We start from the raw sequence: 50,207 nt of genomic DNA, 5'->3' as shown, positions 1-50,207 counted from the left end.
TTTTTTTATTGAGTTTTTTTAAATTATTAGAATGAATAGTTCAAACCTATTTGCGCACCAAGTTGACGGTAGTTGTTGCTACCAAATCGGCTGTCTAATTGAGCATAGCTACTGAGGGATTTGGTTAAATTACCATTCACACCCACTTTTAATTCAATATAATTTTTACTCATGTCTGATTCAACATGTTTACCATTAATTTTTGCTTCCGGTGAAGAAGAATCATACAACCAGTTGGCTTCTATAAATGGTAATACTCCATAGCCTTCTTTAGTGCTTTGACCATAGAATCTTGCACCTAAACGCATTTGTACTCCATCACCATTAACATTACTTACTTCGCCTTGTGTGCCTAACTTAAAGTTGTGGCTGTCTGACCAGGTATAGCCTAACTGAGCATGTGGCTCAAGTAACCAATTCTTAACTAAACCTTCATGAAGAACCAAACCATAACCAGCTTCCGCTAATACTATAGTTGCCTTGCATTATTAAATACATAATTTTCCCAATATAAATTCAAAATTTATGTATTTAAATCAAAGAAATTTTATAATTAAAATAGTTTAACAAAACTATTTATTCAATATTTTGCACTTGCTCACGTATCTGCTCAATAAGGACTTTTAACTCAATAGCACTAGCTGTGACGTCAGCATTAATTGATTTTGATGCAATCGTGTTTGATTCACGATTAAACTCTTGCATCATAAAATCTAACCTACGACCTACTGCTTCGTTTTTCTTTAATATCGAGTAGGTTTCTTTAACATGCGTCATTAAGCGATCTAACTCTTCTGCAACATCAATACGTTGAGCCATCAAAACAATTTCCTGTTCAAGACGAGAATTGTCCAATTCAATATTGGCTTCATCTAATTTGGCCTTTAACCGTTCCTTTTGCCATTCAAGTATTTGTGGCATCGCTTGACGAATTTTATCCACTTGCTGAGCAATGCCTTCTAGACGCAGGACAATATGGTCACAAAGAGCCTTACCTTCACGTTCACGGACGGTAATAAATTCATCTATTGCTGATTCTAATAGAACTAGAATTTCTTGTGATATTGTGTCTAAATTTTGTTCTTTGGCTGATAAAACTCCTGGCCAACGCAATACATCTATAGGATTTATTTCACCTGATTTATACTCTGTCTGTACCCAATTAGCTGCATTAAGAATTTGTTTTGCTAAATCTTTATTTAAAGATAGTTCTTGATGTTGCAATTCTGAACCTAATTCAAATCTTAAAGTACATTCGATTTTACCACGTGTTAAGCGCTTACGAAGGCGTTCACGGACAAGCGGCTCAAGTGAACGAAACTGTTCCGGCAAACGGATATAAGTTTCTAAATAGCGTTGGTTGACCGAACGCATCTCCCAAGAAGCATTACCCCAAGGTTGGTTTAGTTCTTTTCTGGCATAAGCGGTCATACTGGAAATCATATTTACTTCCTAAATTTTAAAAAACTTACTGGGCATTGTATCATATATTCTGTATAATGCGCTCTTAGCTTAGGCTAAACATCAACTATTTCTTGTTGATGTCCCCTTAAATAATTAGTTCAAAACGATATTTTTTAATTGTAACATCTGGAGAATTGCATGCGCCCGTCTGGTCGATCTGCGGAACAAATCCGCCCTATCAAAATAACCCGCCATTATACTAAGCATGCAGAAGGTTCTGTATTAGTTGAGTTTGGTGAAACAAAAGTACTTTGTAATGCAACAATTGAAGAATCTGTGCCTCGTTTTTTAAAAGGTCAAAACCAAGGTTGGGTTACCGCAGAATATGGTATGTTGCCTCGTGCAACCCATTCACGAACTCAACGCGAAGCGGCTAAAGGTAAACAAACCGGTCGCACTATGGAGATTCAACGCCTTATTGCTCGTTCTCTACGTGCAATGGTCGACCTTAAATTATTAGGTGAATATACCATCACGTTAGATTGCGATGTTATTCAAGCAGATGGGGGCACTCGAACTGCGTCAATTACTGGTGCTTGTGTGGCACTAAATGATGCAATCAATAAAATGGTTACAGATGGTAAAATTAAGCAAAATCCAATTAAATCATTAGTTGCAGCTGTTTCTGTCGGTATTGTCGATGGCCAAGCAGTATGTGACTTAGAATACATAGAAGATTCAAACGCTGAAACCGATATGAATGTTGTTATGACTGGCGATGGTCGTATTATTGAAGTGCAAGGAACTGCTGAAGGCGAACCTTTTAGTCATGACGAATTATTAAAACTATTAGAGCTAGCAAAAAATGGCATCAAAACTATTATTGATGCACAAAAACAGGCCTTAAAAGATTAATTGGAGAGGATCGATGAAATCATACAAAAGTGAATTTATTGAATTTGCTTTAAATCGGCAAGCATTAAAATTTGGTGAATTCACATTAAAATCAGGACGTAAAAGCCCTTATTTTTTCAACGCCGGATTGTTTAATACTGGTAAAGATCTGGCTTTATTAGGTCGTTTTTATGCAGCCGCACTAATGGATGCTAATTTAGAATATGATGTCATTTTTGGTCCAGCATATAAAGGTATCCCTATTGTTTCATCAACCGTTGTTGCACTATCTGAACATCATAATGTTGACATTCCTTACTGTTTTAACCGTAAAGAAGCAAAAGATCATGGCGAAGGTGGTAATTTAGTAGGTAGTTCTATCTATCAACAGCGTGTTATGTTGGTCGATGATGTTATTACTGCCGGAACGGCTATTCGTGAATCAATGAACATATTGGCAGATAACCAATCTAAACTCGCTGGCGTACTGATTTGTCTAGACCGTCAAGAAAAAGGTCGAGGTGAACTCTCAGCAATTCAAGAAATTAAACAAGCTTATCATTGCGATGTAATTTCAATTATTACGCTTGATGATTTAATCCAGTACCTCTACAAAGATCCTGCTCGAAAAGATCAAGTAACGCAAGTTGAGGCTTATCGGTCTGAATATGGGATAAAGTAATAGCAATTTACTTTTTTATCTTATAAACATTAAAGCATCGAAAGATGCTTTTTATTTTCATATTTTATCTATAAATTTTTTATTTTCAGTAAGATAAATTCCGCAATAAAGTAAAATAACTGCTTTTATTCTTTTAAGATTTAATCATCATATCAAGCCGTTTAAATTTTATTTATATTATTAATCATGATATTTAATTTATATGAAACAAGTAAATTGGTAGAATAACAACTAATAATTAAATCTTTTCAAATTAAATAAAATAGAAATATAAGTAGGTATAAATATGGAAGACTCTTTTAAACCTCGTAGTTTATCGATTAGTGAATTATTTGGTGATACAAAAAATCTTTATAAAATACCAAAGTATCAAAGACCTTATAAATGGGAAAGTGAACAAGTTGAACAGTTATGGGACGATATTTTAGAATCATATGAAAATGATGTACTGACTTTTTATGATGTTTATCATACCCTAAGTGCTAGGTCATTTCTGCATTTAGTGTGGCTTCAATGGTAAGTTTATTTTAAAAACCAGTTAATTTACCTAAATCCTCTTGCATTTTTATGTTTTTAGTTAGCTCAGTGGCTAATTCTCTTAGTTTTTTTCATCCCTTTTTACCTATTTTTTGTATATTAGCGTACGTTAAAAATAGGCAAAAACACAAACTTATTTACAAGGTCATAAAAGCTTTTGTTAAACTCTTGGTAAGTATTTACAATCTGATAATATATTGCAAAATTATGATGAATTTGTGGCATTAAAAGCATTCCAACAATTAGATACTACAGATGAGCAAGCCGTTACACAATTTAAAAAGCAATATAATGTACCAAAATTTAACAGAAAAATTTTGCCAATTGCGTGAAGTAACATGATATAACTGTTATTTCTATTTTACTTGAACTAAATAATAAGATTTATCCATAATCGGTTAATCGTTAATAATAGTATTGATATGGATTTGCATATTTTCTATCATTACAATCAAAATTTGTATCTTCGCATGACAATAATTCAAATTTGTTATTATTTTTCATATAAAGTTCACCTGCGAATAAAAAATCAAATTCATTTTCATTCAATAGTTGTTCTGATTTGATAAAACCTAGATAATAAATACTTCCATCAGCAAGCCTTACTCCAATAAAAGAATAAGGTTGACGATATTCAATAATGCCAAATGTTAATCCACCATTATCACATTTTGTGTCAGGAATAACTGGAATGTTGGCATACGATGAGTTTTCATCATCTTTAGTGGTAAAATCTATGGACCACCAATTGGTATCCGGATTGAGGTAAGCTGTTTTTAAGGCTTCTTTTAGCGAGCTTTTGGATTTATCAAAAACAATTCTTCCTTTAGACAAGGGTGTACCAGTACTTGATAAAATTACAATACAATAATTATTCCCTTCATTTGAAGTTATTTTTAACAAATCGACATCTTTACCATTATAAAATTCAATTAAATCTTCATTATTTTCCCCAATAAATTTTGTTGTATTATTTGGTGTGCTAAATGAATAAATACTAGAGGTAAAAATGCCTATAAAAAATAACAAACTAATAATAATTATTTTATTCATTAATAAGTTAACCTAGAATTTATGCGAAAAGAAATAAAATCAATCTATTCTAATAGAAATACTGATCTTTGCCAAAATATTAGACAGTGCTCGCCTCTATCATTTTTTCGTTTTAGTAATATTGTTGTTCATATTGTTCGGGAAATACCCAGCCATTGGCTGAATGGCGGCGTATCCGATTATAATAGTATACTTGCTGAGTATGGCTGATTTGTTTGCTCTTTTTAACCAAGCATAATAACTTGATAAACTGACACCAAGTAATGAGCATATCCTAGTAACAGAATAGCAGGTTAAATGATTTTTCATATAAGTGTACTTCACCGACTTGAGTTGTTGATGATATGCACATGCGCCTTTTTAATATTTTATTTGCCATTCTTAGTTCTTTGTTTTCTTTTTCTACTGCAATCATTTTTTGTTGCTCTGGAGGGTTAGTTCTCGTTTACTGGTTTTATTCGGATTGATTTGTCTTATCCATCTATCTAGGGTTGATTCGCCTATACCTAGTTTGTGAATTAGATAACGCATAATTTACTGATTGTTGTTTGAACTCTGTACTAAATTTTTTGACCATAATATTTGTCTCCTATGATTTTTGTCTATATCATATAGGTGACTTTTGTCCACTTTTTGAACGAGGATCAGCTTTATACTAAAAAGAGGAATTTGTCATAAGCATTTCCTCTTCTCAATAAAGATAAAGCTAATATTACTTTTCCACGACTGTTATCAATACAACAAAATTTAATAATAAAAAAGCACTATCAAAAAATGCAATATAATAAAACCTGTTATCTGTTTTTTTAATATAGGAAAGAAAGCATGCAATACACAAAACTTGGTAATAGTGATTTAACTGTCTCACGAATCTGTTTAGGCTGTATGGGATTTGGGGATCAAGCAGCAGGAATACACCATTGGACTGTTGATGAATCAACAAGTCGTGAGGTTATTGCTCATGCGTTAGATTTGGGTATTAATTTTTTCGATACCGCAATCGCTTATCAAAGCGGATCTAGCGAAAGGTATGTTGGTAAAGCGTTACGGGATATGAGCCAACGGGATAAAGTTGTTATTGCTACAAAATTTTTACCACGCACTGCTGATCAAATTACCAATGGTGTTACTGGACGACAGGCAATTAATCAATCACTCGACCAGAGCCTTAAAAACTTGGGCGTGGATTATGTCGATCTCTATATTTATCACTATTGGGATTACAACACGCCAATAGAAGAAGTCCTTGAAGCACTTCACAAAAATGTTCAAACAGGTAAGATTCGTGCAATTGGTATTTCAAACTGTTATGCATGGCAACTTGCTAAAGCAAATACTATCGCAAAATATGAAGGTTTTACGCCGTTTGTTTCAATTCAAAGTCATTATAATTTGATAATGCGTGAAGATGAGCGTGAATTGTTTGGGCTGTGCCAAGAAGATAATATTGCAATGACACCTTATAGTGCGCTTGCTAGTGGACGCCTTGCTCGTCCGTATAACACTCAAACCTTACGCGCAAATGAAGATAACTATGCAAAGAAGAAATACGATAAAACCGCCGAGCAAGACCATGCGATCATTGAGAGAGTTGCTGAAATTGCTGAGCGACATCACGTGTCAATGACGGAAGTTTCATTAGCATGGTTATTAACCAAAGTTACCTCTCCTGTTGTTGGTGCAACAAAAAAACAGCAAATTCAAGATGCGGTAAAAGCAATCCAATTGCAATTAACCAGTGATGAGCTTAACTATTTAGAAGCGTTATATAAACCCCACACATTAGTTGGTATCATGGCAGATAATAAACCTAACACGAAAAAAGATTAATTGATTTAATAACATATTTCAACTGATCAAAATAATAAAAATTAACGCATAGTGTCGTTAATTTTTATTATAAACAATATTGAATTCAATTGAGTCCATTTTAGACAATTTATTTAGAGTGATTTTGTATACAAAATTTTGCATTCTCGTAATGATAAGTAATCGTTGAGAAGTCAAATGGTTCGCCTGATGAAGTATAAAACGTTTCTTCAACGCTAAGTGCAGGATCGTCTATTTGTAACTCAAGACAATTTGCTGTTTCAGCATCAAGTTTAATAACTTGAAAATATTTATCAGAAAAGCCAATATTAATATTGTAATTTTCTTGAATGTAACTAAAAATTGAGTTTTCCACAATTTCTTTATTTAAATAACAAATTAACTTTTTACGGTAATATGACTGTTCTAAGCCATATAATTTATCTTCAACATAGCGCAATCTTTTAACAAAATAGACTTCTTCGTTATCATCGCATTGTAGATTTTCTTTAACTTTTGCACTAGGCTTGATGATATCAACATTAAATACTGTTGAAGAACCATAAACATCTTCTAGATCGACAGTAAAACCATGACTTTGCAAAAAATTGAGATAGCCTCTTTTTTTACGCTCACGAACAAAAATACCACTACCTTGCACTTGATAAATAACGCCCTGCCGCTCAAGACAATTAAGTGCTTTAACAATTGTACTACGACTGACCTGATATTGATTAATTAGACCGTCAATATTATCAAGCTGAGTGCCTTTGGACAGTTGTTTTTGATAAATCATCTGTTTAATTTTTTTTGCAACTTCTTGATATTTAACCATTTGTTATGTTATTAATTTAATCAATAATTAAAGTTGTATTTTATACAGCTTATTTTTAGTTTTAAATTAAATAATATAAAAACTCGATCTAGATCACAAACAATATAATTGTTAATTAACAATTTTGAAATTGTCTATAAGATGAACTTACTAAATTGCTTTTAAGGAGTTTATGGATGTCATCAAAAATTAGAGATTATAACAAGTTAGCTGTTGATATTTTAAATGAGTTAGGTGGTGAGAAAAATATTGTTACCGTCGCTCGTTGTGCAACACGTCTTCGTCTTGTGACCCAAATTACACCAGAGCATGCAAAAGAAAACATAGCTAAATTACCAGGTGTTATTACCGTTGTTGAGAAAGGTGGTCAAATCCAAGTTGTAATAGGTACAAACGTCGATAAAGTCTACAATGCTTTTATTCAGCTGGTTAATACCGATAACAAAATCAAAACAAGTAATGATAACAACATCTTAAATCAAATTATTGCAACAATGTCAGCTGTATTCGCTCCCTTTGTCTATATTTTAGCCGCATCAGGTATTTTGCAAGGCATCTTGATTTTAATTAAATTGGCATCCCCTGAATTAGAAAAAACTGGAACCTTTGGAGTATTCAATTTCATCTCTTGGGCACCTTTTTTCTTTTTACCTATCTTTATTGCTATTACTGCTTCTCAGCATTTTCGTTGTAACTTATATATCGCTGTTGCTTGTTGTGCAGCGCTGTTATCACCAACATGGACTGAGTTTGCAAAACTAATAAGCGAAGGGCAAAAAATTGATCTATTTGGTATTGCGCTATCGCAAACCACTTATGCTTCAACCGTTTTACCACCACTATTTTTAGTTTGGTTACTCTCTTATTTAGAACGATTTTTAGAGCCTAGACTGCACAGCATTATAAAACCCGTTTTATTGCCATTATTTAGTCTTGTCATTATGGTACCTTTAACATTACTTGTTGTTGGTCCATTAACCGCAAATGGTGCGCAATATATCGCTAACGGTTATAATTGGTTTGTCAGTCTAGCTCCTTCAATAGCTGGTGGGATTATTGGAGCCGTTTGGCAAGTCTTTGTTATTTTTGGTGTGCATTGGGGGATCACACCTGTTATCGTCGAAAACTTTAAGCAGTATGGTCAAGATTCTTTCCAAGCTTTCCAAACCATTGCCGTTATTGGTCAAGTTGGTGCAGCATTAGGTTTTTATTTAAAAACCAAAACGCAAGAGATGAAAGGTATTTCATTATCTGCTTTTATCACTGGCTTATTCGGTATAACCGAACCTGCTATTTATGGTGTTAACTTACGCTTTAAAAAACCATTTATTTATGGTTGTATTTCTGCATCTTGTGGTGGTATTGTGGCAGGATTTTTTGCTCCTCACTATGTTGCTTACGCTGGTTTACCAGGTCCATTAACTATCGTTAATGCAATTAGCCCAAATAATCCTGATTCATTTATTGGAGTGTTGATTGGTGCGCTTATTGCTCTTTTAGGACCTGTATTGTTAATCCAACTATTTGGTACTGGTGAAACAGTGCAAGATGCTGCTGTTGTTGAAAATGATAACCCTAAAATTCTTCTTGATGAGGTTAATATTACTAGCCCGATGACAGGCCATGCTTTACCACTGAGTGAAGTGCCCGATCCTGCTTTTTCACAAAAACTTATGGGTGAAGGGATTGCCATTGAGCCTACTGATAATCACGTTTATGCACCTTTCGATGCCGAGGTAACTGCGGTATTTGAAAATTCCAAACATGCTATTGGGTTAACATTAGATAATGGCGTTGAATTATTAATTCATGTGGGGATTGATACGGTTAATTTGACTAATAACGAGTTTGCATATCATGTTGAATTACACCAAAAAGTGAAAAAAGGTGATCTACTAATCAGCTTCAATCCTGAGGCAATAAAACAAGCAGGCTACCCACTAATCACCCCAATTATTATTGTTAATACCGATCAATACCAATTCATTTCATTAACGGATAAAACAGAAGTCACAGTTGATGATATCATATTTAACATTAAGCAATAACAAGGAATCAAAAAATGACTAAAAAACCATTTTTATGGGGCGGTGCTTTAGCCGCTCACCAATTTGAAGGTGGCTGGAACGAAGGCGGCAAAGGACCAAGCGTAGTTGATGTCATGACAGCAGGTGCGCATGGCGTAGCAAGACAAATCACTCAAGATATTGAACCCGATAAGTTTTACCCAAACCATACGGCCATTGATTTTTATCATCATTATAAAGATGATATCAAACTCTTTGCTGAATTAGGTCTTAAATGTTTACGCACGTCAATTGCTTGGACACGCATTTTTCCAAAAGGTGATGAGCTTGAACCAAATGAAGAAGGTCTGCGCTTTTATGATAATGTTTTTGATGAGCTCATTGCTCATGGCATAGAGCCTGTTATCACGCTATCACATTTTGAAATGCCATTACATATAGCTCGCCATTATGGTGGTTTTAGAAACCGTAAAACAGTAGAATTTTTTGAACGTTTTGCGACAGCATGTTTTGAACGTTATAAAAATAAAGTTAAATACTGGATGACATTTAACGAAATCAATAATCAAATGGATACTAGTAATCCTATCTTCTTTTGGACTAACTCTGGCGTACAAGTTAAACCTGGCGAAAATCCGCAAGAAGTTCTATACCAAGTCGCTCATTATGAACTTTTAGCAAGTGCCAAAGCAGTCATTGCCGGTAAAAAAATCAATCCTGATTTTCAAATTGGTTGTATGGTATCGCATGTGCCAATTTATCCATATTCTTGTAATCCTGAAGATATGATGGCTTCAGAAATTGCTATGCATCAACGCTTCTTCTTCCCTGATGTTCACGTTCGCGGTTACTATCCAGCTTATGCATTAAAAGAATTTGAGCGTGATGGCTATAAACTCGATATTACTGAAGAAGATTTAGGTTATTTGAAAAAAGGTACGGTTGATTACATTGGCTTTAGCTATTATATGTCAACCGTTGTGAAAGCGGATGCTAAAAATGATAATCGTGACAACATAGTTAACGGTGCACTACCTAATGCAGTTGAAAATCCTTATATAAAAAGCAGTGATTGGGGTTGGCCAATTGATCCTGAAGGTTTACGTTATACACTTAATCGTCTGTATGATCGATATCAATTACCGCTATTTATTGTCGAAAATGGCTTTGGTGCAATTGATGAACTCGAAAACGGTAATCAAATACACGATAAACCACGTATTGAATACTTAGGTGCCCATATCAAAGCTATGCAAACCGCTATAGATTATGATGGTGTTGATGTAATGGGTTACACTGCTTGGGGAATTATTGATGTTGTATCATTCACTACTGGCGAAATGAAAAAACGTTATGGCGTAATTTATGTTGATCGTGACAATGAAGGAAATGGTAGTATGAAACGTTATAGAAAAGACTCATTTGAATGGTATAAAAAAGTCATTAGCACCAATGGTGAAAGTTTAAAATAAGTAGATTATATAGCTGTAATAATGTTCATTAGAGGGTGCTATCGATTCAATAGCACCTTCCTTAAATTTAAATATAATAAAATAACTATTGATAAAAGGTAATTAATAAATATTTTTCATGTAGTTATATAAAACTAAAAGTTAAATATCAATTGCTTATCTAGCTGAGGATCGATTAAAGTAACATGAAAGCCAATTAACCGCACACCCCTTTCATTACGCCTTTCATGCCAAACTTTGTAAGCCTGATCGATTAAATCTTGCTTATCAAGCTTAGCCCAAATATGTTCTTGCGTAGTAAGCTGAAAATCATCAAACTTAAATTTGACACCTTGCCTAGCTATAGACAAATCCGCACGCACTTTACTTAACCGTTTTTCAAGCTCTTCAAATAATGGTTCGAACTGCAATAAACACTCTTCCCAACGATGAATGTCATTCGTTAAGGTCCGCTCTACCCCAACTGATTTACGTTGCCTATCATTACAGACTTCACGTTCATCAATACCTTGACATCTCTCGTACAATACACGACCAAACTTACCAAATTGATTGAGTAATTTAGTTAAATCATACTTAACAACATCTCTACATGTAAATAACCCTAATTCTGCTAATTTTTTTTCAGTAACTTTACCTACACCAGGAATTTTTTTTAGTGGCAATTGTTCAATAAATGTATCAACTTCTTCTGGTGGAATAACATATTGGCCATTAGGTTTATTCATATCGGACGCAATTTTTGCCAAAAATTTAAGTGGTGCTGCGCCTGCCGATGCGGTTAATTCCAATTCATTAAAAATAGTTTGACGAATATCTTGAGCAATAAGCGTTGCTGAACCATAGCAAAGTTTACATTCTGTCACATCCAGATAAGCTTCATCAAGAGACAACGCTTCAATTGCATTGGTATAACGTTTAAATATTTGGTGGATTTGATTCGAAACTTCTTTGTAAACAGCATGCCGCCCCGGTATTACTTTAAGATTAGGACATAGCTTTAGCGCTTGTGACATTGACATCGCACTATGAACTCCATATTGACGAGCTAAATAATTGGCGGTAGCAACCACACCACGCTTACGAGGATCCCCACCTACCGCAATAGGCATATTACGATACTGGGGATTATCTCTCATTTCAACAGCAGCATAGAAACAATCCATATCAACATGAATAATTTTTCGCATAACCTGTTTTCATTGCACTTTAAAAAAAAACTGTATATATATACAATATCATATTTCAAATATGTATGTAAACTGGGTATTAGCTACTTCTCTAATTTATCAAAATCGATTAAACCTTTTTTATCATATGGATCACCTATCCAGCGTATGGATTCATAGAAATTAGGATTAACTAAACTTTTTTGAGGTATGAATAAGTTATAACTTAATCCGGCTAAATCAGACCATGTATGAATCAAATCTTGAGTACTAAATTTCCGATTAACATAGTCTTGATAATTATTTGGGTGGGTTGCAATCCATTGTGGCGATTCCCAAAGCATAAAAGGAACTGTATACATCGTTCTAGTGGGTGATTTTTCATTACGACCTAAAACGTCATGTGGCGGTGTTTCATAAACATCTTCACCATGATCAGAAAAATACAATATAAAGCCATTTTCTTTACTATTCTTAAATAAATTAAATAATGTAGTTGTAACGTAATCATTGTAACTTACCGCATTATCATAACTATTGTAAACAGGTAGTTTACTTTCATCAATATTAAACGGTATGCTTGTTTTACCTTTAAAACGGTTATGCTCACCATTTTTAGGATAACGGAATTCATACTTCATATGAGTACCAAGAAGATGTATAACAATAAATTTCTTTTCAGCTGGATCAGCTAATACTTCTTTAAATGGCTCAAATACAGACTGATCATATTGTCTTGAACTTTGATTACGGTCGTTATTCATATAATACTGTTTGTCGGTTTGTTTAGAAAACATAGTCAACATTGTATTACGTTCAGTTATAGTTTGTTGATTAGTAATCCAAAAGGTTTTGTATCCTGCTTGTTTCATTAGATGAATCAATGAAGGAGTCTTAAGATATAAATCAGGGTGCTGCTCATCAGCAAAGGTTAGGGCTTGTTGTAAAATTTCAATCGTATAAGGTCTTGATGAAACTACATCATTAAATACAACTAAATTAGGATTTTCTTTTTTAAATTGTTCTATTTTTGGGGTAGTATTTCTCCCATAACCATAAAGCCCCATTCTATTGCGAGTTGTTGATTCACCTATGACCAAAACTAACGTCCTTGGAGTATTACCATTTTTATCTTTCAGATTTTTCAATGGCGGTAATGATTCTAAATGCTCTAAAATATGCTCCATATTATTCAACTGCGAGCGATAAGCCCAATAACTGCAAATCAGTTGCCATGGAACTGTTGTTTCCATACGTGTTAATAAATGAGCACCAGCTTTTTCAAAAGATGAATTTTTGACAACTACACTAATGACTAACGGCATTAACGCATAAATAGCAATAAATGAAGATATTAGCCATTTTGTCGTATTTTTAACATAAATCGGCTCTACTTTTTTCCATAGATATATACCGATGGATACATAAATAATTAATACTAAAATTAATTGGACATTTAAATATTGCTGAATAAATTCATGTGACTCACTGAAGTTTGATTCAGCCATAACAAATAAAACACTCTGTGAAAACTCTTGCCTATAAATAGTAAAATAACCAACGGGAATCAGTGATAATCCACCAACAACTAATCCATAAACAGTTGCAATTTTTTTCGTATATTTAGGAAAAATGAAAACAGGAATAAGCCAAATTAAACTATAGATAATTGAATCGCGCAGCCCTATCGCATTAGAATGCCCAGAAAAGAAAATATATAATTGTAATGCACAAGAAAAATAAGTAAAAAATAAAATAGCAAAAATAAGAGTCGACCAACTAAATATCAAGTTTTCCTTTTGATTTTTCATAAATTATGATTAGTAATAATTATTTGTAGGTCGCTCTAGTATACTATCTATAGATTAATAAAACCTTAAAAAGAACTGATTAAATGATAAAATATTTTTTCAAAATATCTCTAATCATTAAATGATCACTTTTTATATTAAAGAATAATCTCGATGAATGTTAAATTTTATGAGTTAGTCAACATTTAACCCTAATATTTTCGCTGTGAGGCTATTTTCTGGTTGATTTAACTGTTTAGGTGGACCATTAAAAATAGTATTCCCTTTATTTACTACTAAACAACGTGAAAAGTAATTCAAAGTGTCATCAAGATAATGTGACACCATCATTAATGTTAATCCAAACTCATCACAAATTTTATCGACCAATGCTAGCATTTCAAAACGTAAAGCTTGATCAAGAGCAGAAAAAGGTTCATCTAATAATAAAATAGGACGATGTTGAATTAGGCAACGGGCAAGCGCAACACGTTGATATTGTCCACCAGAAAGTTTATCAGGATAACGATCCCCTAAATTATCTAAACCAACATTCGCTAAAATATCATTAACTTGCTTTTTTTCAGATGTGCTTAATTTTAATGATGGCTTTATACCTAAACCAACATTTTGTTTAACCGTTAAGTGGCTAAATAAATTATTATGTTGAAATAGCATCGAAACAGGTCTTTTATTGGGTAAAATTTTGGTAAAATCTTGATGATTTAATATTACTTTACCTGAATTAGGTAATAAGAATCCTGCAATTAAATTTAATAAAGTCGTTTTGCCTGAGCCACTTGGTCCAACCACTACAACTCGCTCTTTTGTAGTAATTTTTACATCAAAATCTATTTTAAAATCATCATAATGATAATTAACTTGATTAAGTTCGATCATAATCCATCACAATTAATAAACTAAACGATAAAGTTAATAATACTGCAGCTGTAACCATACTTTCATGATAATGATAATGGGAGATTTGTTCATATAAATAGTAAGGTAGAGTAGTTACTGACTGCCCTCCAAATAATGCAATAATACCAAAATCACCTAATGACAAAATACCTGAAAAGGCGAAACTCATAATAATGATTTTTTTTAATGCCTTATATTCGACGATATAAAAATGCCTAAAACCATTAATATTAAGAGATTGGCTCAATTGCCAATAACGCAATGTGACCTCATACATAGGTATTGCAAGGTTTTTTAATACAAAAGGCAATGCCATTAAGGCATTACATAACATCATTAATATACAAATAAATACACGGTTATCTGCATATTTAAATAGCAATAAAAACAATCCTGAAGATAATACCATACTAGGAATAGCTAAAATTAATGATCCAACAAGCATTAACTGATTACTCCATTTAATCTGATGATTAATGATCAATCTGCTATTAGTCCATAAAATTAATAAAGCAAGCACTATAGCGATCATAGCAGCACCTAAGGCAATTAAAAGCGAAAATAAGGTAGCTTGTTTAAAAGCCGTATTTAATAGTGATAAGTCAAAAAAACGGCTTCCTTCAATAACTATATTTATTAATGGTAAAAAAATAAATAATCCACCAACTAAAATGATGACAGCACTAAAAAACTTTAAATAATTAGAAACCGATAAATAATAATTTTGCTTATTAAAATCAATAGTTACATTTTGATTATCTTTATTTTTATGAAGTGTTTTCTGGGTCAGCCATAAAAAACTGATACAGCATATTAGCTGTATACCGGCAAATAAAACAGCTTGTAGCAGTTCAAATTCTCGAATAGATTGATAAATTGCCACTTCAATAGTGGTATATTTAGGCCCTCCACCCAGCGCAAGCACTATAGCAAAACTAGAGAAACACAGCATAAAAATTAATGCAGCCATAGGAAATAATTGACATCGCAATAAAGGCCATTCAATCAATTTAAAATAGGTAATACTTGAAAAATTCAATTGCGCAGCCAATCGCTTATGTTCAACAGGAACAAGGCTTAATGTTTGATAAAACAAACGACAAGCATACGGAAAATTAAGAAATACATGAGCTAGCAAAATTCCTTTTAACCCATAAATTGACCACCCAGAAAATGATATACCAAAATATTTTAAAATAGAGGCTAATAACCCCTGTTGACCATAAATTGACAAAAGACCAGTTACAACTACTAACGAAGGCAATATAAAAGTGATAGGCATTAAACGCAATAATAGGTGCTTACAAAAGAAATCAACCATTGATAATGCTTTTGCCATTAATAGAGATAATAGGATTGACAATATAGTAGATAATACCGCTTGAAATACCGTTATCCCAATTACATGCAATAAATAACTATCGAAATAAATATTAAAATCATTCGACTCAATAGCCGCTTGACAAAGTGCAAATAATGCCGCACCTAATACAATTAAAATTATACTTGCCGAACTAATACCAGGCAGCAATGTTTTAAATTTCAACATTCTTTTTAATTGCTTACTAGTTGCTAATAGCTGATTGCCATTCACGTATCCACATTTTTTGATTTTGTTCAACTCGTTTTGAATCAAACTCAAGAACTTTATTCACTGATTGGATTTGTTGAAAAGCTTCAGGTAGCTGTGTATTTATTATCGGATACATAACATTTTTTTCGGCAAATTGGCGCTGAACTTCTGGTGTTAATAAATATTGTAAAAAACGACGTGCAAGTTCCGTTTTCTGAGTATATTTGACGATCCCGGCAACTTCAACTTGACGATAATGTCCTTCATCAAAAATAGCAGCTTCATAATGATCATCATTATCATTTATAATATGTGCAACTGGTGAAGTACTATAGCTTAGCACAAAATCTGCTTCCCCTTTTAAAAACAGGCCATAAGCCTCACTCCAACCTTTCGTTACCGTTACTGTATTTTTAGCAATTTTTTCCCAAACAGTAACTGCCTTATCACCATATATATATTTCACCCAAAATAGTAATCCTAATCCAGGCGTACTAGTCCTTGGATCTTGATAAATGATTTTCCAATTGGCTTTATTATATACTAGGTCATGAAAACTATGTGGAGGATTGTTAATTTTTTCTTTGTTATAAATGAAAGCAAAATAACCAAAATCATAAGGGATAAAATCAATATCCCACCAATCTGTATTAATATTATCAGGTCTTTTAATTTGATGAGGAATAACAATATTAGCAAGCTTTGCTTGTTCTAACAAATTATTATCTAAACCTAAAACTACATCAGCTTTGGTATTATTTCCTTCAAGACGAATACGATTTAAAATTGATACACCGTCACCCAATGTGACAATATTTAGTTGGCATTCGCACTGCGTTTCGAAACCTTTTTTTATAGCTTCACCTGGTCCCCATTCTGACATAAATGAACCGTAGCTATAAATGGTTAAAATCGGCTTTGCAAATACAGGATTAACAAGAAAAAATGCCCCAAATAGCATAAAAAACAAAAGATTCTTACAAAGCATTTTGCCTCCAGAAGCCAAATAAAAGACAAAAGGTTTGAGCAGACATAATAACTCAAATCCCTCCGCTGGTATAATCCAGTTCAGGTTCGGCGGGTTATGTCGATATAAAGGACATTCTCAGCCATTTAGGCACCCCGTTGAGAACATCGATTAGTTTAGTGTTTCCAAGAAGAATTGTAAATAGTTGATGCAAATATAAAAAAGTTAGTATAAAGGAAAACCTATCAACGAAGAATAAATAAAAATATTACTTACAAAAATCATATAACAGCAGAAAATATATAAATGATAATTAATCGCTATAAACCTGAGCCCTATCAAATTCAGAAGCACATATAATGATAATGTAGGTAAATAGCTTCTATCCATATGCTTATAACCCCCCAAGGATTTTATCTTAAATTTAAAGCAATTAATGATCAGTGCAGGTATCCTTATTACTTTACCAATACTAAACTCTAAACCAATACTAAACTCTAACAATAAAAATTATTTGTTCAATTCGTTGAACAAACCGAAAATCTATATGAATTTCCCCTTTTCTCAAAAGGTAACTATTAACATTCTAGATCCTAAAACTATACCAGGAAGTGAATTACTCGATCACATAATACAACGTCATTACCGACAATAATTATTAATACTTCCACTACATTTCAAGAAAACAAATTGAAAGAATTTGTAAATTCCACAAAATCACTTTTAGTGAAAAAACATGAAAAATATTGGCAAACCCTAGTTAAACGAAAGAAAAGCGCTTAATCCGATAAGTGACAATTCATTACTTTGTCGGTATTATATTTAGCATTTAATGATGATTAATTAGGTTTAGTGTGAATATTCAACAATTACTAACACAACGTGTTTTGCAAGCTATGATCATGGCAGGTGCAGACAAGAACAGCGACGCATTAATTAAACAATCTACTAAAGTTCAATTTGGCGATTATCAAGCTAATGGCATTATGTCTGTTGCTAAAAAAATGGGAATCCCTCCTCGAGAACTTGCTCAGACGGTTTTACAGCATCTTGATGTTGATGATATCGCTGAAAAAGTTGAAATTGCAGGTCCAGGTTTTATTAATATCTTTTTGAAAAATAGCTGGATTGCTGAGCAAAATGAAGTTGCTTTAAGTAGTGATAAGCTTAATATTACTTTACCCGCCAAACCGCAAACTATTGTGGTTGATTATTCGGCGCCTAATGTCGCCAAAGAGATGCATGTTGGACACTTGCGTTCAACTATTATTGGTGATGCTAGCGTTCGTGTTTTATCTTTTTTAGGTCATAATGTTATTCGTGCTAATCATGTTGGTGATTGGGGAACTCAATTTGGTATGTTAATTGCGTATCTTGAAAAGATGCAAAATGAACATGCCAATGATATGGAGCTTTCAGATTTAGAGTCATTCTATCGCGCCGCTAAAAAACATTATGACGAAGACGAAGTGTTTGCCGAAAAAGCTCGTAATTATGTAGTGAAATTACAAGGTGGCGATGAATATTGTCGTGATATGTGGCATAAGCTAGTTGATATTACCATGACGCAAAATATTGCCACTTATAAACGTTTAAATGTTACGTTATCGCTTGAAGACACCATGGGTGAAAGCATTTATAACAGCATGCTACCTAGTATTGTTGCCGATTTAAAACAGAAAGGGCTTGCGGTTGAAAGTGAAGGGGCGATTGTTGTTTTTCTTGATGAGTATAAAAACAAAGAAGGCGAACCGATGGGTGTTATCATCCAAAAACGTGATGGTGGCTACCTTTATGCAACAACCGATATTGCTTGTGCTAAATATCGTTACGAAACGTTACATGCCGATCGTATTCTTTATTATATTGATTCCCGCCAACATCAACATTTAGAGCAAGTTTGGACTATTGTTCACAAAGCTAAGTATGTACCTGAATCATTAAAGCTTGAACACCATATGTTTGGTATGATGTTAGGTAAAGATGGTAAGCCGTTTAAAACCCGTTCAGGCGATACTGTTAAATTAAATGATTTGCTAGATGAAGCGTGTGAGCGAGCAACGACTTTAATTCGTAGCAAAAATCCTGAACTTTCTGAAAGTGAGCTTGCAAAAATTGTCGATGCGGTAGCTATTGGTGCAGTTAAATATGCTGATCTTTCTAAAAATCGGACTACTGATTATGTTTTTGATTGGGATAATATGTTGTCATTTGAAGGCAATACTGCTCCTTATTTGCAATATGCTTATACTCGTGTGTTATCAATTTTTAAAAAGTCCAATATTTCCGAAGATAGCTTAACGGCTAATATTAGTTTAGAATCTGATAAAGAGCGTGCTTTAGCAACTCGTTTAATTCAATTTGATGAAACTATTTCAATCGTGGCAAATGAAGGTACACCGCATGTGCTTTGTGCTTATCTTTATGAAATTGCGACGCTATTTTCAAGTTTTTATGAAAACTGCCCTATTTTGGCGGCAGAAAATGAGAGCTTGAAACAAAGTCGCTTAAAATTAGCTTCGTTGACGGCTAAAACACTTAAAATTGGTCTTGATATGTTGGGCATCAAAACAGTTGACAAAATGTAGTTGAATAATTCACCAATGCTACTGCATTGGTGAATTGTAGTACGAACGACTTAATTTGTTCAAAGATTAACATGAATTTGTTGATAAATCGTCATTAAAACAAATTAATACCGTTAATACTTATATTCATAACAATTATAAGCATTTAGTTATAACCGCATTCCCCCGTTATTTGAATCACTCACTTTTTAACGTGCTATTTCCCAAACAATAATCAGTGTTAAAATAAATCGATAATTTCTTATTTAAATATCCTACGTTATTATTCATATCTATTATTTAATTAGGCATTCAAATATCAAGGAAATTTAAAATGTCTCGATTTTTTACAATTTATTATTCATATTAAACAGTAAGTTAACTATAAAAAACCTTTCTTATACCAATGATAATGATCATAAAATACTATTCCTATCATAATTAGTCTAAAAAATAATACTTTAACTATATCATTTATTTATATATTTTATAGATTATAGCTCTTGCTATTAAAAATATTTTGGTTAGAATTTCTTCAATTTTTGATCGCCTAGGTATAAGCACAATGAATGATTACAGCTTTACAAGTTTAATCAATAAAATTATTAATGTTACATTTAATCCTCCTTTTTGGAGGATTTTTTTTACCTATTGCGCTCGATTTTAGCAACTTCATTTAGAATGATTGAATTATAGAGGCAGATTATGATTGAACATAAAAACATGCTATTAACGACAAAAGACCAAAGTTTAAAAGCCTATTTAATGCATAAAATTAAGCAAAACGGCGGTTGGATTAATGCACATATGCATGCAGATCGTGCTTTTACTATTTCGGTTGATAGTTTTGATGTCTATCAAAAACAGACTTTAATTGAAAAATGGGATACGCTCGATAAAGTCAAAGCAACGATGAGCGAAAATGATTACTATCGTCATTTTAGTATGGCAGTTGAACGTATGATTGAGCAAGGCGTAAGTGCTATGGGATCGTTTGTTGATATTGATCCAATCACCGAAGAACGTGCAATCAGAGGAGCACTCCGTGCACGTGAAACCTATAAAAATGACATAACCATAAAACTAATTAATCAAACACTTAAAGGTGTTATCGATAAAGAAGCTCGTTATTGGTTCGATAAAGGCGCCGATTTAGTTGATATTATTGGCGGTTTACCACGTCGAGATGAACGTGATCATGGTGAAGGAATGGGGCTTAAGCACCTTGATGTATTAATGCAAACGGGTAAATCATTAGGCAAAATGGTTCATGTTCATGTTGATCAATTTAATTCTCAAGATGAAATCGAAACCGAGCAACTAACTGATAAAACTCTAGAACATGGTATGCAAGGACATGTAGTAGCTATTCATAGTATTTCAATCACAGCCCACAGTTTAGAATACCGTCAAAGGCTTTATAAAAAAATGAAAGAAGCTAAAATGATGGTTATTGCTTGTCCTTTTGCATGGATAGATAGCCCTCGCCGTGAAGAACAAGGCCCTACTCGTAACTCATTAACCCCTGTTGATGAACTGGCTGCTGCTGGTATTCCTGTTGCTATTGGCACGGATAATGTTAGTGATTATATGTTACCATTTTCAACGGGTAATATGTGGGAAGAACTTAAATTGCTAGTAACAGGATGCCGTTATACCGATCTTGATAATGTCGTTAAGGTTGCTACTAAAAATGGCCGTTTGGTACTTGGTATAGATTAATTGTAAATAAAAGAGTTACCCCTAAATGTTATAGACATTATAAGGTTAAACTAATACACATAACAAAAAAACCCAACTGAGCAGTATCGGCTGCATTTGTTGGGATTTTAAATAAGTATAATCAACTAATTTACTTTGGTTCTTATATCACTATAGTAGAGAACAACATACTATTAAGAACCAGCACGATAATTAGGTGGCTCTTTAGTAATAAGCACATCATGAACATGGCTTTCTTTCATTCCTGCGCCAGTAATGCGATAAAACTTAGATTTAGTACGTAATTCTTCAATCGTTGAACAACCGGTTAACCCCATACATGAACGTAAACCACCCATTTGTTGATGAATAATCTCTTTTAATAATCCTTTATAAGCAATACGCCCTTCAATTCCTTCTGGCACTAATTTATCTGCAGCATTATCAGATTGGAAATAACGATCAGAAGAGCCTTTTGCCATAGCACCTAATGAGCCCATACCACGATAAGACTTATAAGCACGACCTTGGAATAATTCAATTTCACCTGGTGCTTCTTCGGTTCCTGCAAACATTGAGCCAACCATTACACAGGAAGCCCCTGCAGCAATCGCTTTTGCAATATCACCTGAAAAACGAACTCCACCATCAGCAATAACTGGAATATTATATCTTTGAGCTATTTCAACGGCATCCATAATCGCACTAATTTGTGGCACCCCTACACCTGTCACAATACGCGTTGTACAGATAGAGCCAGGACCAATACCAACTTTAACCGCGTTAACTCCAGCATCAATAAGCGCTTTTGCACCTTCTGCAGTCGCTACATTGCCACCGATAATTTGTAAATCAGGATAAGCTTGTCTTGCCTGGCGAATACGCTGTAATACTCCTTCTGAATGCCCGTGTGATGAATCAATCAACAAAACATCTATCCCGGCCTCAATTAAAGCAGCAATACGTTCTTCATTACCTGCACCCGCACCAACTGCAGCACCAACACGCAACCGTCCTTTTTCATCTTTACAAGCATTTGGTTTTTGTTCGGCTTTATTATAATCTTTAACGGTTATCATTCCTTTTAAATGGAATTTTGAATCGACTACCAATGCTTTTTCGACACGGTGTTCGTGCATTTTTTGTAGTACAATATCTCGTTTTTCACCTTCTTTAACGGTTACTAACCGCTCTTTAGGCGTCATCACCGCAGTAACTGGTAGTGATAAATCTGTAGCGAATCGAACATCTCGAGCAGTAATAATTCCGACTAATTCTTGTGTTTGAGTAACCACAGGAAAACCGGCAAAACCATGCTCCTTAGCTAAATCAATAACTTGTTTTATTGTGGCAGTAGGTAATACAGATACAGGATCTTGAACTATCCCACTTTCGTACTTTTTAACACGCCTTACATGATTTGCTTGATGTTCTATCGACATATTTTTATGAATAAAACCAATACCTCCTTCTTGCGCAAGCGCAATAGCAAGATCTGATTCAGTTACCGTATCCATTGCGGCAGACAGCATTGGAATATTTAATTTGATTGTTTGAGTAAGTTGGGTACTAATATCAGCGGTATTGGGCAAAACAGTAGAGTGAGCTGGAACTAATAAAACATCATCAAACGTGAGAGCTTCTTTAACTATACGAGACATGACAATATTCACCATTGAGTTAAATTGTTGATAAAATATTGCCGATGCATTCTACTTGCTTTTCTAGTAAAAGGCTAGAAGCATTTTATTTTATTTTAGGTTGATAGTTTTTTATTTTGTTAGAAAAATAGAATTTGGTTTTATAATATTTTACATAAATGATTTACCGATAAACTGTCTACTTTTCAACCTAAATAAATTTATACCTTCGTATTTTTTATAACCCAAATTAGTCAAAAATACATTGTAATCTATGATCACAATGTCAAATACACCTCATTTTGGTTAAGTACTTTTTATTGCGCTATAGATACAACCTGTATTAGATTACTAATTTAAAAAAAGTGTTAACTATAATATTAATGATAGAGAAAATTTTAAAGGCATAAACATAAGTGGCATCACTTATTCGCTCATCGCATCATTAGAAGTAAAATCACATTTTTAAAATCAATCCATTTTTTGAGCCATAAGAATATAATTTACATCAATATTGGCACCTAATTTAAACTGGTTTTTTAATAAATGGTATTCCATACCAATCACATCGCCAGTACTAAGCCCGGCTTGCTCTACCCAAGTCATAAGCTCAGAAGGTCTAATAAATCGGTTAAAATCATGTGTACCTTTAGGTACAAGCCGAGCAATATATTCTGCGCCATAAATTAACAGTAGCTTGGCTTTGTGATTGCGATTAATTGTTGATAAAAACAATTTACCATTAGGCTTAAGTAATTTAGCACATGCCCGAATAATCGAAAGAGGGTCTGGTACATGTTCTAATAGTTCCATACAGGTAATTACATCATAGTACGCTGGGTATTGCTTGGCGTGTTCTTCAACAGTCTGCTTTTTATAATCAATTGATAGACCACCCAACTTAGCATGTGATCTTGCAACGTCTAATGACACATCAGCCAAATCGATAGCTGTAACTTTAGCTCCTAACTTAGCTAAACTTTCCGATAAAATCCCCCCACCACAACCAACATCTAAAACCAATTGATTCTCAATAGAAGCACATTGTTGTTTAACATAATCAACGCGTAATGGGTTAATAATGTGTAATGGCTTACATTTGCCATTAGGATCCCACCATTCAGAAGCTAATTGAGAAAACTTATCTATCTCATTAATATCGACATTTTGTGACATGGACTCTCTTTTTATTTATAAATATTCTTAATAAAGAAACATTTTATGCTATACCTATTATTAATAAAAGGACTAAATAACATATTTGCAGAACTAATAATTCAAGTAATAATATAATGGCAAAGCCAATTTGTTTATCAAATCTTGTTATAATTTTATCTTTAAATTAATTATTTATATTAATAATTTTAATGATTTCTTGTTTCACTCATTATTTCATGGCATGATTTACAACGCTGAAAGATTTTAATAAAGTCATGGTTAGGCGTTTGCCTAAATTAAAATGAAACAATAATTGAAGAAATCAAAGGAAAATTCATGAGTACAGGAACTATGAAAAAAAGTCATTCACAGTGGAGCTCCCGCATGGGATTCATGCTTGCAGCAGCCGGCTCTGCTGTTGGATTAGGTAACATTTGGAAATTTCCCTATATGGCTGGTGAAATGGGTGGCTCTGCATTTGTGCTCACTTATTTACTTTTCATGTTTATGATAGGACTACCCATTTTAGTGTTAGAATGGTTAATCGGTCGTCGTGGACAAAAAAATCCAATTCACACAATGGAAGATGTCGCTGTTTCAGAAGGTCGTTCTAAGTCATGGCGTTGGGTTGGCATTATCGGCGTACTTGGTTCATTTCTAATCTTATCTTTTTATAGTGTAATTGGTGGTTGGGCAACTGATTACATTGTTTTAGCTGCAAAAGGTTCATTTGAAGGAGTTACTGGCGAAAAAACAGACCAAATATTCACTGATTTTCTTAGTAATGTGAATAGTCTATTAACATGGCACACCGTATTTATGTTTGCAACTGCATTTATTGTTGCATTGGGTGTTGGCGCTGGCTTAGAACGCGGGTGTAAAATCATGATGCCTGGACTAGGAATCTTACTACTTGTTTTAGTTGGTTACGCAGCTTATGCAAGTGGTCCATATTTTTGGGTAGCATGTAAATTCTTATTTTCACCAAATTGGTTAGCCTTAAATAGCACAGCTATTTTAGCCGCATTAGGTCATGCATTTTTTAGTTTATCCTTAGGCATGGGAATCATGATGGCATACGGCTCGTATCTCGGACAAGACGTCAACTTATTATCAACGGCTCGAACTGTAGTTATATTAGATGTAGTTGTTGCAGTACTTTCTGGGTTAGCTATTTTCCCATTAGTATTTGCTAATGGCTTACAAGCTGGAGCAGGTCCTGGTCTAATTTTTGTTACGCTACCAATTGCTTTTGGTAACATGACTGGCGGTTTAGTTTTAGGCATATTATTCTTTATCTTCTTAACATTTGCGGCGTTAACTTCTTCTATTTCTTTATTAGAGCCAACAGTTGAACTATTAGAAGAAAGAACACCTATGGGTCGTAAAACTGCAACCGTAGTAAGCAGCATTATCATTTGGGCATTAGGAATTGCTTGTATATTGTCGTTTAATCAATGGGCTGATGTGAAATTATTTGATAAAAATATTTTCGACTTACTTGACTATTTAACCAGCAAAATTATGTTACCTGTTACTGGGTTAGGCACTATCATTTTTGGCGCGTGGATGATGAATCAAAAACATATTCGCAATGAGCTCAACTTAAGTTCTTCATGGTTTGGAATATGGTCCATACTTACACGCTTTGTTATTCCAGTTGCAGTGGTTACTATTCTTATTTACGGATTTTTATAACACTTAAAAAGTTAATTAATGTTCAATTTAAAAGCTCTGAATTTTTCAGGGCTTTTTTAAACAAAAAACGACCAAATAGCTAATTAAATTTTTTAACCTCTATTGAAAACTGTCTTTTTATTCCCATATAGCAATACAACAATAAATCAAACTATTAAATTCATGTTATTCAATTAATATTATGTTCTATTTCATTATCATTTGTTTTTGAAACATGATTTATGAGTTACATTTCTTATCAGTAAAGCATAATTAATTGAATTTTATATAAATTTAGAGGGACTAGTCAATGAGTAAGCAAGGTACTGAAACTCGCGGATTTCAATCTGAAGTTAAACAAATTCTACATTTAATGATCCATTCTTTATATTCTAATAAAGAGATTTTTTTAAGAGAACTTATTTCAAACGCATCTGATGCGGCCGACAAACTTCGTTTTAAAGCGCTTGAAAACCCAGATCTATATGCTGGCGATAGTGAACTAGGTGTACGTATTTCAACCAACAAAGAAGCTGGCACCTTAACCATTGCTGACAATGGTATTGGGATGACCCGAGATGAAGTGATTGAAAACTTGGGTACTATTGCTAAATCAGGCACCAAAGCTTTTTTAGAGTCTATTGGTAGTGATCAAGCCAAAGATAGCCAATTAATTGGTCAGTTTGGTGTAGGTTTTTATTCAGCCTTCATAGTTGCTGATAAAGTCACAGTTAGAACTCGTGCTGCCACAGCAAAAGCTGACCAAGCAGTTATGTGGGAATCAGTGGGTGAAGGTGAATACACCATATCTGACGATAATAAAGAAACTCGCGGCACCGAAATCACTTTACACTTAAAAGAAGAAGAAAAAGAATTTTTAGAAGATTGGCGTTTGCGTTCTATTATCAGCAAATATTCTGATCACATTTCACTTCCTGTTGAAGTGCAAACCACTGACGAAGAAAGCAAAGAAGTCAAATGGGAAAAAATCAACAAAGCACAAGCACTTTGGACACGCAGTAAATCAGAAGTCACTGACGAAGAATATAAAGAGTTTTATAAACATTTATCACACGACTTTGCCGATCCATTAAGTTGGAGTCATAATCGCGTTGAAGGTAAACAAGAGTACACCAGCTTACTTTATATCCCATCTAAAGCACCATGGGATATGTGGAATCGCGATAATAAACACGGATTAAAACTTTATGTACAACGTGTTTTTATTATGGACGATGCTGAACAGTTTATGCCAAACTATTTACGTTTTGTAAAAGGCTTGATTGATTCAAATGATCTGCCATTAAATGTATCGCGTGAAATTTTACAAGATAATAAAATTACTCAAAACTTACGTAATGCATGTACTAAACGTGTGTTACAGATGCTTGAAAAACTTGCTAAAGATGATAAAGAACAATATCAACAATTCTGGAATGAGTTTGGTTTAGTATTAAAAGAAGGCACTGGTGAAGACTTTGCAAACCGTGAAGCCATTGCTAAATTAATTCGTTTTGCGTCAACTCACACCGATAGCGATGCACAAACAGTATCTCTAGAAGATTACATTAGCCGTATGCAAGAAGGTCAAGAAAAGATCTACTACATTACCGCAGACAGCTATGGGGCTGCTAAAAATAGCCCTCACCTAGAGCTATTCCGTAAAAAAGGAATTGAAGTATTATTATTATCTGATCGCATTGATGAATGGATGATGAGCAATTTAACGGAATTTGATGGCAAACAGTTCCAATCTATCAGTAAATCAGACGAATCGATCGAAAAACTTGCCGATCAAGATAGTGAAGAACAAAAACAAGTTGAAAAAGAACTCGAACCATTTATTGAGCGAGTAAAAACCGCATTAGGCGATAAAGTGAAAGAAGTGAAATTAACTCACCGTTTAACTGATACACCGGCAATTGTTACTACTGCTGCTGACGAAATGAGCACACAAATGGCGAAATTATTTGCTGCAGCAGGTCAAAAAGCACCAGAAATCAAATACACATTTGAAATCAATCCAGATCATAAACTGGTCAAACGTATTGCCGATACGCAAGATGAAAGCGCATTTAACGATTGGATAGAACTATTGTTAGATCAGGCTTTACTTGCTGAAAAAGGATCATTAAGCGATCCAAGCAAATTTATTCAAACCATGAATAAATTACTAGCTCAATAACAAGGTAATAGGCACTAATCATAGCCCCGAAATATTAACGTTATCGGGGCTTTTTTATATTAGTAAAAAAATCACTATATTTTTTCAAATAGCGTGATATTTATCACATTTTTTTATTTTTATTCCTCTTATTTTTTATAGTGGTTTACAATAAGTAAACATATGAAATTGGATTTAAAAAGTATAAAGTCGATTTAATCAATTCAAGCCTTATAGCCATTAAAGAATAAAAACTGAAGTTACTAAACGTTATGGGTTTATCTATATCGATCTAAATCAATATGGAACAGTCACGATTAAATCGTTATAAAAAAAGCTTCTACTGGTATGAATCCTTGATTGCATTCAAAAAAGAAATACAAAAACAATTTAAACCAATACTATTCGTTATAAAACAAAAGGAATAATTATGTCTAATTCTATAAAATTAGTAAGTTTTCTATTTATCATGCTATTTACCATATGCAATGCATTCGCAGAAGATACTTATCTTTATGTCGTTCGTCATGGTCAAACTATGTTCAATATTGCTCATCGAGCTCAAGGTTGGTCCGATACACCACTAACTAAATCTGGCATCAATGATGCCGAGCAACTAGGCCGTGGTTTAAAAGATGTTAAATTTGTGTCAGTTTATTCAAGTGATTTAGGTAGAGCAAGGCAAACAGCTCGCATCGTTTTAGAATCAAAAGGTGATCCAGTTCAAATGAACGAAATGGAAGGCTTGCGCGAAGCTTATTTCGGTCAATTTGAAGGTGATCTTGATTCTAATATGTGGACACCTGCGGCACAATATCTAGGCTATCAATCAGATAAAGAGCTAATGGCTGATTTTTCGCAAGGGAAAATTAGCCTTGATAAGATGCTCAATGCTATAGCAGCAGTTGACAAATTAGGGGAAGCGGAAAATTACAAAACCATAAAAACACGTATGCAAAACTCATTAAAAACCATTGCTGAAGCGGCAAAAGCACAAGGTGGTGGAAATGTACTTATTGTATCTCACGGGCTTGCAATAATGGCTATGGTAAAAGATCTACAAGATAAACCAATTACTAGCGGATTAGGTAATGCTAGTGTGACAAAAATTCGCTATACCAACAACGGAAAATTCATTATTGAAAGTTTTGGGGATATGAGTTATATGGAAAAAGGTAAAAAAATTAATTAATCAAAAACTAAAAGTATTATTTGGTTTACAACAGTAAGCCAAATTTTACCTGATATAAAAACATTAGCATTTACATAAAATTCTAGCATTTCTTGTTATAAAAGAGCATAATTTCAAAAAATGTTCAGTCGTAAATTTAAAAGATAATATGTTTTATTCAACTAGTTACTCTTCACCTTTAGGTTTAATCACACTCGCCGGTCAAAATAACAAGCTGATTGCCGTATGGATTGAAGGTCAAAAGTATTTTGGTGATACGGTAAATGAACAACTAGAAGACAAACCAAATTTAGCTATTTTTAATGAAACTAAAAAATGGTTTGATAACTATTTTTCAGGCAAAAATCCTGCTATTAAACAACTCCCATTAGCACCTATCGGTACCCCCTTTCGCTATCAAGTTTGGGATATCTTATGCAAAATTCCTTACGGTGAAATTACGACCTATGGTGATATAGCTAAAAAAATTGCCAAACAAAATAAGGTTAAGACCATGTCTAGCCAAGCTGTGGGCGGTGCGGTCGGTCGCAATCCTATATCAATAATTATTCCTTGTCACCGTGTAATTGGTGCAAATGGCAACTTAACAGGCTATGCTGGAGGCATTGATAAAAAAATTAAGCTACTACAAATTGAAGGCATTGATACTCAAAAATTTTATCGCCCAACTAAAGGAACAGCACTTTAAAACAAAAATATAATTCAGCAAACTATAAAGAGAAACAGTAAATATCTACTTTAGAATATTTTAGCTTTAATTGAATAATAAATATTAAATGATCGCCAGATCGGATTAATTAATATTTTTAGCATTTATACCGTTAAAATTAAAAAGTTTCTTAATTTTCAAATTGAAACAAATATTTTGATTAAAATTTTTTATTTAGATACAATAAAATTTAAATATCCTATTGAATTTAAATTAAAAATTGGTGATTTTTGGTAGAATAGCATAAATTGAATTGAGCTTGTTTTTTATTTATTAAAAATCAATAAGTTAAAAATCTTTAAAAATTCAAAAAATCTGGTAGAATTTATCACCTACTATAACTGCAAATAAAACAGATAGATACGATTAGAGTGTTCCCTGTATACACAGGGATAAACCGGTGATATGCACAACTTGCAACCAGCAATCGGTGTGTTCCCTGTATACACAGGGATAAACCGAACTATACATTGCAACGGCATCATCAATGCGTGTGTTCCCTGTATACACAGGGATAAACCGGCGTGGGTGCCAGTATTGAAGCGAGCAGGAGTGTGTTCCCTGTATACACAGGGATAAACCGTATGCCTCATCAGGAGCTAGCCAATTGACTGTGTGTTCCCTGTATACACAGGGATAAACCGCACCCAATCAGGGGAATTAGATAGTGATAGTAGTGTTCCCTGTATACACAGGGATAAACCGCAGATGCATTTGAACCGCCCTATCTTTATCAAGTGTTCCCTGTATACACAGGGATAAACCGGCTTTGCACAGCTTTCCAATACCATTGTCAGCAAATGGTTAAGGTGCTAGCTTCTTTGTTGATTGGTTATATTAATTAAATATCACACAATGCGCTGACAACTAAAGTTAACCTGTCAAATACGAACATTTGATAATGTTCATGCCTTGTTTAGGAAAATCACAAATGATTCGAAAAACTGGACGAGCATAGAAGAGGCAATTCCCATGCGACCACTTTGTTTCTAGCATCTGCATCGAGATTGTAAAGAAGGTTCGCCAAACTCTCTGCTCAGACATTACCAAAAAATTAATTGTATTTCGCAAAAGATAAAAACGCCTCAAATCCTAACTGTACTGAAAAATTTAAAGCTTACAGCACCAAATGGTTGCCATTTTAAAACAACGCTAACTAATGCCGTTTAGAGTTTATTTCTGTATATAGAGAACACGTTAATATGGTTATGAATAAAAAAGGATGCTCCTTGATCAATAAATTAATTATTTTCTATGATTTTTACTCAGATTTTTACAAAGATGCCTAATAGCCATAATGGGATGATGAATGATCATCCTAGGTCCAGAAAAACGCATAACTTGTTTTATGTTTTGTTTGTAATCCTTTCTATAGCAGTGTTTTGGACAACGCTCACAAGTCGTTTTTTCCTCACCAAAACGGCACAATGTTAAACGTTGCATTGCATATTGTAAGAGTTCATTACATTCATCACATAACTGGTTATACAGTGTATGATGTTTTTTATGACAATATAGGTAGATCATCACACTAATAGTATGCTTTTCTCGTTGTATGTTAGGACCTGTATTATTTGCAACCATAATTTGATATACGTAAAAAAATAAAGTGTTAAAATTTAACTTATCTATATGATCACAAGGAACTATTAAAATGGCAATAATTATTAATAAAGATACAATTGTTTGTATGTCTCTTTCTGCTAGGCCAAGCAATTTTGGTACACGTTTTCACAATTATTTATATGAAAAACTTGATTTAAATTATCTTTATAAAGCTTTCACAACCAACAATTTAAAAAATGCCATTTACGGTATTAAAGCATTAGCTATTCGCGGTTGCGCTATTTCAATGCCTTACAAAGAAGCATGCATCGAATTTATAGATGAATTAGATACTTCCGTAAAATCCATTCAATCAGTGAATACTATTGTTAATACTGATCATTATTTAAAAGCTTATAATACCGATTATATTGCAGTGGCAAAACTTATTACAGAAAATAAAATTGATAATACTACACCATTTGTATTAAAAGGTAGTGGTGGAATGGCTAATGCAGTCATTGGAGCTTTTTATGATGCAGGTTTTAAACATGGCATTATTGCAGCACGCAATCAACAAAAAGGTAATGTTTTAGCGAAACGATACGGGTATAAATGGGTAAAATATGAACAAGAAGTATTGCCAGAACAAGCAAAATTAATCATTAATGTAACCCCAATTGGCATGCTTGGCGGTGCAGAAGCTAATGATTTAGCTTTCCCTGAAACAATGATAAATAATGCCAATATTGTTTTTGATGTAGTTGCCCTGCCCGTTGAAACACCTATGATTAAATACGCAAAAAATTTAAATAAAACGATTATATCAGGTGCAGATGTTGCTGTTATACAGGCATTAGAGCAGTTTATATTATATACAGGTGTTACTCCAAGCAAGGAATTAGTTAAGCAAGCCGGTGATTTTGCCAGATTGGTCGAATAATATTATATTCCACCGGCTTTATTCGGTGGAATATTTAAAGCGTTTTTATAACATAGCTTGATGTAATTTGTGATAGACAGCCAATATTTTTTGGTGCATTGCAAATTGTTCTAAGTTCTGATTTGATGATTTATCTGTCGTTGCGAAATCAACCAAACCAAAAAACGTTTTCTCGCTTGTTGCATATTGCCACATCTCATCAACGCATACTTTACCATACATTTTATAAAAAGCACTTTGATAATCACTAAACTGCTTTTTATTACGTTCAAGTATAAAATTTACTAATGTTTGTAAGCAACGATAGGCATGATTGCGCTCTTTGGTAAAAATAGATTCATTCATTTCCACTGTCCAATCAATCCATTGTTTTGCCTGTTCTAAATCCTTACCTGCCAAGGCCAACATTGCTTTCAACTCACCGACTCGCAATGTTAACCATGCATTATCTTTACCAGTTGCAATACCGAGTAGTTCACGGATTCTAGCAGAATCATCTAATCCCTCTTCATCTAATTGCTCAATAATGGTAAGGTATTGTTTAGCTGAATGCTTTTTACTTGGTAGGGATAAAATCAAATCACGCAAGTGAATTGCCATATTATTATTAGCAAGGAATAAATCTTCAGGTGGATAAATTTCGGACATACCAACTGCTAAAATTCGACAAGCATAAACCCCAAGATGCTCATAATCCATAATGAGGACTTCCGTTTTGTGACGAGTAAAAATAGCCATTAAGTTATTAAATTCTTGCTCTGTTGTGCCCGAAAAATCCCAATCAACAAAATCATAATTGGATTCTTCTTTAAATAAATCCCAAGAAATTAATCCACTTGAATCAATAAAATGCGTTTCTAAATTGCTCAGTTCAGCAACCTCATCATTATTAAAGCTTGGCGGTGAAAAGACATCAAGATCTTTTAAACTGCGCCCTTGTAATAATTCAGTAACTGTTCTTTCAAGAGCTACACCAAAATTAGGGTGAGCACCAAACGAAGCATAGCAAGTACTATTTTCAGGATTAAATAACACGACACAAATGACAGGAAATTCACCGCCCAATGAAGCATCAAAACAGTAAAGTGGAAATCCTTCGTTTTCAAGTGTTGTTATAGCTGCCAAAACAGCAGGATAACGATTAATCACATCTATTGGAATAGTCGGTAAACTAATCGCTTGCGAAATTATTTTATTTTTTACATAACGTTCAAAAATTTCAGATAGAGCCTGAACGCGTGCTTCATTACGTGTATTACCTGCTGACATACCGTTTGATGCATATAAATTAGCAATGAGATTAACGGGAATATAAACTGTTTTTTGATCAGATTGTGATACAAATGGTAAAGCACAGATACCTCGTTCGATATTACTTGACTGCAAGTCTACTAAATCCGTAGCGCCTAACTCTTTATCGGGATCATAAAACTTGAGGAGTTTTTTTGATAACAAGCCTTTTGGTAATGAGTTATCATCTGGAATAGCAAACCACTTTTCAGTGGGATAATGCACAAATTCTGCATTAGCTACCTGCTTACCTAGATAAAAATCAGAAAAAAAGTAATTGGTAGACAATCGTTCAAAATATTCCCCTAATGCCGAAGCCAAAGCAGCTTTTTTCGTTGCACCTTTGCCATTAGCAAAACAGAGTGGACATGCTTTATTTTGTATGTGAACTGACCAAACATTAGGAACTGGGTTTAGCCAAGAGGCTTCCTTAACTTCTAAATTAAATTTAGTTAATTGTTGATGAAAATAATCGATCGAATCTTCAAGAGCGGCATCTTTGCCAAGAATAAAAGTTTTCATAATTTTTTAATAATTAATTATATTGATTTCTTCTAGAAAATGTTTTCTAATATAAAAGGATTATTTTAAATAATCATTCTAAACTTAATTTTAATAATATACATCAAAAATATTGAGGAAGAGATGAATAATTTTAAACCATTAGATTTACTTTTTTTTAGACGTTTAATAATGCCAAGTGTGTTAACTTTCCTATATTGGTTATTGTTAGCTTTTATTGTAATCATGAATATTATTAACATGTGTTACGTGTCTTTTTTAGGTGGATTATTTGGCTTAATTGGTGGTGTTATAGCTACACGCCTTATTTTTGAATTAATGTGCGTATTTTTTAGCATTAATAGAAACTTAGAAAAGCTAGTTGATTTACAATCAAACAATAGCAATAGCCCTACTAATATTGAAGATAAAAACAGTTAATCTTCTATAAGCTGATTGACTGATATATCCAACGTTTAATTGTTGGATATATCTAATGCCCATCTTGGATTAATTTCAATAGCCAACTCATTATTAACTTTTAACTTCAAGTGAATCATCCCCGCATAAGCTATCATTGCACCATTATCAGTGCAAAATGCGAGCCTAGGATAATAAGCTTGCCCATTTCTTTGTTGCATTAGACTAGAAAGTTTGTCACGTAATGAATCATTAGCGCTAACACCACCTGCAATAACTAAACGCTTATATCCTGTTTGTTCAAGAGCTCGGCGCACTTTTATTACCAAGGTATCCACAAGTGCATCTTCAAAAGCTCTAGCGATATCAGCTTTAGTTTGTGGATCAATAAGATTATCAGTTTTATTTTGATGAATAGTATTTGCAGCAGCCGTTTTAAGACCAGAAAAACTAAAATCAAGCCCAGGTCGATCGGTCATTGGTCTTGGAAAATGAAACCGAGAAGGATTCCCTTGTTTAGCTAATTGAGATAATTTTGCACCACCTGGGTAATCAAGTCCAAGTAGCTTAGCTGTTTTATCAAACGCTTCACCTGCAGCATCATCAATTGATTCACCTAATAATTTATATTGTCCAATACCAGTTACACTAAATAATTGAGTATGTCCTCCAGAGACCAATAACGCCACAAATGGAAACTTAGGAGGATTATCTTCAAGCATTGGCGCAAGCAAATGCCCTTCCATATGGTTAACCGCAATAGCAGGAACATTCCAAGCATAAGCGAGTGAACGCCCAATTGATGCGCCTACCATTAAAGCACCAATTAACCCTGGTCCCGCAGTATAAGCAACACCATCAATATCCGCTGAGGTTAAATTAGCCTCTTTTAATGCAGCTTGAATTAGTGGTACTGTTTTACGAATATGATCGCGTGATGCAAGCTCAGGAACCACTCCCCCATAATCAGCATGTAATTTAATTTGTGAATATAGTTGATTAGCCATTAAACCGTGCTCATCATCATAAATCGCAACGCCTGTTTCGTCGCAAGAGGTTTCTATGCCAAGAATCTTCATTAATGCTTACCTGAAAAATCTGATGTGTTTTCGTCGCTCCAAAGATCTTGTTCTGATATATCTTTATCAGCTATACGATATTCTTCTGTTGCCCAATCACCCAAATCGATAAGTTGACAGCGTTTACTACAAAAAGGACGGTATGGACTCTTTTCTGACCACTCGACCTCTTTTTGGCAAGTTGGACATTTAACAAATGCTTTTGTTAGACTATTCATTACTATTCTTTTCAAGTTCTCTTTAAAATTATTAGCAACATGCTAGCTCAAATTCAATGGTATCTATATTAACATTTTCACAAGTTTCAAGCGGTAAAAAACGTATACTATAACGAGACATATGCCCAGAAACTTTCGGATAAACTCTTTTATCTAAAGAAACGCGGATACGGATCAAATTTACATCGCCGTTTGTTTCTTGGAAAAAGTTATTACTATAATTAAATTTCTTAAATTCACCTAATTGCCTTATTAATTGCATACAAGATGTCAAGGATTCATCCAATAAGGACAAATTTTCTAACCAATTCTTAACTTGTGCATCTCGTTTTTCTTGAGAGAGTTTAAGCCACAGATAAAAAGAAGGTATATCAAAACTACAACATCCCCCAGGAATCATTAATCGTTGTCTAATTGCCATAATAAAACGGTCATCCTTTAAAGGCTGACCTAATCTAGATATTGTATTAAATCTAATTAAAAAAGACTCTAGCTTGCTCAGTAATCCATTTAATAACTCTTGATCTACACCATCAATATTTATCCATGCGTTAAGTTTTTGTTTTTGAGATTCAATCTCTTTTATCAAATCGCCTTTTACATCATTGCGTTCAATTATTTCAAGTAATTCTGATAATGCATGAAAAAAAAGCAATGCATTGTTTTGATTAAAATGACAATGCATATTGATCTGCTGTAACAAAAATTCAATACGTAACCAAATACGCATTTTTTCATTCAAAGGATGTTCAAAAATAATATCATTCATGCTTATTCATTCTTCATTTCCAAATGTTTTTAAATATTGCTGATGTAATTTATTGACTTGTAACGTTAATGAAGATAAATCACCATCATTTTTAATAATATCATCAGCATAAGATAATCTTTTACTAGAAGTAACTTGTGAAAGTATCATTTTTTCTGCTAATAATTCATCAACGTGATCTCTTTTAACCAAGCGAGCTAATTGTAGTGACTTTGGTGTGTCAATAATCAACACACGATCAGCAAATTCGTTTAAATTATTCTCAATTAATAACGGCACAACCCAAATGACATAAATTGCATATTGTTTGGCTAATAATAGCTGAGTTTCTTTATGGATAATTGGATGTAATAAGCTATTTAGCCAAAGCCTTTCATGATCATTATTGAATATAATTTCTCTTAACTGACTGCGATCCAAATCACCGTTTGGTAACAAAATTTCTTGGCTAAAATGCTTAACGATTTGTGAGAATGCATCTGTTCCAACTTGAACAACTTGACGAGCGATAATATCAGCATCAATAATTGGCACACCTAAATTAGCAAATAGATTGGCAATGGTACTTTTACCACTAGCAATCCCTCCACTAAGTGCAACAACATAAGACATGATACAAATTCCAACCTAGTAATACTATTAATAGTATATCATACAGTAAAGGTTCATTACATAACCTAAATCATCTCAACGTTATATAAAGAATTAGTAGTTTTTTATTACTACCCTTATATTTTGTAGATAACGCAATATCAATCATTTTCTAATAAAGAATAAGTATACCACCTATTAAATATTAAATACCCCATTAACTATGTCAATGTAAGTTTTTAGCATTAAATTCATAATTTAAAAACAATTAATGACATTAATCAATTGATGATCTTTGCACAAGGTAACAAAATTTATCTTAAGCTATATACATTAATTATTTATAGACTAAAAATAAATTAAATAAACAGTTGGCTTTATCAAATTGGCTGTATATAATTACATATATCTGTATATAAACACAGGAAAAAATATGAGACCATTAACAGAGCGACAACAACAGATTTATGACTTAATAAAAGAAAATGTTCAAACAACTGGTATGCCACCAACTCGAGCAGAAATTGCTAAAAGTTTAGGATTCCGTTCGGCTAATGCAGCTGAAGAACATCTAAAAGCACTAGCTAAAAAAGGAGCAATTGAATTGATAACTGGATCATCCCGGGGTATTCGACTATTGCTTGAAAATCAAGAAGATCCAAACGAATTAGTTGGTTTACCGCTTATAGGGCAAGTTGCTGCTGGTTCGCCAATTTTAGCTCAAGAACATATTGAAAGCCATTATCAAATTGATCCTTCTCTTTTTAAACCTCATGCAGATTTTCTACTACGCGTTCATGGCATGTCCATGAAAGATATTGGCATATTAGATGGTGATTTGCTCGCAGTACACAAAACACAAGATGTTAAAAACGGGCAAGTTGTTGTTGCTCGCATTGATGATGAGGTCACAGTAAAAAGACTATCTCGTCAAGGCAAAAATGTTCATCTTCTTGCCGAAAACGAAGCGTTTTCACCAATTGAAATCGATTTAGAACAACAAAATTTTGCTATTGAAGGGCTTGCTGTTGGTATTATTCGTAATGGGGCATGGATGTAACTATAAAGTTAGTATAAAATAGCGACTAATTATTGTCTAGGAGGAACGATATGTGGCTATTTTGGTTATACGAATTTTTAGGATTTATCGGTGTAATTTTACTCATTGCTGTTTATTGCCATTTTTGTAAGCAGAGTTTTTGGGCTTTTGTTTGGCAATATTTAAAATGGGTAGGCTTAGCGATTCTTGTTGTATGGTTAATTATTGCGATACTTTGTCGACAAGATTTATATAGTGCTACTCACTGCTACTTCCGAGGTGTCAGTATGCATGCAAACACTAAATACTCAATTTATTTAGGTGAATGTCAAGTAGAAACACGAAATGGCAGCTATGTACCAATCGACCGTTCTAGGGCGCTGCCGGGATCAAGCGATCATGAAAACACAATTGATAACGGTGCAGAAGAATTATACTATTAATCAATTTGATTAGATAAATTATTCATTAAATCAATGAGGTAATTGCATACAATTACCTCATTTTACATTGCATAAATAACTTACTGAGTTGTAGTTTACTAAACTTGTATTAAGAATACTCAATCATATCAATCATAATAAATCAAATGTACTGACATCTTACCAATAAAAACATTTAATATTGAAAAGTTACCGCTCAAAAGCATTTATCCCAACATTAAATTTTATTTATTTATTTCGCCTAATAATAATTTCTGCAAGGCTGATGCATTTTTAAACTCAGTAAAATCATTTATTGCTTGAGGCTGTTTAGCTGAATTAGTAACTGAACCAAGTACTTGCGTTGCCAATACTAAACCTTTTTGTTCCATTACCGAACGATTATAAAAATCAACTAAATCTTGCTGAGTGATTTTTTTAATCTGTGCTATTTTTTTATCTTTAGAATCAAACATAAAACGCGAAAACCGATAATCAGACATATAAAAATTGAGTTCATCATCTAATGTTTGCGGCGGCATAGTCAACGAATCAAGTACTGCTTTTTTGAACTGTTCAACATCTTCTTTTGATAATGCTTGCAATTTACTTAAAATAATTGGATAAAACGCTTGATAACGTTTTAACAAGTATACAGGATCATACTGATTACTTTGAAGAATAAAACTCAACCCAATTGAATCGCCAACAAAGGCAGGAACAGCAAATACAGCATAGCCGAGTTGCTCATTGGTGCGTAATTGGTCATAAAACCAAGGTGAAATAATTTTAGACAGAGTATAACTTAACACACTACTGCTTATGCGATCATAATTAATTGGAATATAAGCCATCATCAAAGCATTATCAGTGCTTTTAGCTTGCTGAGTAATTTGAGCTTCTAGCGGTTTTTTAATTTTAATATTTTCAATCGGTGTAAATCTAGCATCACGCACCAATGTTTTTTGGATTGAATGATAAAGATCCAATGAACCTTCATTAGACAAATTACCCAGACTTAACATATATGGCACAGAATGAGTTAACAAATTATCACGATAAGCTACAAGATCATTAACACTAATCTCTGAAGTAATTTGCCGCCGCTTATCACGTTCAAAATAATGAGGCAAATCAGACAAAGCATTAACAGCATTAACGGCTAACCAATAACTTTTAGCATGATCCGATTTATCTAATTGTTCAAGATACCAAGATTTAGCTAAAGCCAAATTATGCTCATCAATGGTAACATCCCGAAAACTATTAAGGATAGTAGTAACCATTTTCGGAAGATGTTGACTAAAACCACTAGCCCTAATCATCAAACCATTATCATAATTTGTTGATAATGACATACCGGCAACTGCAGCTTGAAATTGTAATTGATCTAAGCTACGGCTAATTATATAGTCAAGTAAATCAAACGACACCTTAGATTTTACATCAACAAAAGCTAGATTATTACGTAACGAAACCACAATTGCTGCTTTAGGTTCTTTAGAAAAATATTGACTAACAAAATGTATAAAATTCCCCCGATTGCTAAATTCTGCGGGTTGAATTTGATTACTATTTTTGTTTGAAATAGAAAAATCATCAGGAATATAAGGATTTAACTCTGGCAAACTAAACACATAATTTTTACCTAAAGCTACCCAATTTGATTTCTGTTGTTCAGTGATATTATCCATTTTATAGGGAGCTTCAACAAAATACGCAGTTTTATTGGTTGTTTGATCTGATGAAATCACCCAAAGCCTAACATTATCTGGTGTTAAACTTTTTAAGCGCTTATTAATCTCTGCTTTATCAAAATGGTTAGCAATATAATCAGAATTCAATATATTCTCAACAGGGTACATCAGCATCTGATCTGACAACCATTCTACATAAGACATATCGCGTTCAACATTTTGATACTTAAATTCTAATGCGAGAACTTTTTTAAGCTCTTCATAATAAATTTCAGAAATCCCTTCTTTTTGTATTAATTGTAAATAATTAAAAATGGCACCAATAACTCTATCTTTTTGTGCAAGCCCCTCATCGGTTAACGTAGCATTAATACTAAAAATACCACTATTACCATAGCGAATCGGATCACTTCCTGCTTGAATACTTTCAATTAATCCTTGTTTTTGCAGTTGATCAGCCAAAGTATTTTGACTACGATTACTAATTAAATAGGCAATGTATTCATCACTTTTGTCAGCAAATTTAGCTAAGTTATCATCAATTGGGAATTGCAACATCAACAACTTTTTGGGTTGAGCCGGAACCATAACAATTTTCTTACTTAAATTATCAGAAGTTATTGCTGGTTTATCAATTTTAGGCACATTAATATTTTTATTAGGGATTTTACCAAAAGTACTTTCAGCTAATTTTGCCAATTTATTGATAGACTGATTACTATAAACCACCCCAACCATAATATTGGCTGAATAATAATTGTCATGAAATCGAACTAATGCATCTTGCAACTTACTGCTAACTTTATCGCTTAACGTTTCTAAATTACCACCTGAAAATTGCGAAGCTGGATGATTTTGATTAATTGTTTCAGAATCAACTTGCCCAATTCTAAAACCATCACTTGATCTAGCCATAGTCATTTCAGCGTTAACGGCATTGCGTTCTTTATCGGCAAAATTAGGATCTAACTTAGGATCGGCAATAGCATCGGCTAAATAATCAAGTGCTGTATCTAACGCACTATTTTCAACTTCAAAATAAAAAGCCGTTCTATGTGCTGCAGTACTGGCATTATAACTACCTGAATGTCGGCTTAAAAACTGTGAAAAACTCGCTGGTTCTGGATAATTTTTTGACCCTATCAACACCATATGTTCTGCATAATGCGCCAGCCCTTGCTGATCTTTAGGATCTTGTAAAGACCCAACAGGTAAAGCAAGTGATGCCAAAGATTTAACCGCTTTAGGATCTGACACTAATAAAACTCGCATATCATTAGCCAGCTTAATCACTTCATATTGGCGCTCATCTCGCTCGCTTTGCTGTATTTTTTCTAATAATACTGGTTGAACAAGTTTATTTTCAATAGCAAAAGAAAAATTGGAAATAATGAATCCTAGTACAATAAAAAAAATCAATTTAATTTTTATGTTATTCATATAATTTTCCCACTAAAAAATACTATTATATTCTAAATTCAATAATTAAGAACAAAACATAAATCTGAAATCGATAGAATGAAGGATCATATGTAATTCAAGTCAGCCTTAATGATCACTATTTTATCTACAGCCCCACTTTATTACTGCTCTAATTAGCAATAGTAAAGTAGTTAAAACCAAACAATCAGTTAAAAATACTTCTAACTTTAATACTCAATGAAATTTAATAACTAATTTGCACACTAAAAAAACAAAACATCAATTTCATAGATAAATAGACAAATTACTAAAAAAATAAACAAACAACCAATGAATATCCTGAACTAGAATTTATTTAAAAGCATTGAAATTTACAGCCCTAAATATGAAGATTAATAAAAAAGAAGAACTAAAATACTAGTTCTTCTTTTTTATTCTTTTTATAAAATTAATAGCCTAAAATCACAATTAATGTTCACGTGTTTTCCTAAATTCAACATCAGGGTATCTTTCCTGAGTTAAATTTAAATTAACCATACTTGGTGCTATATAGGATAAATTATCTCCACCATCTAAAGCTAAATTCTGTTCACATTTTCGTTTAAATTCTTCAAATTTTTTCACATCATTGCACTCTACCCAACGAGCAGTAGTAACATTGACAGGCTCATAAATGGCTTCAACATTATATTCCGATTTTAAACGAGCAACGACCACATCAAACTGAAGTACCCCAACTGCTCCAACAATTAAATCATTATTCATTAAAGGACGAAATACTTGCACAGCGCCCTCTTCAGACAACTGAACTAAACCTTTCAACAACTGCTTTTGTTTAAGTGGATCTTTAAGACGAATTCGGCGAAATAGCTCTGGTGCAAAGTTAGGAATGCCTGTAAATTTCAAATCTTCACCTTGTGTAAAGGTATCGCCTATTTGAATCGTGCCATGATTATGTAAACCAATGATATCACCCGCATAGGCTTCTTCAACATGTTCACGATCACCAGCCATAAACGTTAAAGCGTCAGAAATATTGATATCTTTAGCAATACGTACATGTCGTAACTTCATGCCCTTTTCATATTTACCCGATACAATGCGCATAAATGCAACACGGTCACGATGTTTAGGATCCATATTAGCTTGAATTTTAAAGACAAAACCACTGAACTTTTCTTCTGATGATTCGACTTCGCGCTTATCAGTTTGACGAGGTTGAGGTGTTGGAGCCCAATTAGTTAAGCCATCGAGCATATGATCAACACCAAAATTACCCAAAGCTGTACCAAAAAAAACTGGTGTTAAATCGCCCGACAAGAAAGCCTCTAAATCAAATTCATTTGATGCACCTTGTACTAGTTCTAATTCTTCACGTAATTGATTAGCTAAATCATCACCAACCGCTAAATCCAAATCAGGATTAGTTAACCCTTTAATAATTCGAACCTCTTGGATTGTATGACCTTTCCCTGATTGATAAAGGTAAGTTTCATCTTTAGCTAAATGGTAAACACCTTTAAATAACTTACCACAACCAATTGGCCAAGTAATAGGTGCACACATAATATTTAGCTCGTTTTCAACCTCATCAAGCAGTTCCATAGGATCGCGAATATCACGGTCTAGCTTATTCATAAAAGTTAAAATTGGTGTATTGCGCAACCGTGTAACTTCCATTAACTTGCGTGTACGATCTTCAACACCCTTTGCCGCATCAATTACCATCAAACAACTATCAACCGCTGTTAGCGTACGATAAGTATCTTCAGAAAAATCCTCATGCCCTGGGGTATCTAATAAATTAACTAAGCAGCCATTATAAGGAAACTGCATAACAGAGGTAGTAATTGAAATACCACGTTGTTTTTCCATTTCCATCCAGTCAGATTTAGCATGTTGTGCATTGGCACCACGTCCTTTTACAGTTCCAGCGGTTTGAATTGCATGACCAAATAATAATACCTTTTCAGTAATGGTTGTTTTACCTGCATCGGGGTGAGAAATAATTGCAAAAGTGCGACGTGCATTAACTTCATCTAAATAAGCTTGTTCTGTCATAAAATTAACTGTTTTAACTTACACAAAATAATTGTATATTTTAACAGGTATCGTTATATATTACCATTGATGTTATTGGTTATTGCATTTGCCTTACCCATCTATCTATGCATAATATTTACATTTACTACGAATCAGTAAATCGCTTTCTTCTTGCCAAGAAGTGTTAAATTAAAATGGAAGCTTCTATGAATATTCGTGATTTAAAATTGTACTTACACTTATGCGAAACGTGCCATTTTGGCATAACAGCAAATGCCATGCATGTTAGTCCATCAACGCTATCTAGACAAATTCAACGCCTTGAAGAACATTTCGGCCATCCACTATTTATCCGTGATAATAGACAAGTACAAATTACGCAAGTAGGCGAAAAAGTAAAACAATTTGCTCAACAGGTAATTAATCAACACCAACAGCTAAGGCAAGAACTAGATCAATTTAATCAACAACTAATGGGCGAACTTACCCTTTTTTGTTCGGTCACAGCCGCGTATAGCCATTTGCCGGATATACTTGATCATTTTAGGATAAATTATCCTCTTGTTGAAATTAAGTTATCAACGGGCGATGCGGCCGATGCAGTTGAAAAAATAAAGTCAAATGAAGCTGATTTAGCTATTGCAGGAAAACCAAAACAACTCCCTTCTGGCATCGAATTTTTAAAGTTCGGTGAAATTGAAATGGTGCTACTAATACCCAAGCTTAATAGCTCATTTAATGACAAATTACATCAAAAAAAGCCAGATTGGCATAATATTCCTTTTATTTTACCTGAGCACGGACCAAGCCGACACCGCATTGACTTATGGTTTAAACAACAAAAAATTATCAATCCTAAAATTTATGCCACAGTTGCTGGACATGAAGCTATTGTTTCCATGGTGGCACTTGGATGCGGTGTAGCATTATTACCAAAAGTGGTAATAGAAAATAGCCCAGAAAGGATTAGAGAACGCACGACCCAATGGCCAACAAATTTAATGGAGCCCTTTGATATAGGCATTTGTGTACAAAAAAGACGTTTATCAGAAAAAATCATTGCAGCTTTTTGGGCAATCAGCAATTTAAATTTATCACATATTCCAAAAGGTAAATAACAATCTTATTTTGGTAAATTTATTTTATGGATTAAGGATTATCAGCATCATAACAAGACAACTTAAAACTAATAGCCACTCTATTTCTGGGTTTGATTTCAAATCGTTAATAATTTTACTTGTTCGCATACTTCAGGGTACAGCCTAAAAAAAAGCTCTTCTAACCGTTTATAATTTAACTCAATATCAAAAATTGTTTCTTTTAACAAATATAATTTTGGTCGCCGATTAGCCATCCCATTTAACACTTTGCCAATAAAATGAAGCGAAACATAATTTTCAAGCCAAACACCCTGCCACATTGCTCGCATAAAATCTTGATAGTCTAAAGGAAAATTAGAAATAAAAGGCTGTATCTGCAACTGAGTTGAGCGATTAAATTCAGCTACGCTCAACCCAACTCCATAAGTTGACCAATGCTTAGATAAAAAATGATCCCAAACAATATCCAATGTAATAGGTGCAACTCGTTGATGCGTTTTTCGAAATAGCAATTTAGCTTGCCTAACTTCGGGCAGAGTATCGGTCATCTTGTCGATTTTACGGTGCAACATAACGCCATTGGCAATCTCATTCGGATAAGTCAAATAAGGATCGCCTTTAACAAAATCAGCTAATGTATTGCCAATTAATGAACTATTGGCTAATGTTGCTAAGTGCAAATGTGCAAGAATATTCATAAAATAAATTCAACTATTATTCACGATGCTTAAACTCACCTTCAGCAAATCCCTCACGCCAATAACTAATAACATGTATAGCATTAGGAGGTAAATCCACATATTTATCTTTCAAAGCCTGACGCAATTGTTGAGCCAATGAACTTTCCATTCCTCCCCAGAATAATAGATTATTATGATTCACAATTTCGGAATCATTAATCACCTTATCGACTAATTGATTGGGTTTATTGTAATCACGAATAAACCAATTAATCTTAACTTTTTCATGAATTGGCAATGGTATAATATCGGTTTGATGATTAACTTCGATAAAAGCATAGGCAATATAATTATGAGGTAAATGTTCAAGTGTATAACAAATGGTAGGAACTGCTGAAATATCGCCCATTAACACAAGCGTTTCATTATTAAAGTTTAATTTACCAACTATACTGACAATACCAATCTGATTGCCTACTTTAGCTTCTTGAGCCCAGCGTGTTGCTAAACCTTCAGAGTGAATGGCAAAATCGATTGATAATTGATTAGTTACTTCATCAAAATAGCGAATACTATAACTACGTACAAGTTGGCGTATTTTATCGTTGACCACAATCTTATTATTTTCATCCAATTGTGGAAACATAATTGTACCGGTTGAAGGATCAGCAAAAAGTAACTTCAAGTGAGGGCATATCCACAGAGGATCAATCGTTAACCGTTTATCACAGCTAAACTGTACTCGAATAAAACTATCCGATATCCGCTTTACTTTTAACACCGTCAGTAAAGCATTAACGATCACTCTTCTTGGGCGTTCTAACATAAAATGAACCCTTATATTTCTTTTTCAAAACAAAAATAATCATACAACAAATATTTAATAAATTATGCTATCTTTTCAATTTATAAACCTGATATTCTTACACCAAACACACTTATTACCATCAAAAATTATATCAACTTAATGATTGTTAAGAGAACTTAAAGAAGCACGACTTAACTCATGCAAAATTCTCATTATCAAAAAAACACCGAACCAAACAATCTCAATCTAACTTAGGATGCTGATCGACTAAATCCTGACGCTGTTCTTGCAGAGTTTCGATCTGCTCATCTATGTCTTCGACTTTCTTCTCAATAGAATCAAAATGATCGGACAAAATTTCTTTTGCTTCTGAGCGATCAGACGCCGCTGGTGTTGCGCCTCTCAGTGGCTTATTAGCGGTTTCTTTCATTTTTAAGCCAGTGAATAATCCAATTAATGCCACTATCATTAAGTAATAAGCGGGCATATAAAGATTATTACTTTCTTCCACTAACCAAGCAGCAACAGTTGGTGTAGCTCCAGCTATAAGCACAGAAATATTAAACGAAATAGCCAGTGCGCTATATCTAATACGGGTTGGAAAAATAGCCGGTAAAATAGATGCCATAACTCCCGTAAAACAGTTAAGTAAAACCGCTAATATCAATAACCCTAAAAAAATTAACCCAATAACATCACTATTAATCATCATAAAAGTAGGATAAGAAAGAATAAATAACCCCAAACTTCCGCCGATTATAAATGGTCTACGCCCTATTTTATCGCTGATTAAACCAATCATAGGTTGCACAAACAACATACCAATCATAATAGCAATAATAATTAACACACCATGATCTGTAGGATAATTTAAATTATGCGATAAATAACTCGGCATATAGGTAAGTAACATATAATAAGTCACATTAGTAACTAGCACCAATCCGACACAAACAGATAAACTTTTCCAGTATTGAGTGATAATCTCTTTAAAGGTAATTTTTGATAGATTTTCGACTTTATCTTTATTATTTTCATCTATTGAATCAGTAAATTGTTGGAAAGCAGGCGTTTCCTCCAAGGCATGACGCAAATATATACCAATCAAACCCAGTGGCAATGCAAATAAGAAAGGAATTCGCCACCCCCAATTTTGGAATTTAGCCTCACCAAGAATAGTTGATAACAACACAACTAAGCCTGCCCCTACTAAAAAGCCAGCAATAGAACCAAAATCTAACCAACTGCCCATAAAGCCCCTTTTACGATCTGGTGAATATTCAGCAACAAAAATAGCCGCTCCTGAATACTCTCCACCGATTGAAAACCCTTGCGCCAATTTAGCAATGAGCAATAAAAGTGGTGCTACAATGCCAATTGAGGCATAAGAAGGAATAAGCCCAATACAAAAGGTACTTAACGACATGATAACAATGGTAACAGAAAGGACTTTTTGGCGACCAAATTTATCACCTAAAATCCCAAACACTAACCCACCCAAAGGGCGAACTAAAAAAGGGACCGAAAAAGTTGCTAAAGCGGCCACAACTTGAATACTTGGTGATGCATCAGGAAAAAACACTTGCCCTAAAACATAAGCTAAAAAACCATAAACCCCAAAATCGAACCATTCCATAGCGTTCCCGAGTGCTGCTGCGGTTATCGCTTTTTTTAACTTACTATCATCAATAATGGTAATATCATTTATACTTAAGGGTTTATTTTTAGAGTCTATTGTTTTATTCATAAAATACCGCCTTTTTTTATGCAAATAAAAGAAAAGGAATAATTCAACAAAATAAATCGGTTACTTATTAATACAGAATAAATACGTTTTAAATTACATATTAACTATGTGTTTCAATTAATTAAATTTGACGAAAAATCAAGCAAAGATAAAAAATAGAGGATAATAAAAAAGCAAAAACTGTTGTTATGTCGGTAAGTTAAATTTTAAATGAATATCGACAAAACAATTCCTTTTCGTGGAAATTAATTAGATAAGTATAGCAATATTCCGCTTTTTTGTAAAATTGAAGCGAATGTGAAAGATTCTAGGGTAATTTATCCCTGTGTATACAGGGAACACGGGCATGTAAATTTATCTCTTGTGCCAGTTCCCGGTTTATCCCTGTGTATACAGGGAACACAGTGCCCTGCCCGTTTTTTTCGAACCCCTCTACGGTTTATCCCTGTGTATACAGGGAACACCATGACAATATCATCAACAATTGGCACAACGTCGGTTTATCCCTGTGTATACAGGGAACACCCTCAATATATATTCCGCAGCTTCATATTCAGCGGTTTATCCCTGTGTATACAGGGAACACGACCTATTCGCTGTTTGCTCCAACGCTCAACCGCGGTTTATCCCTGTGTATACAGGGAACACTCTAATTGTAGCTATCTGTTTTATTTACAGTTATAGCGACCGATAAATTCTACCAGATTTTTTAAATTTTTAAAGATTTTTAACTTATTGATTTTTAAAAAGTCATAAGTAGGCTTGTTTTAATTTCTACCGTTCTACCAATAAAAAAATTTTTTTATTTTAAATTCAATAAGATGCAGTATTTGATTGAGCCTAAATAAAAAACATCACCTTTTGTTTTCGTATTGGTACAAGATTTATCATAACTGTTTTAGATTAATTCCCTTTTTTATTGGTGGTTTACTCCTGATTACGAAAAGATATTCCCTCTATCTTAATGCGAAAACCCTAACCCCACTTAATTGATAAAATTTTAAGTGGGGCTTAAAAGCAGCAACCTAAAAAAACATGACTCACTAAGCTTATCTTAAATTTCAATAAATTAACTTCAGTTAAATATTGCAAATTGTGTAAAAATCGTGTAATTTTATGCCTGATTTTAGTTATCATTATTGATTATTAAAATTACCGATAAAAATAGATAAATATGACAAAACTAAATAAGTAGCAAGGTAGTATAGGTAAGGATGTCACGGTTGTTAATATATCAAATGCCCGCATTATGCAGCATGATATTCATTCATTTGCATTGGTTTATTCACAATAAATTTGATTATTGTCCCTTACGGTTTGGTTTTCTAATAAAAACAAAGCAATCACGCTATCAATGTAACAATCCTCAACGCCAGATTTATGGCTATCTATTCATGCCCCCCTTAAAACAACTAATCATTAATCCATTTAATGGGGTAAAACGCACTTATTAAATTGAATGAGAACAATAATAAGGGAAAAAAATGGTAAAACATTTAGATAAAATCGTCGAACAAGCAGGACAAGCAGGGAAAGACTTGCTTAGCCAATTAACAAATAAAGTTAGTCACAACCGTTACACACTAACCATTGATGAACTCAGCACTCCTATATCGGTGTTAAACGTCAAAGGCGAAGAGGCCTTAAACCAGCTGTGGCGTTACACCATTACTTTTACCAGTGCCAATAAAACCCTATCTACCGATGCTTTTTTAAACCAACCGGCTACTTTCTCATTTAATTCTGTTGTAAGCGATGCGCTCAGTTCTGCAATCCGTGCCTTGGGTGATTTTACTAATGATAAAAGCACTCGCAAGGTTTATGGTATTATCACCGAGTTTAGCCAATTATCGGTGAATAAAGAGGAAGCGCATTATCAAGTGGTCTTATCGCCACGACTGGCTAGACTAACGTTAAACCGCAACTGTGCCATATTCCAGAACCAAAGCGTA

Annotated in this window: 40 protein-coding genes, 1 pseudogene, 2 CRISPR repeat arrays and 1 riboswitch; of the genes and pseudogenes, 18 read left to right on the top strand and 23 right to left on the bottom strand. The window is 33.6% G+C overall.

Annotation, left to right across the window (positions count from 1 at the left end; translation table 11 throughout):
* Positions 1–26 precede the first annotated feature (26 nt).
* Positions 27–473 (bottom strand): autotransporter outer membrane beta-barrel domain-containing protein, encoded by a 447-nt coding sequence (locus A9G34_RS09975; RefSeq protein WP_081295316.1) that lies wholly within the window; start codon positions 471–473, stop codon positions 27–29.
* A gap of 103 nt (positions 474–576) precedes the next feature.
* Entirely contained in the window at positions 577–1,443 is an 867-nt protein-coding gene (locus A9G34_RS09970; RefSeq protein WP_065569619.1) for a YicC/YloC family endoribonuclease, read from the bottom strand.
* Between the two features lie 159 nt (positions 1,444–1,602).
* Between A9G34_RS09970 and rph the strand changes: the two genes are divergently transcribed.
* From rph to A9G34_RS09955, 3 genes are all read left to right on the top strand, one after another.
* On the top strand, positions 1,603–2,319 hold the full coding sequence (rph, locus tag A9G34_RS09965; RefSeq protein ID WP_065569618.1) for a ribonuclease PH: 717 nt from the start codon (positions 1,603–1,605) through the stop codon (positions 2,317–2,319).
* Positions 2,320–2,332: 13 nt separating this feature from the next.
* Positions 2,333–2,980 carry an orotate phosphoribosyltransferase gene (gene pyrE, locus A9G34_RS09960; protein WP_034946438.1) on the top strand — a complete coding sequence of 216 codons (648 nt, stop codon included), beginning with the start codon at positions 2,333–2,335 and terminating at the stop codon, positions 2,978–2,980.
* Positions 2,981–3,266: 286 nt separating this feature from the next.
* Entirely contained in the window at positions 3,267–3,500 is a 234-nt protein-coding gene (locus A9G34_RS09955; protein ID WP_065569617.1) for a GmrSD restriction endonuclease domain-containing protein, read from the top strand.
* A gap of 422 nt (positions 3,501–3,922) precedes the next feature.
* Here the strand turns inward: A9G34_RS09955 and A9G34_RS09950 are convergent, their stop codons facing one another.
* Both A9G34_RS09950 and A9G34_RS11185 read right to left on the bottom strand, forming a co-directional pair.
* Positions 3,923–4,570 carry a hypothetical protein gene (locus A9G34_RS09950; protein WP_065569616.1) on the bottom strand — a complete coding sequence of 216 codons (648 nt, stop codon included), beginning with the start codon at positions 4,568–4,570 and terminating at the stop codon, positions 3,923–3,925.
* A gap of 337 nt (positions 4,571–4,907) precedes the next feature.
* A pseudogene (locus tag A9G34_RS11185) lies at positions 4,908–5,147 on the bottom strand (transposase); the annotation flags it as partial.
* A gap of 248 nt (positions 5,148–5,395) precedes the next feature.
* On the opposite strand from A9G34_RS11185, the gene A9G34_RS09945 reads away from it, so the two are divergent.
* Positions 5,396–6,400, top strand: a complete 1,005-nt coding sequence (locus A9G34_RS09945) for an aldo/keto reductase (protein WP_065569615.1) — start codon at positions 5,396–5,398, stop codon at positions 6,398–6,400.
* A 109-nt stretch (positions 6,401–6,509) separates the two neighbouring features.
* Here the strand turns inward: A9G34_RS09945 and A9G34_RS09940 are convergent, their stop codons facing one another.
* Positions 6,510–7,214: a GntR family transcriptional regulator gene (locus A9G34_RS09940; RefSeq protein ID WP_065569614.1), complete on the bottom strand. Its 705-nt coding sequence runs from the start codon at positions 7,212–7,214 to the stop codon at positions 6,510–6,512.
* 176 nt (positions 7,215–7,390) lie between these two features.
* Between A9G34_RS09940 and A9G34_RS09935 the strand changes: the two genes are divergently transcribed.
* Both A9G34_RS09935 and A9G34_RS09930 read left to right on the top strand, forming a co-directional pair.
* Positions 7,391–9,262: a glucose PTS transporter subunit IIA gene (locus A9G34_RS09935; RefSeq protein ID WP_065569613.1), complete on the top strand. Its 1,872-nt coding sequence runs from the start codon at positions 7,391–7,393 to the stop codon at positions 9,260–9,262.
* Between the two features lie 14 nt (positions 9,263–9,276).
* Positions 9,277–10,713, top strand: a complete 1,437-nt coding sequence (locus A9G34_RS09930; protein WP_065569612.1) for a 6-phospho-beta-glucosidase — start codon at positions 9,277–9,279, stop codon at positions 10,711–10,713.
* A gap of 134 nt (positions 10,714–10,847) precedes the next feature.
* Here A9G34_RS09930 and dinB read toward each other — a convergent pair whose 3' ends face one another.
* From dinB to thiB, 5 genes are all read right to left on the bottom strand, one after another.
* Complete coding sequence (gene dinB / locus A9G34_RS09925; RefSeq protein WP_034946451.1) at positions 10,848–11,903, bottom strand: DNA polymerase IV; 1,056 nt, start codon at positions 11,901–11,903, stop codon at positions 10,848–10,850.
* Positions 11,904–11,986: 83 nt separating this feature from the next.
* Positions 11,987–13,693, bottom strand: a complete 1,707-nt coding sequence (gene cptA, locus A9G34_RS09920; protein ID WP_065569611.1) for a phosphoethanolamine transferase CptA — start codon at positions 13,691–13,693, stop codon at positions 11,987–11,989.
* Positions 13,694–13,867: 174 nt separating this feature from the next.
* Positions 13,868–14,572, bottom strand: a complete 705-nt coding sequence (thiQ, locus tag A9G34_RS09915) for a thiamine ABC transporter ATP-binding protein ThiQ (protein ID WP_065569610.1) — start codon at positions 14,570–14,572, stop codon at positions 13,868–13,870.
* On the bottom strand, positions 14,559–16,142 hold the full coding sequence (gene thiP, locus A9G34_RS09910) for a thiamine/thiamine pyrophosphate ABC transporter permease (protein WP_065569609.1): 1,584 nt from the start codon (positions 16,140–16,142) through the stop codon (positions 14,559–14,561). Before thiP ends, thiQ begins: the two co-directional genes overlap by 14 nt.
* A 16-nt stretch (positions 16,143–16,158) precedes the next feature.
* On the bottom strand, positions 16,159–17,154 hold the full coding sequence (gene thiB / locus A9G34_RS09905) for a thiamine ABC transporter substrate binding subunit (RefSeq protein ID WP_034946460.1): 996 nt from the start codon (positions 17,152–17,154) through the stop codon (positions 16,159–16,161).
* Positions 17,155–17,193: 39 nt separating this feature from the next.
* A riboswitch (TPP riboswitch) is annotated at positions 17,194–17,301 on the bottom strand.
* 686 nt (positions 17,302–17,987) lie between these two features.
* Between thiB and argS the strand changes: the two genes are divergently transcribed.
* The gene (argS, locus tag A9G34_RS09900; protein WP_065569608.1) at positions 17,988–19,721 is read left to right on the top strand and encodes an arginine--tRNA ligase; all 1,734 of its coding nucleotides are present in this window, start codon (positions 17,988–17,990) and stop codon (positions 19,719–19,721) included.
* Between the two features lie 684 nt (positions 19,722–20,405).
* Positions 20,406–21,422 (top strand): amidohydrolase family protein, encoded by a 1,017-nt coding sequence (locus tag A9G34_RS09895; protein ID WP_202807451.1) that lies wholly within the window; start codon positions 20,406–20,408, stop codon positions 21,420–21,422.
* 173 nt (positions 21,423–21,595) lie between these two features.
* Here A9G34_RS09895 and guaB read toward each other — a convergent pair whose 3' ends face one another.
* Together guaB and ubiG are read right to left on the bottom strand one after the other, a co-directional pair.
* On the bottom strand, positions 21,596–23,062 hold the full coding sequence (gene guaB / locus A9G34_RS09890) for an IMP dehydrogenase (protein ID WP_065569607.1): 1,467 nt from the start codon (positions 23,060–23,062) through the stop codon (positions 21,596–21,598).
* Positions 23,063–23,512: 450 nt separating this feature from the next.
* Complete coding sequence (ubiG, locus tag A9G34_RS09885) at positions 23,513–24,217, bottom strand: bifunctional 2-polyprenyl-6-hydroxyphenol methylase/3-demethylubiquinol 3-O-methyltransferase UbiG (protein ID WP_065569606.1); 705 nt, start codon at positions 24,215–24,217, stop codon at positions 23,513–23,515.
* A gap of 318 nt (positions 24,218–24,535) precedes the next feature.
* Here ubiG and A9G34_RS09880 point away from each other — a divergent pair, with 318 nt between their 5' ends.
* The 4 genes from A9G34_RS09880 (at position 24,536) to A9G34_RS09865 (ending at position 29,920) form a co-directional block, all read left to right on the top strand.
* On the top strand, positions 24,536–25,897 hold the full coding sequence (locus A9G34_RS09880) for a sodium-dependent transporter (RefSeq protein WP_202807452.1): 1,362 nt from the start codon (positions 24,536–24,538) through the stop codon (positions 25,895–25,897).
* Between the two features lie 289 nt (positions 25,898–26,186).
* Positions 26,187–28,061, top strand: coding sequence for a molecular chaperone HtpG (htpG, locus tag A9G34_RS09875; protein WP_065569605.1), 1,875 nt, complete (start codon positions 26,187–26,189; stop codon positions 28,059–28,061).
* Positions 28,062–28,470: 409 nt separating this feature from the next.
* Positions 28,471–29,232 (top strand): histidine phosphatase family protein, encoded by a 762-nt coding sequence (locus A9G34_RS09870; RefSeq protein WP_081295315.1) that lies wholly within the window; start codon positions 28,471–28,473, stop codon positions 29,230–29,232.
* 148 nt (positions 29,233–29,380) lie between these two features.
* Positions 29,381–29,920: a methylated-DNA--[protein]-cysteine S-methyltransferase gene (locus A9G34_RS09865; RefSeq protein WP_065569604.1), complete on the top strand. Its 540-nt coding sequence runs from the start codon at positions 29,381–29,383 to the stop codon at positions 29,918–29,920.
* Between the two features lie 392 nt (positions 29,921–30,312).
* Positions 30,313–30,707: a CRISPR direct-repeat array (repeat unit 29 nt; unit sequence GTGTTCCCTGTATACACAGGGATAAACCG).
* Between the two features lie 479 nt (positions 30,708–31,186).
* Here the strand turns inward: A9G34_RS09865 and A9G34_RS10500 are convergent.
* On the bottom strand, positions 31,187–31,525 hold the full coding sequence (locus A9G34_RS10500; RefSeq protein WP_081295314.1) for a nitrous oxide-stimulated promoter family protein: 339 nt from the start codon (positions 31,523–31,525) through the stop codon (positions 31,187–31,189).
* Positions 31,526–31,595: 70 nt separating this feature from the next.
* Between A9G34_RS10500 and A9G34_RS09860 the strand changes: the two genes are divergently transcribed.
* On the top strand, positions 31,596–32,429 hold the full coding sequence (locus A9G34_RS09860) for a shikimate 5-dehydrogenase (protein ID WP_065569603.1): 834 nt from the start codon (positions 31,596–31,598) through the stop codon (positions 32,427–32,429).
* A gap of 45 nt (positions 32,430–32,474) precedes the next feature.
* Here the strand turns inward: A9G34_RS09860 and ycaO are convergent, their stop codons facing one another.
* Positions 32,475–34,244 carry a 30S ribosomal protein S12 methylthiotransferase accessory factor YcaO gene (gene ycaO / locus A9G34_RS09855; protein ID WP_065569602.1) on the bottom strand — a complete coding sequence of 590 codons (1,770 nt, stop codon included), beginning with the start codon at positions 34,242–34,244 and terminating at the stop codon, positions 32,475–32,477.
* Positions 34,245–34,364: 120 nt separating this feature from the next.
* Here ycaO and A9G34_RS09850 point away from each other — a divergent pair, with 120 nt between their 5' ends.
* Positions 34,365–34,661, top strand: a complete 297-nt coding sequence (locus A9G34_RS09850; RefSeq protein WP_065569601.1) for a DUF4282 domain-containing protein — start codon at positions 34,365–34,367, stop codon at positions 34,659–34,661.
* A 35-nt stretch (positions 34,662–34,696) separates the two neighbouring features.
* Here the strand turns inward: A9G34_RS09850 and tsaD are convergent, their stop codons facing one another.
* The 4 genes from tsaD to coaE are packed head-to-tail and all read right to left on the bottom strand — an operon-like array spanning position 34,697 to position 37,318.
* Positions 34,697–35,719 carry a tRNA (adenosine(37)-N6)-threonylcarbamoyltransferase complex transferase subunit TsaD gene (gene tsaD / locus A9G34_RS09845; protein ID WP_034946486.1) on the bottom strand — a complete coding sequence of 341 codons (1,023 nt, stop codon included), beginning with the start codon at positions 35,717–35,719 and terminating at the stop codon, positions 34,697–34,699.
* Entirely contained in the window at positions 35,719–35,937 is a 219-nt protein-coding gene (gene yacG / locus A9G34_RS09840; protein ID WP_034946489.1) for a DNA gyrase inhibitor YacG, read from the bottom strand. Before yacG ends, tsaD begins: the two co-directional genes overlap by 1 nt.
* A 31-nt stretch (positions 35,938–35,968) precedes the next feature.
* The gene (locus A9G34_RS09835) at positions 35,969–36,706 is read right to left on the bottom strand and encodes a cell division protein ZapD (RefSeq protein WP_034946491.1); all 738 of its coding nucleotides are present in this window, start codon (positions 36,704–36,706) and stop codon (positions 35,969–35,971) included.
* A 6-nt stretch (positions 36,707–36,712) separates the two neighbouring features.
* Complete coding sequence (gene coaE, locus A9G34_RS09830; RefSeq protein WP_034946493.1) at positions 36,713–37,318, bottom strand: dephospho-CoA kinase; 606 nt, start codon at positions 37,316–37,318, stop codon at positions 36,713–36,715.
* Between the two features lie 412 nt (positions 37,319–37,730).
* Between coaE and lexA the strand changes: the two genes are divergently transcribed.
* Both lexA and A9G34_RS09820 read left to right on the top strand, forming a co-directional pair.
* Complete coding sequence (gene lexA, locus A9G34_RS09825) at positions 37,731–38,357, top strand: transcriptional repressor LexA (protein ID WP_034946494.1); 627 nt, start codon at positions 37,731–37,733, stop codon at positions 38,355–38,357.
* A gap of 50 nt (positions 38,358–38,407) precedes the next feature.
* Entirely contained in the window at positions 38,408–38,779 is a 372-nt protein-coding gene (locus A9G34_RS09820) for a hypothetical protein (protein WP_065569600.1), read from the top strand.
* A gap of 224 nt (positions 38,780–39,003) precedes the next feature.
* On the opposite strand, the gene ptrA is transcribed toward A9G34_RS09820, so the two are convergent.
* The gene (gene ptrA, locus A9G34_RS09815) at positions 39,004–41,895 is read right to left on the bottom strand and encodes a pitrilysin (RefSeq protein ID WP_065569599.1); all 2,892 of its coding nucleotides are present in this window, start codon (positions 41,893–41,895) and stop codon (positions 39,004–39,006) included.
* 450 nt (positions 41,896–42,345) lie between these two features.
* Positions 42,346–43,938: a peptide chain release factor 3 gene (prfC, locus tag A9G34_RS09810; RefSeq protein ID WP_065569598.1), complete on the bottom strand. Its 1,593-nt coding sequence runs from the start codon at positions 43,936–43,938 to the stop codon at positions 42,346–42,348.
* Positions 43,939–44,126: 188 nt separating this feature from the next.
* Here prfC and ilvY point away from each other — a divergent pair, with 188 nt between their 5' ends.
* A complete protein-coding gene (gene ilvY / locus A9G34_RS09805) occupies positions 44,127–45,038 on the top strand; it encodes an HTH-type transcriptional activator IlvY (RefSeq protein ID WP_065569597.1) in 912 nt (303 codons plus the stop codon).
* 98 nt (positions 45,039–45,136) lie between these two features.
* On the opposite strand, the gene A9G34_RS09800 is transcribed toward ilvY, so the two are convergent.
* From A9G34_RS09800 to proP, 3 genes are all read right to left on the bottom strand, one after another.
* Entirely contained in the window at positions 45,137–45,718 is a 582-nt protein-coding gene (locus A9G34_RS09800) for an acyl carrier protein phosphodiesterase (RefSeq protein WP_065569596.1), read from the bottom strand.
* A 16-nt stretch (positions 45,719–45,734) separates the two neighbouring features.
* Positions 45,735–46,526: a siderophore-interacting protein gene (locus tag A9G34_RS09795; RefSeq protein WP_065569595.1), complete on the bottom strand. Its 792-nt coding sequence runs from the start codon at positions 46,524–46,526 to the stop codon at positions 45,735–45,737.
* A gap of 223 nt (positions 46,527–46,749) precedes the next feature.
* Positions 46,750–48,255, bottom strand: coding sequence for a glycine betaine/L-proline transporter ProP (gene proP, locus A9G34_RS09790; RefSeq protein WP_034946509.1), 1,506 nt, complete (start codon positions 48,253–48,255; stop codon positions 46,750–46,752).
* Between the two features lie 313 nt (positions 48,256–48,568).
* Positions 48,569–48,903: direct repeats of the CRISPR family, unit length 29 nt; unit sequence CGGTTTATCCCTGTGTATACAGGGAACAC.
* Positions 48,904–49,739: 836 nt separating this feature from the next.
* Here proP and A9G34_RS09785 point away from each other — a divergent pair.
* Positions 49,740–50,207: contractile injection system protein, VgrG/Pvc8 family (locus A9G34_RS09785; RefSeq protein WP_176701494.1), on the top strand; the 468-nt coding region annotated here is incomplete at its 3' end.

The organism is Gilliamella sp. Choc4-2, assembly GCF_001690355.1.
GTDB lineage: Bacteria > Pseudomonadota > Gammaproteobacteria > Enterobacterales > Orbaceae > Gilliamella > Gilliamella apicola_A.
Note: the sequence above shows the minus strand (reverse complement) of the source record. Positions and strands in the feature narration are given on the sequence as shown.

Excerpts from the sequence above, each read along its gene's own strand:
- thiP (WP_065569609.1), bottom strand. The coding sequence starts at position 16,142 with ATGTTGAAATTTAAAACATTGCTGCCTGGTATTAGTTCGGCAAGTATA.
- guaB (WP_065569607.1), bottom strand. The coding sequence starts at position 23,062 with ATGTCTCGTATAGTTAAAGAAGCTCTCACGTTTGATGATGTTTTATTA.
- A9G34_RS09860 (WP_065569603.1), top strand. The coding sequence starts at position 31,596 with ATGGCAATAATTATTAATAAAGATACAATTGTTTGTATGTCTCTTTCT.
- lexA (WP_034946494.1), top strand. The coding sequence starts at position 37,731 with ATGAGACCATTAACAGAGCGACAACAACAGATTTATGACTTAATAAAA.
- rph (WP_065569618.1), top strand. The coding sequence starts at position 1,603 with ATGCGCCCGTCTGGTCGATCTGCGGAACAAATCCGCCCTATCAAAATA.
- tsaD (WP_034946486.1), bottom strand. The coding sequence starts at position 35,719 with ATGAAGATTCTTGGCATAGAAACCTCTTGCGACGAAACAGGCGTTGCG.
- A9G34_RS09800 (WP_065569596.1), bottom strand. The coding sequence starts at position 45,718 with ATGAATATTCTTGCACATTTGCACTTAGCAACATTAGCCAATAGTTCA.
- A9G34_RS09970 (WP_065569619.1), bottom strand. The coding sequence starts at position 1,443 with ATGATTTCCAGTATGACCGCTTATGCCAGAAAAGAACTAAACCAACCT.
- cptA (WP_065569611.1), bottom strand. The coding sequence starts at position 13,693 with ATGAAAAATCAAAAGGAAAACTTGATATTTAGTTGGTCGACTCTTATT.
- A9G34_RS09955 (WP_065569617.1), top strand. The coding sequence starts at position 3,267 with ATGGAAGACTCTTTTAAACCTCGTAGTTTATCGATTAGTGAATTATTT.
- dinB (WP_034946451.1), bottom strand. The coding sequence starts at position 11,903 with ATGCGAAAAATTATTCATGTTGATATGGATTGTTTCTATGCTGCTGTT.
- ilvY (WP_065569597.1), top strand. The coding sequence starts at position 44,127 with ATGAATATTCGTGATTTAAAATTGTACTTACACTTATGCGAAACGTGC.
- A9G34_RS09935 (WP_065569613.1), top strand. The coding sequence starts at position 7,391 with ATGTCATCAAAAATTAGAGATTATAACAAGTTAGCTGTTGATATTTTA.
- A9G34_RS09820 (WP_065569600.1), top strand. The coding sequence starts at position 38,408 with ATGTGGCTATTTTGGTTATACGAATTTTTAGGATTTATCGGTGTAATT.
- A9G34_RS09940 (WP_065569614.1), bottom strand. The coding sequence starts at position 7,214 with ATGGTTAAATATCAAGAAGTTGCAAAAAAAATTAAACAGATGATTTAT.
- htpG (WP_065569605.1), top strand. The coding sequence starts at position 26,187 with ATGAGTAAGCAAGGTACTGAAACTCGCGGATTTCAATCTGAAGTTAAA.
- A9G34_RS09835 (WP_034946491.1), bottom strand. The coding sequence starts at position 36,706 with ATGAATGATATTATTTTTGAACATCCTTTGAATGAAAAAATGCGTATT.
- thiQ (WP_065569610.1), bottom strand. The coding sequence starts at position 14,572 with ATGATCGAACTTAATCAAGTTAATTATCATTATGATGATTTTAAAATA.
- A9G34_RS09930 (WP_065569612.1), top strand. The coding sequence starts at position 9,277 with ATGACTAAAAAACCATTTTTATGGGGCGGTGCTTTAGCCGCTCACCAA.
- A9G34_RS09865 (WP_065569604.1), top strand. The coding sequence starts at position 29,381 with ATGTTTTATTCAACTAGTTACTCTTCACCTTTAGGTTTAATCACACTC.
- A9G34_RS09945 (WP_065569615.1), top strand. The coding sequence starts at position 5,396 with ATGCAATACACAAAACTTGGTAATAGTGATTTAACTGTCTCACGAATC.
- proP (WP_034946509.1), bottom strand. The coding sequence starts at position 48,255 with ATGAATAAAACAATAGACTCTAAAAATAAACCCTTAAGTATAAATGAT.
- A9G34_RS09850 (WP_065569601.1), top strand. The coding sequence starts at position 34,365 with ATGAATAATTTTAAACCATTAGATTTACTTTTTTTTAGACGTTTAATA.
- A9G34_RS09870 (WP_081295315.1), top strand. The coding sequence starts at position 28,471 with ATGTCTAATTCTATAAAATTAGTAAGTTTTCTATTTATCATGCTATTT.
- A9G34_RS09950 (WP_065569616.1), bottom strand. The coding sequence starts at position 4,570 with ATGAATAAAATAATTATTATTAGTTTGTTATTTTTTATAGGCATTTTT.
- coaE (WP_034946493.1), bottom strand. The coding sequence starts at position 37,318 with ATGTCTTATGTTGTTGCACTTAGTGGAGGGATTGCTAGTGGTAAAAGT.
- A9G34_RS09795 (WP_065569595.1), bottom strand. The coding sequence starts at position 46,526 with ATGTTAGAACGCCCAAGAAGAGTGATCGTTAATGCTTTACTGACGGTG.
- A9G34_RS09895 (WP_202807451.1), top strand. The coding sequence starts at position 20,406 with ATGATTGAACATAAAAACATGCTATTAACGACAAAAGACCAAAGTTTA.
- yacG (WP_034946489.1), bottom strand. The coding sequence starts at position 35,937 with ATGAATAGTCTAACAAAAGCATTTGTTAAATGTCCAACTTGCCAAAAA.
- prfC (WP_065569598.1), bottom strand. The coding sequence starts at position 43,938 with ATGACAGAACAAGCTTATTTAGATGAAGTTAATGCACGTCGCACTTTT.
- thiB (WP_034946460.1), bottom strand. The coding sequence starts at position 17,154 with ATGCTTTGTAAGAATCTTTTGTTTTTTATGCTATTTGGGGCATTTTTT.
- pyrE (WP_034946438.1), top strand. The coding sequence starts at position 2,333 with ATGAAATCATACAAAAGTGAATTTATTGAATTTGCTTTAAATCGGCAA.
- ubiG (WP_065569606.1), bottom strand. The coding sequence starts at position 24,217 with ATGTCACAAAATGTCGATATTAATGAGATAGATAAGTTTTCTCAATTA.
- ptrA (WP_065569599.1), bottom strand. The coding sequence starts at position 41,895 with ATGAATAACATAAAAATTAAATTGATTTTTTTTATTGTACTAGGATTC.
- A9G34_RS10500 (WP_081295314.1), bottom strand. The coding sequence starts at position 31,525 with ATGGTTGCAAATAATACAGGTCCTAACATACAACGAGAAAAGCATACT.
- A9G34_RS09880 (WP_202807452.1), top strand. The coding sequence starts at position 24,536 with ATGAGTACAGGAACTATGAAAAAAAGTCATTCACAGTGGAGCTCCCGC.